The organism is Agromyces lapidis (assembly GCF_009749405.1).
GTDB lineage: Bacteria > Actinomycetota > Actinomycetes > Actinomycetales > Microbacteriaceae > Agromyces > Agromyces lapidis.
Map to the genome: position 1 here is coordinate 1 of NZ_WBIQ01000004.1, position 53,466 is coordinate 53,466.

Here is a 53,466-nt window from a genome sequence, read left to right on the forward strand (position 1 = left end):
TCCTCGGCGGCACGCAGCTGCTGCCCGAGCTCGGGCTGCCGATCACGCTCGGCGGCAACGCCATCTCGGGCATCGGCGACTCCACGTCGACCGACGCCGAGACGGTCGTGCAGCCCGGAACCGGGGGTGGTTCCGCGACGACGGATGGCGATGGCGGGCTGCTCGGGGGAACACAGCTGCTGCCTGAACTGTCTCTGCCGATCACGCTCGGCGGCAACGCCATCTCGGGCATCGGCGACTCCACGTCGACCGACGCCGAGACGGTCGTGCAGCCCGGAACCGGGGGCGGTTCCGCGACGACGGATGGCGACGGCGGGCTGCTCGGGGGAACACAGCTGCTGCCTGAACTGTCTCTGCCGATCACGATCGGCGGCAACGCGATCTCGGTCATCGGCGACAGCGAGACCGGCGGGTCGACGACGATCGTCGACCCGGTGGACCCGGTGGACCCCGTCGGTCCGACGGACCCCGTGGACCCGACGGACCCGGTCGACCCGACGGACCCGATCGACCCCGTGGACCCGACGGACCCGGTCGACCCGACGGACCCGGTCGACCCGGTGAACCCCACCGACCCGAGTGACAACGGCAACGGCAACGGCAACGGCTCCACCGTCGCCTCGGACGGCGCTACGGCGGTCGTCGCCGAGGACGCGTCGCTCGCCTCGACGGGGGCCGACGTCTCGGCCCTCGGCCTGGCCGCGCTCGCCCTCGTCGGCGGTCTCGTGCTCGTCGGATTCCGACGGTTCGCGATGCGCCGATAGCCGGGAATCCCGGCGCCGCCCTACCGGCGCCGGGGCCCGACCTGCTCAGCGGGTCGAGCTGGTCGAACCGGACCCCGTGCCGCAGACCCGTGCGGCACGGTGAGGCCGCGCATCCCAGGCGCGGCCGGTCGGGGCGGCGGGCGAGCGCAGTCGTCCGCCGCCCCGCACTCGCGCGCCGCGAACCGGCGAACGCCGGAACTCGGCGAACGCCGCGAGCGGCGTTCCCGACGGCGGCTACACGACGGCGGGCAGCAGGCCGACGTCGACCGCGGGCATCCCCGCCATCGACTCCCAGGCCACCCGCAGCGCCTGCACCGCCGCTTCGGTCTCGGCGACCGGCTGGCAGATCGGCAGGCGCAGGAAGCGCTCGAAGGCGCCGTCGATGCCGAACCGCGGGCCGGCGGCGATGAGCAGCCCCTGCGACCGGGCGGCGAGCGCGAGCTGCGAGCTCACGGGCGCGCCGATGCCGATCCAGGTCGCGATGCCCCCGTCGACGTGGGGCACGTGCCACTCGGGGAACGCCTCCGCGATGAGCTCCTCGAGCCGGTCGCGACCGGCCCGCAGCTCGGCGCGACGGAGCGCGAGGATCTCGTCCATCCGCGGCATCAGCCGGGTGACGAGGAGCTGCTCGAGGATGGGCGTTCCGAGGTCGCCAGGAGCGCGCACGGCGACGAGCTTGCGGATGAGCGTCGGCTCGGCGCGGATCCACCCGATCCTGACGCCGCCCCACACGGTCTTGCCGACCGAGCCGATGAGCACGGCGGTGCCGGGCGGACCGTACGCGGCGAGCGGCAGCGGCTCGAACGCACGGTCGATGTCGAGTTCGGCCGTCGTCTCGTCGGCGATGATCACCGTGCCCTGCCGCGCGGCCGCGTCGAGCACCCGCTCGCGACCCGACTCGTCGAGGCTGCGACCCGTCGGGTTCTGGAAGTCGGGCATGAGGTACGCCGCCGAGGGGTTGGCGCGGGCGAAGGCCCGTTCGAGCGCCTCGACCTCGTCGTCGGAGGAGGTCAGCGCGGCGATCGCGTCGTGCGGGCTGACCGGCACGGTCACGAGACGGGCACCCGCGACGCGCAGCGCCTCGTAGGCGTGCGGGTAGGTCGGCGCCTCGATGACCGCGCGATCGCCGCGACCCACGAGCACGCGTGAGAGCAGCGCGATCGCGTGCTGCGCGCCGATCGTCACCATGATCTGATCGGGCGAGGTCGGCAGGCCGCGGAGGGCGTAGCGATCGGCGATCGCCTGGCGCAGGGCCGGGGTGCCGATGGGGTCGAAGCCAGAGTCGCCGAGGTGGGCGGGCAACTCGTCGGCGGCCTCGCGGGCGACCTCGGCGAGCCAGGGCAGCGCGGCAGGGGCCGCCTTCGAGAGGTCGAGCTGGAGCGAGGCGGGCGGCGCCGGCATAGCGGCCGGCGCCCCCGGCAGGCGGGCCACGCTGCCCGAACCGCGAAGGCTTCTGAGCAGGCCCTGCTCGCGCAGATGCCGATAGGCGGCGGTGACGGTGGTTCGGCTGAGGCCGAGCCGATCGGCCAGCTCGCGCTCGGCGGGCAGGCGCGTCTCGACGCTCACCCGTCCGTCGAGGATGAGCAGGCGCACCCGCTCGGCGAGTGCGAGATAGACGGCGCCGCGCGCAGCGCCGCGCCAGTCGCCGAGGAGGTTCTCGAGCGCACGGGCGCTGAGCGTGGCATCCGTCATGCAAGCCACTTTAGTTGAATTGGCTACTTGATTACAGGCCAATCCTGAAATTGGATGTCTCTATGCTCCGCCGTATCCCCCAATTGCTCATCGGGCTCGTGCTCTACGGCATCGCCGACGCGATGCTCATCCGCGCGGCCCTCGGCGTCGACCCGTGGACCGTCTTCGCCCAGGGCCTCTCGAACCTCACGGGCATCGGCATCGGCTGGCTCACGAACCTCATCGGCCTCGCGGTCCTCCTGCTCTGGATTCCCCTGCGGCAGAAGCCCGGCATCGGCACGGTGCTCAACATCCTGCTGATCGGGCCGAGCATCGAGCTCGGGCTCTGGTTCATCCAGACGCCGCCCGAGCTCTGGCAGCAGATCCTGCTGTTCACCGGCGGCCTGCTGCTGCTCGCCGTCGCGAGCGGGCTCTACATCGGCAGCCGCTTCGGGCCCGGCCCGCGCGACGGCCTCATGACGGGTATCCACGCGCGCACCGGCTGGCCGATCTGGGTCGGCCGCACGATCGTCGAGGTCTCGGTGCTCGCGATCGGCTGGGTGCTGGGCGGCGACGTCGGCTTCGGCACCCTCGCGTTCGCGCTGCTCATCGGCCCGCTCTGCGGCTTCACGCTGCCGTTCTTCCGGGTGCCCGAGAAGACCCGGACGCCACGGGTCGGCACCGTCGGCACGGGCACCGCCGCCAGCCCCGCCGTGGAGCCGGCTGCGGCGAACTAGACGGCTGCAGCCTCCGAGGCCGGGACACCTCGGAGGCCGCAGCGACCACACCGTTCCGGGGGTCGTTTTCGGACGTCTGCATCGGCAGAATGCCGAACGACTGGCCGAGAACGACCCCCGGAGCGATCAGAGCTCGCGCTCGGCGTACGCGCGCAGCGCGTCGCGCACGAACTCGGCTCCCCCGGCGCCGCCGTAGTTCGCGCCGAAGCGCGGGTCGGCGACGTACATCTCGCCGAGACCGACGACGTACGCCTTGACATCGCCGCCGGGCACCGCCGCCGGCGTGCCGGGCACCGCGGTCAGCCACTCGACGTGGCGCTTCGCGAGCGCCTGCGCCTCGGGCCCGTCGGGCGCGACGCCCGACTCGGCGGCCGCGATCCAGTCTCGGTTGAGTTCAGCCACCCGAGCCTTCCACTCGCGCTGGCCGGCCTCGCCGAGGCCGCGCCACCAGCGGTCGCCGGACGCGTAGGCCTCCTTGCCCCAACGCTCCTCGACCTCCTCCTTGTAGCGGGTGTGGTCGAAGCCGTCGAACATCTCTTCTGCCATGAGTCGTTCACCTCCTTCCAGTCTCTCGATGGTCGTCTCGACCGACGCGATCTGCCGCGCCAGCCGGCTCTGCTCCTGGCGGAGCCAGCCGAGATGGGCCGTCAGGGCGCGCGCCTCGGGGGCGTCGCCCGCGAGCACCTCGCCGATGGCGGGCAGCCCGAGCCCGAGCTCGCGCAGCAGCAGGATTCGCTGCAGCCGCACGAGCGCGCGCTCGTCGTAGTGGCGGTACCCGTTCGCCGCGATGCGGCTCGGCGCGAGCAGGCCGAGCTCGTCGTAGTGACGCAGAGTTCGGCTCGTCGTACCGGCGAGCTTCGCGATCTCCTGGATCGACCAGTCCATCGCAGCCTCCTCTCTCTCGTGGTCACCACGCTAGAACTTGACGCTGCGTCAATGTCAAGCGCGAAGCATCCCATCACGGCTTGCATCTCGCTCAAACGCGATATATCGTGACATTGTCGCGAACGCGATATATCGCGATACAGAGATTTCAGAGGGTCGGATGCCGCGGCATCCCCTCGGACACGAAGGAGCAGTACGACATGACGATCGAGAAGTGGGTCATCACCCCCGGCCAGTCCCGGGTCATCGACCTCGAGCTCGTGCGCAAGCTCAAGGTCGGCCTCATCGGCGGCAAGGTCGACCTCATCGCGCACGACGAGCCCGGTGCCCGCATCGAGATCACAGGCGTCACCGGCAAGGACCTGCTCGTGAGGATCGACGGCGACGCGCTCGAGATCGACCACCCGCAGCTCCGCTGGGATAACTTCATCGAGGCGTTCAAGGGCTGGGCCGGCAACGCCAAGGCGCAGGTCTCGATCCTCGCGCCGCGCGACGTCGCGCTGAAGCTCGGCGTCGTGTCGGGCGATGCGCTCGTCTCGGGCTTCACGACCGACGCCAAGCTCAGCACCGTCTCGGGCGAGCTCGTGCTCGACAACCACGAGGGCGACGTCGAACTCTCGAGCGTCTCGGGCGAGATCTCGGCCGGCAACCACACAGGCCGCATCACCGGCCACACGGTCTCGGGCGACCTCGTCGCGACGGGCGACGTGCGATCGTTCAACGTCGACACCGTCTCGGGCAACATGATGCTCGACGCGTTCGGCACCCCCGACCGCATCGACACCAACACGGTCGCGGGCGACCTCACCGTGCGCTTCGAGGGCGGCAGCGGAGCCCGCTACCGGGTCAACACCGTCGGGGGCACCGTGCTCATCGACGACACCACCATCAAGGGCGTGCTCGGCAAGGGCTTCGAGCGGGTCACCGGCGAGCTCGCGGGCCGCTGGCTCGACCTCGGCGCGAACAGCGTCTCGGGTTCGATCTCGGTGATCCGCCGCGAACCCGCCGCGCAGCCGGCCGCCGGCTCCACGGCATCCACGGCCTCCGCCGGCACCGCCCCGGGCGGCGCCGGGTCGTCGAGCGAGTCGGGCGACGAGGCATCCGCATGACCCCGCCCGTCTTCGCCCACGGCAGCCTGCGCCTCTACCTGCTCGCGCTGCTCGAAGAGCGTCCGCGACACGGCTACGAGCTGATCCAGGCGCTCTCCGACCGCTTCGGCGGCACGTACTCGCCGAGCGCCGGCACGATCTACCCACGGCTCTCGAAACTCGAGGAGGAGGGGCTCGTCACCAAGTCGAGCGACGGCCGCAAGACCGTGTACGAGATCACCGACGCCGGCCGCACCGAGCTCGACGCCCGCCGGCACGAGCTCGACGCCATCGAAGACGAGGTCACCGACTCGGTGCGACGCCTCGCCGAGGGCGTGCGCGCCGAGGTCAACGACGCGATGCGCTCGCTGCGCGCAGAGCTCGCGAGCGCCGCCCGCGAGGCCAAGCGCGCCGCGAACACCGCGACGGCCTCCGCGGCGGGCGGCGCATCCGACGCCGGTGCGGGCTCGACGACCACCGTCGGCGACGCCGACGGCTCGCGCGCCGGCGTCGACGCCCGGGTCGAGTCGACGCGGGCCGTGCACGAGGCCGATCTCGTGCTGAATGAATTCCGCCAGCGCCTGCGCACCGAATTGCGCACGCAGGCGCACCGCGGACTCGTGCCGCAGGAGACGGTCACCCTGCTGAAGGCCCGCCTCGCCCAGGTGCACGCCGACGTGCTCGCCACCCTCACGCGCCCCTGAGGCGCGGCGGCGCGGCGGCCTTGCCGCTGTCGGCGGGCGGTGATTCGATGTGCGCATGGACGCGGTCGAGCTGCACCCGTGGTCGGAGGGCGACCTCGATCTCCTGCGCCGCGCGAACACGCCCGAGCTCATGGACTGGGTCCGCGGCGGAGTGCTCCGAACGAACGACTGGGTCGCCGAGCTCGCACACGCCCCGGTGCCGCCGCCCGGCGACGACGGCGAGGCGTAACCTCGAGTCGTGCGCTCCTCCACCGCCCTGACGCTCGTCGCCGTCGCGGTCGGCGGCATCGCAGGCACGGGCCTCAGGCTCGCGTTCGATCTCGCGTTCCCCCACGGCGATGCCGAGTTCCCGGTCGAGACGCTCCTCGTGAACCTCGTCGGCACGCTCGCACTCGGCTGGCTCGTCGGCGGGCTGTGGACGAGGCCGGCCACCCCGGCGTGGCTCAGGGCCGGGCTCGGCTCGGGGCTGCTCGGCTCGTTCACCACCCTTTCGGCGATGATGGCATCACTCGTCGTGCTGACCCGCGAGGGCGAGATCTGGCTCGGCGCCCTCTACCTGCTCGTGTCGGTGGCGGGCGGCCTGCTGCTCGCGGCGCTCGGCCTGAAACTCGGTTCGCGGCTTGCGCACCGCCCGATGCCGCGCGAGGTCAGCGATGCGGGGTCCACGCTGTGAGCGGCGCACTGAATCCGCTGGTCATCGCGGCGGTGCTCGGTGCGGGCGCCGTCGGGGCGCTGCTGCGCTACCTGCTGTCGCGGGCGTTGCCGGTGCGCCCAGGGCACCTGCCGGGAGGCATCCTCATCGTGAACGTCATCGGATCGGGGGTCGCGGGGGCTCTCATCGGCCTCGCCGAGCGGGCGGCGCTCGACGGCGACCTGCGACTCGTGCTCGTCACCGGGTTCTGCGGCGGCCTCACGACGTTCAGCACCTGGAGCGTCGAGACGGTCGAACTCGCCACGGGCGGCCGCTGGCGGGCAGCGGTGCTGAACGTCGCCGTGACCCTCGTGCTCGGCATCGGGGCGGCGGCGGCCGCGTACCTCGCGTTCCGCTGATCGTCGCGGGCATGCTGCCGCTGCTCGTGCAGGAGATTGGGCCCCATCACTGCCTGACAGAGCATTCCAGTGCAATTCTCCTGCACGAGCAGCGGCGCGCGCGCCGTGGCATCCACCCGCCTCGCTCGTCAGACGAGCGTCTCGCCGACGTACCCGCCCTCGGCGCAGCCCGGCGGGATCGCGAACACCGCCGAGCCGATGGGCGTGGTCCACTCGTTGAGCAGGTCGAGCTCGTCGAGCCGGCGCTGGATGGGCACGAACTGCCGGTCGACGTCGGCCTGGTACGAGGCGAACAGCAACCCGGCGTCCGAGATCCCGCCGTCGGCGGGCGACTCGTCGTAGTTGTACCCTCGCCGGAAGATGCGCTCGCCCGGCACCTCGCTGCGCGAGCGGCGCAGGTGCGAGAAGTCGCCGATCACGGGAAAGCCGACCGGGGTCAGCGCCTCGAAGTCGGGCTCGTCGTGCTCGCGTTCGCCGGTGAGCGGTGCACCGCTGCCGAGCTTGCGGCCGACCGCGGCCTCGCGGCCGGGCCGGTCGACGCGGTCCCAGCCGTCGAGATCCATCGCGATGCGGCGCAGCACCATCGAGGTGCCGCCGGCGAGCCAGGCAGGGTCGCCCGCATGCCAGACGAGCTCGTCGAAGTCGGCGGTGCCGGGCGCCGGGTTGACGGTGCCGTCGAGCTGTCCGAACAGGTTGCGCATCGTCGAACCGGATGCCTCGGCGCCCGCCGCCCGACGGAAGCCCTGCTGCGACCAGCGCACGCTCGCGAACGAGCGCGCGTCCTTCAGCAGCATGCGGGCGGCGTGGGCGACGGTCACGGGGTCGTCGGCGCCGAGGTGCAGCAGCAGGTCGCCGCCGTTCCACTCGGGTCGCAGCCGGTCGATGCCGAACGCGGGCAGCGGCCGCAGCCACGTGGGCGCCGTACCCCCGGCCCGCTCGACGAGCCCCTGGCCGAAGCCGAAGGTGACGGTGAGGCGGGCGGGCATGAGCGCGAGCTCGGGTTCGGTGTCGGCGAGCGGAGCGCGCCCCTGCGTGATACGCGCGGCGTCGTCGCTCAGCACCCGCAGCATGCGGCGGATCGCCGCGGCGTCGACCTCGGGGGCGAGGTCGAGCGCGATGTAGCGCGCGTACGCCTGCGGCGGTGTCTCGATGCCGGCCTGGCGGGCACCGTGGTACGGCACGATCGCCTCGCCGACGGCGGTCTCGCGGGCCGCGGCCGCGGCCGCCTCGGCCGCAGCCGAGGCGGCGGCGTTCGCGCCACCCGCGAGCGCCCCGCCGATCGCCTGCGCCCCGAGCACGCTCGCCGCACCGGCTCCGGCCGCGGCGGCACCTCCGAGCAGGAGCTGCCGCCGCGAGAACCCGGAACCGCCGGGTTCGCGGGCCATCAGTGCGCCTCGTGCCCGTCGTCGTACTGCTCGTTGGCGCCCGCGTAGTCCTTCACGGGTGCGACGACGTCGAGCGTCGAGCCGTCGCCGAACTCGAGGGTGACCGTGACCTCGTCGCCCGCCTGCAGCGGACCCGCGAGGCCCATGAGCATGACGTGGTTCGCGCCCGGCTCGAGCGAGAAGGTCTCGCCCGCGGCGAGCTCGAAGCCGCCCTCCTTCTGGCGCATCTGCATGGTGCCGTCGGTCTCGACGGTCTCGTGCAGTTCGGCCATCTCGGCGGCGTCGGTCGCGGCGCCGACGAGGGTGACGTCGGCGCCCTCGTTCACGAGGTCGCCGAAGAGCGCGGTCATACCGTCATCGGCGGCCTTGACCCACGCCTCCTCGACAGTGATGGATGCCGCGGCCTCGGCTGCGGCGGTCGGTGCGGCGGTCTCTCCCCCGGCGGCGTCGGCGGTGCCGGCGCATCCCGAGAGGAGCAGGAGGGCGGCGAGGGCCGCCCCGAGGGCAGGGGTGATCGCGGTGTGTCGCTGCATGATCGTGTCCTCGCGCTCAGGCGGTCGGGCCGTTGCCGGCGTCGGAACCGTTGCCGGCATCCGGACCCTTGCCCACGCCGGGACCGGCGCTCTTCCGGCGCGCGTTCACGATGACGGCGACGATGAGTGCGATGACCCCGAGTCCGCCGACCACGAATCCGGCGACGGCCCAGCCGTCGGGGCCGCTCGCCGCGGTGTCCTCGGCGTGGTCGCCGTCGGCGTCGGCGTGCTCGCCGTCGGCGTGGTCGCCGTCGGCCTCGTCGCTCGCGGCGTCGTCGTGCGGGGCCCCCTCGGCCCAGGTGCCGGTCGCGTCGGCGCCCACGCCGAAGTCGATCGTGCCCTCGATGGGGTGGCCGTCGCTCGACACGGCGCGCCATCGCGCCTGGTACTCGCCCGAGAGGTCGGTCGGCAGGCTCGCGGTGACGGTCGCGCCCGCGATGACGGGGTCGCCGACCTCGATCTCCTCGCCGTGGTGGTCGACCACGACGACGGCGGTGCCGACCTCGATGATGTCGTTCGAGAACTCGAGCGAGATCTCGGTCGGTGCGGTGTCGAACACCTGGCCCGGCTCGGGGCTCGAGCCGAGGAGCTCGTCGTGGGCCTGGGCGGCGGTGCCGCCGGTGAGTGCGAGCGCCGCGGCGAAGGTGATGGCGGCGGCCGCGACGAGGGCGGCGCGGAGGCGGGTGGCGGGGGCCGCGGCGGTCGCGGCGGTGATGCGCTGGTTCATTCGGGAGTCTCTCTCCTCGTGCTCCGGACGGACGGCGTGCCGTACCGCGCCGCGTGGGCGCGAGGCATCCGGAGGCTTCGTGATGTTCCGCCGAACGGCGGAGGGTCAGGCGAAGGCGAGAAGCGCGGGCGGGCCGCGGTAGCGGAGTGCGGCGAAGCGGAGGCGCGAGCGCAGTCGCGGCGGCACCTGGGCGTCGAGCCCGAGGAGGCGGAGGGGGGCGACGACCGGAACCGGCTCGCCCGCCCGGCCGCTGAGCACGAGCACGAAGCGTCGCGTCGCGGCGGCGAGCGCCGACCAGGTGACGCGCTCGATGACGAGGAGGTACACGATCGTGAGCGCGGCGGCGAGCACGTGCCCGGCGAGCATCGCCGTCTCGCCGTGCCCCGCATGCGCCGACGAGGCGGCCGCGCCGCTTGCGTCGACGAACGAGACCGTGCCGTGGTGCCCGTGGCCGCTCACGACGAACTGTCCCGTGCTCGGCCCGGCGCCCACCCCGAAGAGCAGATGGAACGCGCCCTGGCTCACGAGCACGGCGAGTGCGGTGCGGACGGGCGAGGTTCGCCGGCCGACGAACGCGACCGAGGCGCCGAGCGCCACGATGCCGGCGAGCGCGAGTCCGACCCCGCCGGGCGCCTCGCCACCGGCGACGCCGTGCGAGAACGCCGCGAGGAACAACGCGACCGAGGCCGTCGCAGCGCCGCGCGCGAGCTGCGTCGCACGGTTCACGTCGGGCTCCCAGTGGTCGGTGTTCAGGGCAGAGCGCCTCAACTGTAGCAAGTCCGCCTTGACATGGGCCCGTGCAGGAGCAGTGTCATCCGCCGTGATGAACGACGCGGGCGAACCGCCTGCAGAATTGAAGTCGCCGAAGCACTGGATCATCGGCGACCCGCTGCCCACCGAGAAGCTCGAGGGGCAGCTGCTTCCGAAGCACCTGGCGCTGCCGATCTTCGCTAGCGACCCCCTCTCCTCGGTGGCGTACGCCCCGCAGGAGCTGCTCATGATCCTGATGGTCGGCGGCCTCGCCTTCCTGAGCTTCGCCCCCTGGGTGGCGCTCGCGGTCGTCGTGCTGCTCGTGACGGTCGTCGCGAGCTACCGCCAGCTGATCCGCGCCTATCCCTCGGGCGGCGGCGACTACGAGGTGGCGCACCGCAACCTCGGCGAGAAGGCCGGCCTCGTGGTCGCCTCCGCGCTCCTCGTCGACTACGTCATGACGGTCGTCGTGTCGGTGGCCTCCGGCGTCGACAACATCATCTCCGCGTTCCCCGAGCTGAACCCGTTCCGCGTCGAGCTCGCGGTGCTGTTCGTCGTGATCCTCGCGGCGATCAACCTGCGGGGCGTCTCCGAATCGTCGAAGGCGTTCGCGGTGCCGACCTACCTGTTCATCGGCAGCGTGTTCGTCATGGTGGTCGTCGGGCTCGGCCGCACCCTGCTCGGCGATCCGCCGGTCGCCGAGTCGGCCGGCTTCGAGGTGCAGGCCGAGCAGCTGACGCAGGCGGCGATGATCCTCCTCCTGCTGCGATCCTTCGCAAGCGGATGCTCCGCCCTCACCGGCGTCGAGGCGATCTCCAACGGCGTCCCTGCCTTCCGGGTGCCGAAGGTGCGCAACGCCCAGCGCACGCTCGTGCTCATGGGCGGCATCGCGATCGTGCTGTTCGCCGGCCTCACCGCGCTCGCGATCGTCTCGCAGGTGCACTACGCCGAGGATCCGTGCCACCTCATCGGCTGGGCGGAGTGCGCCACCGAACCGCAGCGCAGCCTCATCGCCCAGGTGGCGGCAGCCACCTTCGGCGACTCGACCCTGTTCTTCTACGTGATCCAGGCGGCGACGGCGCTCGTGCTGCTGCTCGCGGCGAACACCGCGTTCAACGGCTTCCCGCTGCTCGGCTCGGTGCTCTCCCGCGACGGCTACGCACCCAAGTCGCTCTCGACCCGCGGCGACCGCTTGATCTACTCGAACGGCGTGCTCATCCTCGCTCTTGCGGCCTCGGTCGTGCTCATCGTGTTCCGGGCGAACCTGACCGTGCTCATCCAGCTCTACATCATCGGGGTGTTCGTGTCGTTCACGCTGGGGCAGACCGGCATGGTGCGCCACTGGCTGCGGGCGCTGCGCACTCCCGACCGATCGCTCCTCGCGCGCGGCGGCAAGGCCCAGCCGTCCACGAAGGCCCTCGCCCAGGCTCAGGCCGAGGGCACGAAGCCCCTCACCCGCGGCGCGATCGTGCGCGCCCTCGTGATCAACGCGATCGGTGCGGCGATGACCGCGGTCGTGCTCATCGTGGTCACGGTCACGAAGTTCACGCACGGCGCCTGGATCGTGTTCGTCCTCATGCCGATCCTCTTCTTCCTCATGATGGGCGTGCACCGCTACTACCGCGACGTCGAGCGCGAGATCGAGGTCGACCCCACGACGACGTTCGGCTCGACGGGCGACCACGCCATCGTGCTCGTGGGCCGCATGCAGAAGCCGACGCTGAAGGCGCTCGACTACGCGATCGCCGCACGCCACGACTCCCTCGAGGCCGTGCACGTCTCGATCGACGAGGCGCAGACGAAGCAGCTCAAGAAGGAGTGGGTGAAGATGAACATCCACGTGAAGCTGCGCATCCTGTCGTCGCCGTATCGCGATCTCAGCCATCCGCTGATCCAGTACATCAAGCAGCACCGCGAGGAGCACGGCTCCGAGGTGATCACGGTCTACATGCCGCAGTACATCGTCGGCCACTGGTGGGAGAACATCCTGCACAACCACAAGGCCCGTCGAATCCGGCAGAAGCTCATGCTCGTGCACGGCGTCACCGTCGCGCTCGTGCCGTGGCTGCTCGACTCCTCCGACCTGCTCTACGGGCGTCGCTCGCGCCCGCTGCCGGGCCAGGATCGCCGTGGCGAGCCCCGGCGGCCGGCGCCGCGCCGCCCGCTCGCCGAGAGCGGCACGAAGCGCGGGCGGTAGGCTGCACGAATGGCGACAGGGCGCACGGATGTCCCGGTCGAGGTGTTCCTCGACGGAGTGACGCATCGGGTTCGACGGCGGGATGCCGCGACGCTGCTCGCCCTCATGGAGCGCGTGACCGGGGAGACCGCCTACATGTGGGGGCCCTCGATCGTCGGGTTCGGCGAGTACCACTACCGGTACGACAGCGGCCGCGAGGGCGTGACCCCGGCCGCGGCGTTCTCACCGCGCAAGACGGCCTCGACGGTCTACCTCGTTCCGGGGCTGACCGAACGCCCCGAGCTGCTCGAGCGTCTCGGACCCCACACCACCGGGGTCGGCTGCCTCTACCTGAAAGACCTCGCCGAGGTCGACCTCGAGGTGCTCGCCGAGCTCGTGCGCGAGTCGTACGACGCCGTCACCCCGTCGGCTCCGCCGGCCCCGCCGCTCGGGTAGCGAACGTCGCGAGACCCGCGTTACAGCATCGCCATGATCTGGCGGGCGATCATGCGGCCGGCCCGGCTCGCGCCGATCGTCGAGGCCTGCGGCCCGTAGCCCGCGAGGAAGACGCGGGGATCGCTCCACGCGGCGCCCTGCCCGACGGTCACGCCGCCGGCCTTCTCGCGGAGCTTCAGCGGGGCGAGGTGCCGCAGCTCGGGCCGGAATCCCGTCGCCCAGATGATCGCATCGGCACGGGCGGAGCCCTGCTGCTCGCCGTCCCAGACGATGCGGTCCTCTTCGATGCGGTCGAACATCGGACGGGCGACGAGCAGCCCCCGCTCGATGCCGGCGGCGATGCGGCGGCTCTTCGGCACACCGGTGCCGCTCACGATCGAGGGCAGCGCCCGACCCGAGCGCGCCGCCTCGTCCTGCATCGCGACGGCCGCCGAGGCGCCCTCGAGGTCGAGCTCCTGGCGATCGATCCAGTCGATGGGGCGACGCGACACCCAGGTGAGGCCCGCGGCGACGTCTTCGAGCTCGAGCATGAACCCGATCGCGCTCGTGCCGCCGCCGACGACGACGACGTGCTGGTCGCGGAAGTCCTCTGCCGAGCTGAAGTCGGAGGTGTGCAGGTGGCGCCCGGCGAACTCGCCCATGCCCGGGTAGAACGGCACGAACGGCGAGCCCCACGTGCCCGTGGCGTTGACGAGGAACTGGGTCGAGAGTTCGAGCTGCGGTGCCTCGACGGTCTGCGGCGCCTCGAAGGTCTTGCGCCGTCGGCCGAAGAGGCCACGGGTCTTCAACTCCTCGACGGGCTGCGGGCTCAGGTCTTCGTAGCGCACGAGGAGGTCGACCCCCTCGTTCGTGACGGAGCGCACGTTCATCGGTCGGCGCACCTGCAGGTCGAAGTGCTCTTCGAAGCGTCCGTAGTAGTCGGCGACGACGTCTTTCGCGGGGAGCGCGCGGTCGGCGGTGTCGAAGCTGAGGCCGAGGTCTGCGAGCCCCGGAAGGTCGTTCACCCGGTGCGCGGTGCCGAGCCGGAGCGACGACCAGCGGTGCTGCCAGGCGCCGCCGGGCCCGGGCGCGCGATCGAGCATGACGAAATCCTGTCCGGCGACGAGCTCGAAGCGCCGAAGGTAGTACGCGACCGAGAGGCCGGCTTGACCGGCCCCGATCACGACCACCTTGACGCGTTCGGGGCTCGTGTTCACACCCCAATCTCAGCATGTCTGGCTGTGTGCTCGCAGCATGTCCGCTGAACGCGTTCGGCCGCACTATGGAGACCGCCGTCGGGTGCGATCCGCCGGTGCTAAACTGGCGGCTGGACGAATTCATTTATCAGATGAGCGCCGGGTGAAGACCAAATCCCACCCGGCCAGATGTCGTAAGGGGGTCACGCATGGGGCGCGGCCGTCAGAAAGCCAAGCACACCAAGGTCGCTCGGGAGCTGAAGTACTTCAGCCCGAACACCGACTACAACGCGCTTGAGCGCGAGCTCACGAGCTCGCAGCATGACGATTACAGCGATGAGGCGTCGAAGTGGGCGGAGTACGCCGACGACGACGACACCTATCTCGCGGGCGACGAACAGCGCGAGCAGCGCGCGTAGTCGCCACCGTCACGGTCACCGACGCACCTCATCGACCCTCTCGTCACTCCTCGCTGAAGCGTGCGTCCGCGACCGCGTCGTCGAGCCATCCGGCCGTCGTCTCCGCGAACCGCTCGAGTTCGGCGAGTGAGTTCGACGGCGTGATCGCGCGCACCACGACCTCGTCGGCGACGCCGTCGGCGAGGTAGTCGGCGAGCCGCGCGGACGTCGAGATGGTGGCGTCGAGCGCGCCGGTACCGAGCCTCGCGAAGTTCGCGGCGTACGCGGGCACCTGCTCGTAGCGGTGCGCCTCGATCTCGAGGGCCGGGCGGGCCGCCTCGTCGGCGATGGTGCGCACGTAGGTCACGACGCGCCCGTCGTCGGGCGAGCGGCCGGCCAGTGCGGCGGCGGCGCGCTGCTCGGCGGTCGCAGTCGACGCGGCGGCGGGGGTCAGCCAGTTGAGCAGCACGCCGTCGGCGAGTTCGGCGGCGAGTCGGCGCATCCGCGGCCCGAGGGCGCCGAGCACGATGGATGCCTCGCTGCGACCCCGGAGTTCGTCGATACCCTCGCGCATGAGGCCGAGGGGACGCTCGGCGCGCCCCGACCCGATGCCGAGGGCCGTGCGCTCGGCAGGGATGCCGCCGAGATCGAGCGTTGCCACCGGCCTCCGGTCGATCGGAATGATGCCCGTGGCGAGGTGCAGGCGTTCGGTGACGGTCGCGGCGGCCCTCAGCCGCGCGAGGGAGTCGCCCCCGGGCACGTCGTTCACCCACAGACTCGCGAAGCCGAGTCGCTCGAGGCGCGGAGCGAGCGCGGCCACGACCTCGACCTCCGTCGTGCCGATGATGCCGAACGAGACCCGTGCGCGCATGCGACGGCTCAGCTCGCGTACGACCCGACCAGGCGCACCGCGCCGCCGTCGACGCCCTTGGCGCCCTGTTCCCAGCCGTCGGCCGCGGCGGTCGCCGAGTCGCCGAAGGCGACCGTGCCGGCCTGCCATGCGGGAAGCCCGAGCGTCTCGAGCTCGGCGATGATCGCGGGCGCGGCCGCGGCGTCGACGACGGCAAAGAAGCCGATGCCGAGGTTCCAGGTGCCCTCGGTCGACTCGAGGGTGGTGCCGGCGAGCTCGTTGAGCACGCGGAACACGGGCGCCGGCGACCAGGTGGCGCGGTCGAGTTCGACGCGCGACCCGATCGGGAGCACGCGGGCGAGGTTCGCGGCGATACCGCCGCCCGTGACGTGCGAGAGCGAGTGCACCGCGGTGCCGTTCGCACCGGCGAGCAGCTGCACGAGCGGGCCGGTGTAGAGACGGGTCGGCTCGAGCAGGGCCTCGCCCCAGGTCGTGCCGAGCTCGACCGAGGCGTCGGTGTAGCCGATGCCCTCGGCGTTCAGGATGTGGCGCACGAGCGAGAAGCCGTTGGAGTGCAGGCCGCTCGACTCGATCGCGATGACGACGTCGCCGTCGGCCACGCGCTCGGCGCCGAGCAGCCGGTCGCCCTCGACCACGCCGACGGCTGCGCCCGCGACGTCGTAGTCGTCGACGCCCATGAGGCCGGGGTGCTCGGCGGTCTCGCCGCCGACGAGGGCGGTGCCGGTCTCGGCGCACGCGCGGGCGATGCCGGTGACGATCGCGGCGATGCGCTCGGGCACGACCTTGCCGCAGGCGATGTAGTCGGTCATGAACAGCGGCTTCGCGCCGACCACGACGATGTCGTCGACGACCATGCCCACGAGGTCCTGGCCGATGGTGTCGTGCTTGTCGAGCGCCTGGGCGATCGCGATCTTCGTGCCGACGCCGTCGGTCGAGGTCGCGAGCAGCGGCTTCTCGTAGTCCTTGACGAAGGAGAGGTCGAAGAGGCCGGCGAATCCGCCCACCCCGCCCAGCACATTCGGCCCGTGGGTGGCGGCGACCGCCTCCTTCATGAGTTCGACGGCGAGATCCCCCGCCCGGGTGTCGACTCCGGCAGCGGCATATGACGAGTTCGCGCTCACCCGTCAAGGGTACCCGTGCTCGGGCGACGGCGTGTCGCCCCGTCCCACCGGGCCGCGGCCCGGTGGGCGAGCGTAGAATTCGATCATGGCACCGGGGGCCACACCATCGTGGGTGATCCGCGAGAACGCGAGTCGCCCGGTGCTGCTCGCCCTTTATCTGCGCGAGGTGCTCGCGATCGCCTCCCCCGTCGAGCTGCCGCGCCTGCGCGATGTGGGCGCCGTCGGCGAACGGCTCGAGATCGACCGGCACGACCTGCTCGAGCGCCAATGGCGCGCCTGGTGGGCGATGACCGTCGAGCCCGAGGCCCATCCCTCGCCCGTGCCGCTCGAACTCGTGCCCGCCTTCGACACCGAGGTGGCACTGCCGACCTCGGGCGCTGAGGTGCTCGCGTCCGCGGTCGTGCCGCACGCCGAGGCGGCCCGGTCCTGGGCCGAATGGGCGCACGAGAACTACCGCAGCGTCTCGGCCGCACGACTCGGCAACTCGTATCGCGCGTACGCGGGCACGATCGCCGAGCACGAACGCGAGGTGGGGCGGCGGGCGCACTCCTTCGAGCTCAACGTCGAGGTGCTGCCGCTCTCCGGGATCGGGGTCTGGTGGATCGGCGCGATGACCGTCGCGGTCACCGACACGCTGCGATCGGATGCCTCGGCGTTCGACGACGCCATCCACCCGATCATCGCCGAACTGGCCTGAGGCCGGGTGCCGGTGCCAGACTCGGTGGAATGAGCATCTGGCACGGCGATCCCAAGGTCGAGTGGGCGAACTCCCGCAGCGAAGGCACCGCGCTCCGCGCGCTCGGCATCGAGATGACCGAGGTCACCGAGTCGTCGCTCAAGGGCCGTATGCCGGTCGACGAGCGCACCCGCCAGCCCGGCGGAGTGCTGCACGGCGGGGCATCCGTCGCCCTCGCCGAGACGCTCGCGAGCTGGGGGGCGACCTTCACCGTCGACCCCGCGCAGTTCTACTGCGTCGGCATGGAGATCAACGCGAACCATGTGCGCCCCATCGCCGAGGGCTGGGTCTACGGCGAGGCGACGCCGTTGACGCGCGGCCGCACCACCCAGGTGTGGGAGATCAGGATCACGCAGGAGGACGGCAGGCTCGTGTGCATCTCGCGCTGCACGATGGCGGTGCTGCCCAAGCCCTCGGAGTACTGAACCCCGGGTCGCGCGACGACGGCCGGATGCCCCGACGCCGGGTCGAGGCGCCTGCTCAGGCCCGCGGAGCCGACCGGCGCGCGGCCTCGACGGAGGCCACCACTGCGGCGACCGCCTGTTCGAAGCGATGCTCGGGCGGGGCCCCGTAGCCGACGACCATCGTCGGAGGGCGTGACGCCGCCGTCGCGGCATCCGCGGCGAATCCGGCCAGCCCGCCGTAGCGCAGGCCGAGCGACGCGCCGGCCTGCTCGACCTCGGGTTCGCCGACTCCGGCGGGCAGCTCGAGCAGGCAGTGCAGGCCGGCTTCGAGGCCGGCCACACGGGTGCCGGGCAGCCCCTCGGCGACGAGCCGCTCGAATCGCTCGCGCCGCGCCCGGTAGCGCAGGCGCGCTCCGCGCACGGCCCGGTCGTAGTCGCCCGCGGCGACGAGCGCCGCGAGCGCGAGCTGCGAGATCGCGTCGGTCGCCGAGCCACTCAGTCGGCGCTGCTCGAGCACCTCATCGCGCAGTGCGGCCGGCACCACGCCCCAGCCGATGCCGAGTGCGGGCGAGAGCGACTTGCTCGCGGTGCCGCCGTAGACGGTCTGCGCCGGGGCGATCGCCTGGAACGCCCCGATCGCCCGTCCGTCGAAGCGGAACTCGCCGTCGTAGTCATCTTCGATCACGATCGCCCCGGCCGAGCCGGCCCAGTCGGCGAGCGACGCGCGGCGCGAGGCCGAGAGCGGCACCCCGGTGGGGAACTGGTGGGCGGGGGTCACGAGCACGGCGTCGACGGCGAGGGCGGCGAGCCGCTCGACCACGAGGCCGTCGGCGTCGAGCGGCACCGGCACGGGTTCGAGCCCGGCCGCCGCGAGCACCTCGCGGTGCGAGGCATGTCCGTACGCCTCGACCGCGATGCGCCGGCCTCCGCGAGCGGCGATCGCGCGGGCGACGAGCGAGAGCAGCTCGCCGAAGCCGTGGGTGACGACGACGTCGCCCGCACCGGCGACGACGCCGCGGGTGCGCGCGAGGTATTCGGCGAGCGCTCGGCGCAGCTCGACGGCGCCCTCGGGCGCCCCGTAGGCGAAGGCGGCCGTCGGCGCATCGGCGAGCGACCGCGCGACCGCCCGCGTCCAGGCTGATCGGGCGAAGTCCGAGGAGTCGGGAAGCCCGCCGCGCAGGTCGAGGTCGAACCGGGTCGACCGGTCGACTCGCACGCCCGCGGGCGGCCCGGGCACTCCGCGCACCCAGGTGCCCGAGCCGACCCGCGCCTCGAGCCGGCCCTCGCCGACGAGTCTCGCGTAGACCTCGGCGACGCTGTTGCGGGCGATGCCGAGATCGGCGGCGAGGCTGCGGCTCGGCGGCAGTCTCGTCCCCGGTTCGAGTCGGCGCTCGACGATCGCCGCGCGCAGCGCCTGTTCGAGCGAGGCGACCTTGCGCCGCGGGTCGAGCTCGAGGTGGAGATCCAATCCGGAATCGGCCCAATCGTGCGCCATGCGAATGGACATTACCAGTGCGAGGAGCCGACCGTAGCGTGATTCCCATGACCACGACGATCACAGAATCCGCCCATTCCACCGCACCCGTCGCACCCGCCCGTCGACTCGACCTCGACGGGATCGCCCCCGCGTTCGTACGCGCCGTGACCGCACTCGACGAGGCCGCGGAAGCCGAGGCCGACCGCGCCGGCATCGAGAAGGGCCTGCGCGAGCTCGTGCGGCTGCGCGCTTCGCAGCTCAACGGCTGCTCGTACTGCGTCGACCTGCACTCGCGCGACGCGGCCGCCTCCGGTGAATCCGTGCAGCGGCTCTACGCCGTCGCGATCTGGCCCGAGTCGAACTTCTTCACGGCGCGCGAGCGGGCGGCCTTCGCCCTCGTCGACGCCGTCACCCGGCTGTCGGAGACCCACGTTCCCGACGACGTGTGGCACGTGGCATCCGGCGCCTTCTCCGACGACGAGCTGGCCGCGCTGCTCGCCCTCGTCGTGTCGGTCAACGCGTGGAACGAACTGGCCGTCTCGACGCGCGGATGGCGGCCCAAGCTGCGCATCTGAGCAGGTGCCCGCGCACGGCGGGCTCACCCGCGCAGTATGGGAGAATCGACGAGGCCGGATCCGGTCGCTCACCCCACCCCCACGAGGAGCCATCGCTCGCATGTGCGGCATCGTCGGCATCGTCTCCACCGAGCCCGTCAACCAGCAGATCTACGACAGCCTGCTCCTCCTGCAGCACCGCGGGCAGGACTCGACGGGCATCGCCACCGCCGACGGCCCCGTCTTCCACATGGCGAAGGCGCGGGGGCAGGTGCGCGAGGCGTTCCGCACACGCGACATGCGATCGCTCATCGGCAACATGGGCCTCGGCCACGTGCGCTACACGACGAAGGGCGCCGCCGAACGCGAGGAGGAGGCGCAGCCGTTCTACGTGAACGCGCCGTACGGCATCATCCTCGTGCACAACGGCAACCTCACGAACACGCGCGAGCTCTCGAGCGAGCTGTTCTCGATCGACCGCCGGCACGTGAACTCGACGAGCGACACCGAGATGCTGCTGAACGTGCTCGCGACCGAGCTCCAGGGCCAGATCAAGGGTCTCGAGCTCGACCCCGACCAGATTTTCCAGGCGGTCGCGAACGTGCACGAGCGCGTCGAGGGCTCCTACGCCGTCATCTCGCTGATCGCCGGCTACGGCCTGCTCGCGTTCCGCGACCCGTTCGGCATCCGCCCCCTCATCCTCGGCAAGCGGCAGACCGAGGCCGGCAGAGACGAGTGGATCGTCGCCTCCGAATCGCTCGTGCTCGAGAACGGCGACTACGAGATCGTGCGCGACGTCGAACCCGGCGAGGCGATCTTCATCACGCTCGACGGCGAGATGATCTCGCGCCAGTGCGCGAAGAACCCCGTGCTCATCCCGTGCTCCTTCGAGTACGTCTACCTCGCCCGCCCCGACTCCGTCATGAACGGCATCTCGGTCTACGAGTCGCGCCTGCGCATGGGCGACCGGCTCGCCGACACGGTCGCGACGCACATGCCGCTCGGCGACATCGACGTCGTCATGCCGATCCCCGACTCGTCGCGCCCGTCGGCGATGCAGGTCGCGCAGAAGCTCGGCATCGAGTACCGCGAGGGCTTCTACAAGAACCGCTACGTCGGCCGCACCTTCATCATGCCGGGCCAGGCCGAGCGCAAGCGCTCGGTGCGTCAGAAGCTCAACGCGATGGGCACCGAGTTCCGCGGCAAGAACATCCTGATCGTCGACGACTCGATCGTGCGCGGCACCACCTCGCAGCAGATCGTGCAGATGGCGCGCGACGCCGGGGCCAACAAGGTGACGTTCGCCTCGGCCGCGCCCCCCGTGCGCTACCCGCACGTCTACGGCATCAACATGCCGAGCCGGCAGGAGCTCATCGCGCACGGACGCAAGATCCCCGAGATCGCGGCCGAGCTCGGCGCCGACCACATGATCTACCAGGAGGTCGCCGACCTCCAGGCGGCGATCACCGAGGGCACCTCGATCGAGCAGCTCGACCTCTCGTGCTTCACCGGCGAGTACGTCACGGGCACGGTCAGCGAGGAGTACCTCGGCTGGGTGGAGCGCACGCAGCTCAGCTGATCGACGCGCAGGGCGCGCCTCCCGGGGTGTGCCCTGCGCGCCACTACGTCACTGATCCGTCTCAGCTATCAGTGACGTAGTGCTCGGAGCCGAGGGCACCTGCGGCACCAGCCGCGGGTGGGCCACGTGGCCACGGCCCTAGCCGTCGACGCGGTGCGTCTCGTCGTGCTCGGCGAGCGCCCGGGTGGTGCGCCGCGACATCGCCCGGTCGACGATGAGCGCGACGAGCGCACCGAGTCCACCGCCGATCGCCACGCCGCAGACGAGCAGGAAGCCGAAGACCTGCCCCTGGTTGTAGGTGAAGTCGTCGGCGAGTCGCTCGGCGAGCTCCGCCTCAGTGGGGGCGAACGAGACCGAGAGCACGAGAGCGACGATCGCGCCGACGACGGCGCCGGCGAGCATGAACGCCGCGTACCGGGGGGAACGGCGCACGACGACCTCGTCACGGCTCGCCTCGGTACGGTACTGCGGTTCGGGCGCCGACTCGGTCGGCGTCGCGGATGCCTCGGCCGGCACCTGCCCGGCGGGCTCGGGGGTCTCGGGCTGATCGTGGGTGTCGCTCACCCCACCATTCTCCCGCATCGGGCTGGACGAACGCCCCGGAACGTGGGCCGCTCAGACGACGGGCAGCAGCCCGTCGAGCTCGGCCCGCTGGCCCGAGGCGTGCACCCGCCCGCTCGCGCGCGCGTCGGCCCACGACAGGCGGCCGATCGCGAGTGCGAGCCAGGTCGAGGCATCCGTCTCGATCACGTTCGGCGGGGTGCCGCGCGTGTGCTTGGGGCCCTCGACGCACTGCACGGCCGCGTACGGCGGCACGCGCACCTCCAGCGTGCCGCCCGGGGCGCGCTCGGCGAGCAGCTGCAGCGAGTACCGCACGGCGAGCGCGAGGGTCGAGCGGTCGACGGATGCCGCGGCGTCGCCGCCGTCGGCCGTCACCGCGCGCACCGTGGCGAGTGCCGCCCGTCCGATGTCGTCGCCGATCCTCGCTCGTGCCATGCCTCCATCCTCGCAGGGGCCGCCGACGAAGCCGACCGGCCGGACGAGGTAGCCTGATGCGGTGAGAATCCTCGTCCTCGGCTCGGGCGCGCGCGAGCACGCCATCATCCTCGCGCTCCTCGATGAGGAGGCCGGGCACGAGATCATCGCCGCCCCCGGCAATGCGGGCATCGCGGCATCCCCCACCTCCTCGGCGCGCGGCAGCGTGACGACCGTGGCGCTCGACGCGAGCGACCCCGAACTCGTCACCGAGTACGCCCGCGACAGCGGCGTCGAGCTCGTCGTCGTCGGCCCCGAGGCGCCGCTCGTCGCGGGCGTGGCCGACGCGGTCCGTGCCGCCGGCATCCCCGTGTTCGGGCCGGGCAGGCGGGCCGCGGCGCTCGAGGGCTCGAAGACCTTCGCGAAGCGCATCATGGAGGCCGCGAACGTGCCGACCGGCCGCGCCAAGCTCATCTCCGAGCTCGACGAGGTCGCGGCGACGCTCGACGAGTTCGGCGCCCCCTACGTCGTGAAGGCCGACGGCCTCGCGGCGGGCAAGGGCGTGCTCGTCACCGACGATCGCGACGCCGCGCTCGCGCACGCCGGCCACTACCTGCAGCAGGGCCCCGTGCTCGTCGAGGAGTTCCTCGACGGCCAGGAGGTCTCGCTGTTCCTCCTCTCCGACGGCACGAACGTGCTGCCGCTCTCGCCCGCGCAGGACTTCAAGCGCCTCCGCGACGGCGACGCCGGCCCCAACACGGGCGGCATGGGCGCCTACTCGCCGCTGCCGTGGCTCGGCGACGCGGTCGACGGCCGCGGCGGCCGCTTCGGCAGCGAGCAGGCCTTCGTCGACGAGGTCATCGAGACCATCGCGCTGCCCACCGTGAAGCAGCTCGCCGACGAGCAGACCCCGTTCATCGGCCTGCTCTACGCCGGGCTCATCCTCACCTCGCGCGGCATCCGCGTGATCGAGTTCAACGCGCGCTTCGGCGACCCCGAGACCCAGGTCGTGCTGCCCCGCCTCGAGACCCCGCTCTCGGGCCTGCTGCTCGCGGCGGCCACGGGCGGGCTCGGCGAGCTGCCGCGTCCGGTGTTCAGCGCCGACGCCGCCGTGACGGTCGTGCTCGCGAGCGAGGGCTACCCCGAGTCCCCCGAGACGGGCCGCGCCATCGAGGGGCTCGACGCCGCGGCATCCGTGCCCGGGGTGCATCTCGCGCACGCCGCGACCGCCATCGGTTCGCTGCCCGACGACGCCCAGGCCGGCGACCCGGCCCCGCTGCTCTCGACCGGCGGCCGCGTGCTCAACGTCGTCGCCGTGGGCGACGGCTTCGCCGAGGCCCGGCGACGGGCCTACGAGGCACTGGGACGCATCCGCCTCGACGGCGGCCAGTACCGCACCGACATCGCGGCGCGCGTCGCCGAATAGCCCCGCACGAGGAGCGAGCATGAACGACACCGGTGAACTGCCCGGCTGGACCCACGTCTATTCGGGCAAGGTGCGCGATCTCTACGTGCCGACGAAGCTGATGACCGACGACGACAGCTGGACGGGCGACCCGCTCGCCACCTCCCCCGTCGTGCTCGTCGTCGCGAGCGACCGGGTCAGCGCGTACGACCACCTGCTCGAGCCCGCGATCCCCGGCAAGGGGGCGCTGCTCACCTCGCTCACCCACTGGTGGATCGACCAGCTGCCCGAGGTGCCGAACCACCTGGCGCACCCGCTCGACGACCGGCTCGAGGCACTCGAGCTGCCCGAGGTGCCCGCCGAGGTCGCCGATCGGGCGACCCTGTGCCGCACGCTCGACATGTTCCCGATCGAGTGCGTCGTGCGCGGCTACCTCACCGGCGGCGGCTACAAGGAGTACGTCGCGACGGGGGCGATCGGCGGCATCCCGCTGCCCGAGGGCCTCGAGAACGGCGACCGCCTGCCCGAGCCGATCTACACCCCCGCATGGAAGGCCCCGCTCGGCGAGCACGACGAGAACATCACGTACGAACGCACGGTCGAACTCGTCGGCGAGATCGTCGCCGAGCAGCTGCGGGCGCTCTCGCTCGAGATCTTCGCCCGGGCCTCCGCGATCGCCGAGGCGCGCGGCGTGATCCTCGCCGACACGAAGTTCGAGTTCGGCGCCGACCGCGCGACGGGCATCGTGACGCTCGCCGACGAGGTGCTCACGAGCGATTCGAGTCGCTACTGGGATGCCGCGGTGTTCGCCTCGGCCGCGACGCCCGAGCTGCGCATGGCGAGCTTCGACAAGCAGATCGTGCGCGACTGGCTGAGCGCCAACTGGGAGCAGTCGGTCTCGGAGACGCCGCCGACCCTCCCCCACGAGATCGTCGAGCAGACCGCGGCGCGCTACCGCGAGCTGCTCGAGCGGCTCGAGCAGCCGGCCGGCGTCTGACGGGGCATCCGAACCGGTTCGCGCGCCCCTGTGCCAGAGTGGTGACGTGAACCTCGACGATCTGGTGCGCCTGCGCCGGGCCCGCGACACGATGGACCGCGACTACGAGCAGCCGCTCGACGTCGAGGCGCTCGCGCGCGTCGCGCTGATGTCGTCGGGGCACTTCTCGCGCAGCTTCCGCGAGGCGTACGGCGAGACGCCGTACGGCTACCTGATGACCCGGCGCATCGAGCGGGCGAAGGCGCTGCTGCGCCGGGGCGACCTCAGCGTGACCGAGGTCTGCTTCGCGGTCGGCTGTACCTCACTCGGCTCGTTCAGCTCGCGCTTCAGCGAGCTCGTCGGCGAGAGCCCGAGCGCCTATCGCGCCCGCTCGCACGAGGTCGCCGCGCCCATCCCCGCGTGCATCGTGAAGGTGCAGACGAGACCCGTCAGAAATGGAGAAGCGGGTCAGGCCTCGCCTCGGTAGCGTCGGGGGCATGGACATCTCACTCTCCCAGTGCTTCATCGCCGTCGACGACCACGAGACCGCGATCCCGTTCTACCGCGACGTGCTCGGCCTCGAGGTGCGCAACGACATCGCCTACGAGGGCATGCGGTGGGTCACCGTCGGTTCGCCGTCGCAGCCCGACGTGAACATCGTGCTCGAACCGCCGATCGCCGATCCCAACGCCACCCAGGCCGACAAGGATGCCGCGGCGCAGCTGCTGGCCAAGGGGCTGCTGCGGGGCGTCAACTTCTCGACCTCCGACGTCGACGCGACCTTCGAGACGATCCGGGCGGCGGGAGCCGACGTGCTGCAGGAGCCGATGGACCAGTTCTACGGGGTCCGCGACTGCGCGTTCCGCGACCCCGCGGGCAACATGCTGCGCTTCAGCCAGCCGCGCGCGTAGGCGCGCTCGCGCCGCGCGGGCCGTGCCGCGCCGTGCCGACGCCGCCCTCGCGGGCGCCGCCGTCAGACCCGTTCTTCGAGCGGCGCGAGATCGGGGTCGTCGTTCGCGCGCTCGCGGATGCCGCCGCGCTGCGCGCCGGCCCCCGCGAGCACCACCAGCACGATGCCCGCGACCTGCGCCGCCGACGGGATCTGCGCGAGCACGAGCACACCGAGCAGCACGCCGAAGGCGGGCTCGAGCGCCATGAGCGTGCCGAAGGCGGTGTGCGTCATGCGGCGGAGTGCGAGCATCTCGAGCCCGAACGGAATCACGGGGGCCAGCAGCGCGAGGCCCGCGGCGATGAGCAGCACCCGCCAGTCGAGGTGCCCGATCACCTGCGGCACGCCGACGAAGGCGGTCACGACCGCGGCGATCGGGATCGTGATCGACAAGCCGCTGATTCCCGAGAAGCGGTCGCCGACCTTCTGCGTGAGCAGGATGTAGACGCCCCAGCCGGCGCCGGCGAGCGCGGCGAACCCGACGCCGAGCAGATCGACCTCGCCGTGCCACGGCTCGGTCAGGAGCACGACTCCGGCGAGCGCGAGCACCGGCCAGATGAGCATGCGCCGACTGCGGCTGCGGATCGCGGCGACCGCGAGCGGCCCGAGGAACTCGATCGCGACGGCGGTGCCCAGCGGGATGCGTTCGATGGCCGAGAGGAACGCCACCATCATCACGCCGGTGGCGACGCCGAGCCCGGCGAGCGGCAGCACATCGACGCGACGGATGCGCCGCAGCGGCGGCCTCGCGATGGCGATGAAGAAGACCGCGCCGAACGCCAGCCTCAGCCATGCGGTGCCGCCCGCGCCGAGCAGTTCGATCAGCGGCACCGACAATGCCGCCGTCGCCTGGATCATGAGCATCGCGGCGACGGCCATCGTCCACGGCGGCACCCGGTCGACGATGCGGTTCGCGCCGTTTTCGCGGCTCATTCGGCACCCGTGATCGGCACCGTTCGGGCCTCGAGCCAGGCGATCACCTCGGGTCGTTCGCGGTCGCCCGCCGCGATCGCGCGCACGAATCGGTCGATCGCGACCGGGTCGGGTTCGACGAGGTCGTGGCCGTTGAGCTCGAAGAAGACGGCGGTCACGAGCCACCCGAGCCGCTTGTTGCCGTCGAGCAGCGGGTGGTTGCGATTCAACCCGATGAGCAGCACGGCGGCCTTCTCGTGCAGCCCCGGGTGCACCTCTTCACCGAACACCGGCATCGGTGCGGCGAGCGCCGAAAGCAGCAAGGTGCGGTCGCGCACATGGAACCCGCGCGAGGCGAGCCACTCTTCGACGTCGCTCGGCTCGACGTACTCGGTCACTGCGACAGCAGGTCGAGCGCGTCGGCGTCGCGAGCCTCGATGCGCGCGAAGGCGGCGCGAGTGCGCTCGGTCTTCGCGGTGCGCTCGGCACGTTCGCGGATGGCGGCGAGCACGACGTCGTTCTTCGAACGGTGCTCGCGCGCGGCGAGCTCGGTGAGCAGACGGTCGTCCTCTTCGGAGAGGCGCAGCGTGAGTGCCATGGGATCACCTCCAGTGATACCGAAATGGTATCACTCGGGCGCCGCGGCGGCGCGTCCGGAATACGTTCGCCGAGGCATCCGTTATCATTAGTTGTGCTTACAACCAATGGGGCGCCCGAGGGCGCCGGACTCCTCGCGGCCGACACCGGCATGGGCGCCGTGACGCTGCGTGTCGCCGACCTCGACGGCATGATCCGCTACTACCGCGACGGCGTGACGCTCGAACTGCTGAGCCACGACGGCCCCGTCGCCGTGCTCGGTCGCGGCACGACGCCGATCGTGATCCTGCAGCACGCACCCGAGCTGAAGCACGCGTCGCCGCGCGACGCGGGACTCTTCCACACCGCGATCCTCTTCGACACCCGCGAGGCGCTCGCGACCGCGATCGCGTCGGTCGCGACCCGCTACCCCGGCACCTTCACCGGCAGCGCCGACCACCTCGTGAGCGAGGCCTTCTACTTCACCGACCCCGAGGGCAACGGCGTCGAGCTGTACTTCGACCGCGACCGCTCGCAGTGGAGCTGGGTGCACGGCACCGTCGAGATGGCGACGATCTACCTCGACCCGAACGGCTACCTGCGCGAGCACCTCGGCGAGACCGGCACGGCCGCCGTCGCCTCGGGCGACCGGCTCGGCGATGCGGTCGTGGGGCACGTGCACCTCTCGGTCGGGGATGTCGCGAGCGCGCGCGAGTTCTACGTCGAGCGGCTCGGCTTCGAGACGACCGCCGAGATGGGCGACCAAGCGCTGTTCGTCTCCGCCGGCGGCTACCACCATCACATGGCGATGAACACGTGGAACAGCCGTGGTGCCGGCCGACGCGGACTCGCGCTCGGTCTCGGCAAGGTCGAGATCGTCGTGCCCACGGCCGACGACCTGGGCGAGCTCGGCGAGCGCATGGCCCACTATCGCGTAGGTACTCGCGACGACGGCCGAACGCTGGCGTTCGACGACCCGTGGGCGAACCTCGTCGAGGTGCGTGCGGCGGAGTGATCGCGGCCGCCCGATAGGCTGCCCCGATGAACTTCCCGCTGCGTTCGATCCGCCGATACCCCGTCAAGGCGATGGGCGGCGAGGCGCTGACCGAGGTGCGGCTCGATGAGCGCGGCCTCGCCGGCGATCGCTGGTTCGCGGTCGCCGACGACGACGGCAAGTTCGCGTCGGGCAAGAACACGCGGCGGTTCCGCCGGCGCGACGCGGTGTTCGAGTACTCGGCCTCGACGACGGCGGATGGCTCGGTGCAGGTGCAGCGCGGCGACCACGGGCTCTGGCTCGTCGGCGACGACGAACTCGACGCCGACCTCACCGAACGCATGGGGGCGGGCGTGCGCATCATCTCCGAGAGCGACGTCTCCCTGCAGGACGGCGGGGAGATCTCGATCATCGGCACCGCCTCGCTCGCGTGGTGCGCCGAGCACTTCGGCATCGACGCCGACCCGCGCCGGCTGCGTGTCAACCTCGTCGTCGAGACGCACGAGCCGTTCATCGAGGAGACGTGGATCGGCAGCACGATCACCGTCGGCGACGCCCGGCTGCGAGTCGTCGAGCGTATCGAGCGCTGCCGCACCGTCGACGTCGCACAAGACGGGGCGACGGCCGAGGGCCGGCTGTTGAAGCCGCTCACGAAGGCGCGGGAGATGTCGCTCGCCGTCTACGCCGACGTCGTCGAACCCGGTGTCATCAGGGTCGGCGACCCGGTCGCCACCGCCTGAGTCGCGGACGGTTCCTGCGAATCGGGAACCGTCACGGGGCATCCGGACATATTCCTTGCAGAGGCCGTACCCGGCGGCCCCGACGAGGGAGCCCGACATGCACCACGACCGGAGCGACGTTCGAGCGGTGGTCGTCTCGCCGCGACGTCTGATGCGCATCGCGCTCTCGAACCTGCTGAGGGCGCAGGGCATCGGCTCGGTGGGTGAGGCCTCCGGGTACACCGAGGCGATCATCGCGGCCGACGCCGATCGGGCGCAGCTCGTGGTCGTCGACCTCGAGCTCTCGACCGAGCACGGCGCCGGCTTCCTGCACGAACTCCGCGCGACGGGCGGCAATCCCGGGGTGCTCGCGCTGCACCGGGGGTCCTCCCCCGGCGAGACGGGCCGCGACCGCGGCATCCTGCTGCTCGACCCCGAGGCCGCACCGGCCGAGCTCGCGAGCGCCGTGCAGACGCTCTGCGCGGGGCGCGGCGCGCATCGGCTGCCCTGTCTCACGCCGCGTCAGCTCGAGGTGCTCGGGCTCGTGGCGAAGGGGTATTCGAACGACGAGATCCGGCGCGCGCTCGCCATCAGCCTGCCGACCGTGAAGCAGCACGTGCGCGACATCTTCGCGCGGCTCGGGGCGAGCTCACGGCTCGAGGCGGTCTACCGGGCCCGCGCGAGCGGGGTGGTGGTCTAGATGCAGGCCCCCGACGCCGGCCCTGCACCGGCGGCCCCGACTCACCGAGGTGCGGGACGCGGGCCCTTCGCGTGCGACATGTCGTGGAAGGCCGCGAACGCCTGCCCGGGCACGGGCATCGGCGTCGTACCGGGCCGGGCGCGCAGCCCGTCGAGCACGATGGTGAGCTGGCGTCGCCAGAACGGCAGGTACTCTCCGCCGTACTGGCCGAGCGAGCCGAGCATGTCGACGAGGATGCCGAGGTCGACGGCCGTGACGTCGGCCCGCAGCGCCCCCTCGGCCTGCGCGCGGGCGACGAGACCGTCGACCAGCGGCTCGAAGTCGGCCCCCGGCCGATGCGTCGGATCGAGCTCGGCCACTCGCCGCATGACCGCGGGCAGGTACGGCGAATCCGCGACCCAGGCGCCGAGCCGCTCGACGTAGAGCTCGACCGATCGCCAGCCCGTCTCGGCGCCGAGGATCTCGGGTGCGAAGTCGTGCAACTCGGCGACCGCGGAGTCGTAGATCTCGCGCACGAGCGCGTCGCGATTCGGGAAGTGCCGGTACACGGTGCCCGCGCCGACCCCCGCGCGCGCCGCGAGCTCGTCGAGCGGTGCGTCGATGCCGCGCTCGGCGAAGAGCTGCCGCGCTTCGCGAAGCAGGCGTTCGTGATTGCGCCGCGCGTCTCGGCGCGACGACACCGACGAGGTCATCGCTTCACTGTACGCGCAAACATCGCGTATGATTCGGAGGGTCGCCTCCGTTTACCCGAGACGGACCGACGTTCCTTCGGGGGAAGAAGGATCGCGGCGCGACGGGCACGAGCCGGTTCGACCGGGGCGGGGGCGCCCGTCGCGCCGGCTTCGGACGGGCCGGTGGCCTCGATACGCTCCGTCGACGCGCCTCGAACGACTGTCACGCATAGGCTTGACGGGTGACTGAACACGAAGGCGTGAGCGACGGGGTCGCCGAGAACACCCGCACCATCGAGGCATCCGTCGTCACCGACTTCAGCGATCGCATGAGCTACGGCGGCTATCTCGACCTGCCGACCCTGCTCAGCGCGCAGCGCCCGATCTCGCGGCCCGAGCACCACGACGAGCTGCTGTTCATCATCCAGCACCAGACGACCGAGCTCTGGCTGAAGCTCGTGCTGCACGAGCTCGAGACGGCGCGCGACCTGCTGCGCGCCGACGAGCTCGGCCAGGCGCTCAAGTGCATCGCCCGGGTCAAGCACATCCAGAAGACGCTCACCGAGCAGTGGTCGGTGCTCGCGACGCTGACGCCCGCCGAGTACGCGCAGTTCCGCGGGGTGCTCGGCAACGCGAGCGGGTTCCAGTCGTACCAGTACCGCGCGGTCGAGTTCGTGCTCGGCAACAAGAACGCGAAGATGCTGCAGGTCTTCGAAGCGGATGCCTCGGCCACGACCCTGCTGCGCCACGCCCTCGAGTCGCCGAGCCTCTACGACGAGTTCCTGCGGCTGCTCGCACGCGCGGGCTACCCGATCCCCGCGTCGGTGCTCGAACGCGACGTGACCCTCGCGTGGACCTTCACGCCCGAGCTCGTGCCCGTGTTCGCGCAGATCTACGGCGACACCGCGGCGCACTGGTCGGCGTACGAGACCTGCGAAGAGCTCGTCGACCTCGAGGACAACTTCCAGCTCTGGCGGTTCCGGCACCTGAAGACCGTGGAGCGCATCATCGGTTCGAAGCCCGGCACGGGCGGGTCGAGCGGAGCGCCGTTCCTGCGGCGCGCGCTCGAGCTGACCTTCTTCCCCGAGCTGTACGCGGTGCGCACCGAGATCCCGGGCTGATCCCGTGCCCCCGCGCAGAAGCCCGCACTGCCCCGCGATCATCGCTCTTCGCTCGATCCTGTTCCGCTCCGAACCTCTCCGCGCTGAACCTCTCCGCGCTGAACCTCTCCGCGGTGAGCCTCTTCTCTTCCGGGGGTCGAATTCCGCCAAACCCGTGGGGGTTCGCACGTGATGATGTCGGAAAGCGACCCCCGGAGCGGGGGTGCGGGAGCGTGGCGACGGGCGCGGCGCTCGCTGAACGGCGCCCACGCGGGCGAGCTCGGCGTCGTGCTGCCGCCGTTCGTCGATCACCACGTGCACCTCGAGCTGACGAACCCCGAGCCGGCGGTCGACCGCGGCATCGCGGGGGTCGTCGACCTCGGGGCGAACCCCTCGGTCGTCGCCGCGCGGGCCGCACGCGACGGGCTGCCCGCGATCGCGTTCGCGGGCGCATTCCTCACCGCGGTCGGCGGGTACCCCTCCGACCGGTCGTGGCGGCCCGAAGGCAGCGTGCGCGAGGTCCCCGCGATCGACGCGGACGCGATCGATACCCCCATGGCCGACACCAGCGTGACCGTTCCCCCGACGACCGGCGCCCGCGGCCACTCCGCCCTGCCGGGCCCGATCGAGGCCGCCGTCGACGAACAGCACGCGTTCGGGGCATCCCTCGTGAAGGTTGTGCTCAACGCCGACGCCGGGCCGGTCTTCGACCGCGCCACGCTCGACGCGATCGTCGCAGCGGCGCACGCGCGCGGCCTCTCGGTCGCGGTGCACGCCGAAGGCGCCGGCTGCGCCGCGCTCGCGATCGACGCGGGCGCCGACGCCCTCGTGCACACGCCGTGGACCGAACGGCTCGACGACGCCCTCATCGCCCGGGCCGCCGCAGGACAGGTGTGGGTCTCGACGCTCGCCATCCATGCGCGCGACGCAGGCTCCGACTCCCCCGAGCTCGCCCGCGCGCTCGACAACCTCGCCCGCTTCCACGCCGCGGACGGGCGGGTGCTCTACGGCACCGATCTCGGCAACGGCGAACTGCCCGTCGGGGTGAACGCCGCCGAACTCGCACTCCTCGCGCGGGCCGGACTCGGGGCATCCGACCTCGTCGATGCGCTGACCGACCCATGGCCGCGCGCCGCCCGCGAAAACTGGGGCCTCGATGGCGTCGCGACCTTCGTACCCGGCGCGCCGCCCGCGGCGCCCGACGACCTGCCCGCCTGGCTCGCGACCGCCCGCGTCGTGCCGGCCGACGATCTGGAGATGCTGTGACCCTCGACCCGAACCTCGCCTTCGCCCGCCGCATGGACCGCGCCGACGGGCTCGCCCACTACCGCAAGCGCTTCGCCGGCGCCGACACCGACCTCGTCTACTTCGACGGCAACTCGCTCGGCCGACCGCCCGTGTCGGCGATCGAACGGGTCGAACGGTTCCTCCGCGAAGACTGGGGCGGTCGCCTCATCCGCGGCTGGGACGAATCCTGGCTGCAGCTGCCGACCGAGATCGGCGACCGCATCGGCCGCGCCGTCATCGAGGCGAAGGCCGGCCAGACCGTCATCGGCGACTCGACGACCGTGCTGCTCTACAAGCTCGCCCGCGCCGCGGTCGACGCCCAGCTCGCACGCGACCCCGCCCGGCGCGAGATCGTGATCGACACCGACAACTTCCCGACCGACCGGTACATCGTCGACGGGATCGCCCGCGAGAAGGGCATGCGGCTGCGCTGGATCGACGTCGACACCTCGTCGGGCGTGACGCCCGAGCAGCTCGCCGAAGCGGTCGGCCCCGAGACGGCACTCGTCGTCGTCTCGCACGTCGCCTACCGTTCGGCGTACCTCGCCGACGCCCCCGAGCTCACCCGCATCGCGCACGACGCGGGCGCACTCATCCTGTGGGACCTCTGCCACTCGGCCGGTTCGGTGCCCGTGCACGCCGACCTCTGGGGCTTCGACCTCGCCGTCGGCTGCACCTACAAGTACCTCAACGGCGGGCCCGGCTCGCCCGCGTTCGCCTACGTGCGCGAAGACCTGCAGGGCGTGGTCACCCAGCCGATCCAGGGCTGGTGGGGCACCAAGGACATGTTCACGATGGGGCCCTCGTACGAGCCGGTCCCCGACATCCGCCGCTTCGTGAGCGGCACCGCCCCGATCGTGGGCATGCTCGCCATGGAGGAGACACTCGCCATGATCGAAGAGGCGGGGATGCCGCAGCTGCGCGCCAAGTCGGTCGCCCTGACGTCGTTCGCCATCTCGCTCGCCGACGAGTGGCTCGCCCCGCTCGGCGTGACGCTCGCCTCCCCCGCCGACGCCGAGGAGCGCGGCGGCCACGTCACCCTGCACCACGACGCGATGCGCGAGGTCACCGCACGGCTCTGGCAGCGCGACGTCATCCCCGACTACCGAGACCCCGGGGGCCTGCGCATCGGCCTCTCGCCGCTGTCGACGAGCTTCGAAGAGGTGCATCGCGGGCTCGACCTGACACGAGAAGTGCTGCGCGAGGTGCTCACCGAGCGGGCGGGGCTGGGGTAGGGGGACGGGTCGTCTCAGCTTCATACGGCGGGAGGCCGGCCCGACGCCGAGCAGCGGCGATCTCGTCGAGCGCTGCGCCGAGCAACCACCGGTCGTCGGCGCGCTTGCGCGCCCCGTCGAGCAGGACGAAGATCACCGCTCCGGCCACGATCGCCGTGGCCAGGGCGAACGACCACCGGCTGAATGCACTCGCCGCGAGCCCGATCGCGACGCAGGCGCCGAGGATGCCGAGAACGGCTGCCGAGTTGACTGCTTCGCGCGGCACCACCTTCTGTCGTGAGCGACCGAGCCACGTGAGCATCGTCGCGATGACCGCGACGGCGATGACGCATGCGATCACCGAGACGGAGAGCGCGGTGTCGGTCGGCATGAGGACCATGCCTGCACCACGCTTACCGATGAGGAAGACCGTGAAAGCGCCGGGAAGCAGCGGCCGCAAGACCGCGAAGGCGATCAGGCAGGCGACGGAGACGGTCTGCAGGGCCACCAGTGCGCGCTGCTGCGCGAGTGCCGAGCGCCGCAGCGTCCAGCGCCACGATCGCGGCCCGGGGTCGACGTCCCGATCGCGACGACGCCTGCCAGATACCACCATCACCACTCCGTCGTCGTCGCGGGCGCATCGCGCCGGCGGCACGATTTTACCGGGAGGGATGCCTCGTGGAGTACTCCCCTTTCGATGCACACGCCGCATTCGGCATCCGCCGTAGCAACCGACCGGCCCCGGATCAACCCCTCTACCCGAATCGGCCCGCTCGGAGGCGGCGCGCGTAGCATGGCGCATCATCTCTCGAAGGGAGACGCCATGACCGGCACCGAACGCAACATCGACGACGCCGTCCTCGAGGCCCGACGAGCGGCTGAACGCGCCGCGGAGCGCGCGAGCGACGCGGCCGAGGACTTCGGCGACGAGGCGGGCGAACGCGTCGAGGACGTCATCGACGCCGTCGGCGAGGTGATCCGAGACGTCCGCGACGGCGCGAGCGGCGCGGTGGAGAACGTCGCCGCCCAGGCGAGCGCCGCGGCCTCGGGCGCCCGCGAGTCGCTCGACGAGGGCGTGGCCTACGTGAAGGCGCAGTACCGGGAGCGTCCGGGCGTCGTCATCGCGATCGGCGCGATCGCGGTGCTCGCCCTGGGCCTCGCGATCAAGGCGCTCACGCGGCGCTGACGACCACGGCGCTCACGCCGCGGCCGCAGGCTCCACCGCCGACCGGCCGCGGCGTCCGCCCAGCACGATCGCGAGGATGACCGCGAGCGCGAGTCCGAACTCGAACACGGCGGAGAGCCACAGCTCGGGCGCCGTGATCACGAGCGAGACGCCGAGCACGACGTGCATCGCACTGATGGTCAGGATGATCGCGCGGCCCGCGACCTCCTGGGCGCGGTGCACGAGCACGAGCCCGACGACGACGGCGGCGCCCATGAGCATGTTGTAGACCCCGACGTTGCGCGTCCACAGCGCGACGGCGTCGTACTCCTCGGGCTCGATCAGGAAGATGGGATACAGCTCGGGGCTGCGGAAGAAGAACGTTTCGAGGACTCCGACGGTGATGAGCGTCAGCGCCTCGAGGGCTGCGAGCACCTGCGCGACGGGATTCATGGGCGCATTCTCGTCCTGCGCCGAATGATCCGCATCCACCGTCGCACCCCCAGTCCGCGGCACCGCGGGGAAGGCCTGCGCCGGCACGTTAGAATCGAGGCATCCAAACCTCGACACCGGACGGAGAACCGCGGTGCCCACCATCGTCGTCGACGTGATGCCCAAGGCCGAACTGCTCGACCCCCAGGGGAAGGCCGTCGCCGGCGCCCTCGCCCGCACCGGCCACACCGCATTCAGCGGCGTGCGCATCGGCAAGCGATTCGAGCTCACCGTCGACGGGCCCGTCGACGACGCGCTCCGCGCGAACGTGCAGCAGATCGCGGAGGAGATCCTCTCGAACCAGGTCATCGAGGACGTCGTGGGCATCCACTACGAGGTGACCAACGCCGAACTCGCCGAAGAGGCCGCCGAGGCCGCCTCGGTCGCGGGCGACGGCTTCGGCGCCCCCGCCGGCGAGACCCACTGAGCCCGGGGAGCGATCGCATGCGCATCGGCGTCATCACCTTCCCCGGCTCGCTCGACGACCGCGACGCGCAGCGCGCGGTGCGGCTCGCGGGCGGCGAGCCCGTCGCGCTCTGGCACGGCTCGCACGACCTCGAGGGCGTCGACGCGCTCATCCTGCCCGGCGGGTTCAGCTACGGCGACTACCTGCGCTGCGGTGCGATCGCCTCGCTCTCGCCGATCATGACCGAGGTCGTCGCGGCCGCGAACGCCGGCATGCCGGTGCTCGGCATCTGCAACGGCTTCCAGATGCTGACCGAGGCGGGCCTGCTCGAGGGCGGGCTCATCCGCAACGACCACGGCTCGTTCATCTGCCGCGACCAGGTGCTCACCGTCGAGAACACCTCGACCGCGTGGACCGCCGAGTTCGAGGCCGGCCAGCTGATCACGATCCCGCTGAAGAACGGCGAGGGCGGGTTCATCGCCGCAGGCGACACGCTCGACCGGCTCGAGGGCGAGGGTCGCGTGGTGTTCCGCTACGTCGACGTGAACCCGAACGGCTCGCTGCGCGACATCGCCGGCATCTCCAACGCCCGCGGCAACGTCGTCGGCCTGATGCCGCACCCCGAGCACGCGGTCGAGCCCGGCTTCGGCCCCGACACCGCGGCCGCGATGCGGTCGGGCGTCGACGGACTCGGCTTCTTCACGAGCGTCGTGAAGCGGGCACTCGTCGAGGCGTAGGCCCCGGCCGGCGCCTCGCCCGGCACTCGCTCGGGTCACGCCCCGCCGAGTCGCCGAAAGGCGCGCTTCTCGCACGCGGTTCGAGCGGTTTTCGGCGACTCGGGTGCGCCACCCGGGCCGCCGACCCTCGACGCCCCGATCACGCCCCGCCGAGTCGCCAGAAGTCGCGCATCCCATGCGCAGTTCGAGCGGCTTTCGGCGACTCGGGTGACCGCGGCGCTGGGCTGTGGAAGATCGGCGTCGGTCCGCCGCAGAGTGCGGCAGAGTGACGGGATGCCGCGACGCGTCCCCATCCCGATCGACCTGCAGGCCCGCGCCTTCTCGATCTCGGAGGGGCTGTACGCCGGACTCGGCGAGAGCCGCCTCCGCGGACGCGATCTCGTGCGGCCCTTCCACGGGGTGCGGGCGGTCGGCGCGGCATCCGGCGTGGTCGCACGATGCCGCAGCTACCTCCCTCGTCTCCGCGACGGGCAGTTCTTCAGCCATGAGATCGCGGCCTTCCTCTGGGGCATGCCGAGGCCGAGACGGTTCGAGGCCGCCGACCCGCTGCACGTCTCGTCGTTCGTTCCCGAGCGCGCTCCGCGCACGCGGGGCGTCGTCGGCCACGAGCTCCGACCCGGTCGGGCCGAGGTCGTCGGCCGATCGGGGCTGCCGGTCGCCGATGCGGCGTCGACCTGGTTGCACCTCGCCTCGGTGCTGGGTCTCGACGATCTGGTGGCGGCGGGCGATCATCTCGTGCTCGACCCCGCGGTGCTCGAACTCGACGACCCGCGTCCGTACCTCGGAGTGGACTCGCTGCGCGCCGCTGCGGACGGATTCCGGGGCCGGGGCAGGCGCCTCGCGGTCGAGGCAGTCTCGCTCGTGCGCGTCGGGGCGGAGTCCCGACCCGAGACGCTGCTCCGGCTCCTGCTCATGAGGGCGGGACTGCCCGAGCCAGAGCTCAACTTCGTCGTCGAGGGTGCCGGCGGCCGGTTCCTCGCCCGCGTCGACCTGGCCTACCCGGAGTTCAAGGTCGCCGTCGAGTACGACGGAGACCAGCACCGCAGCGACTCCCGTCAGTACGACCACGACATCGCGCGCTTCGATCGTCTGCACGATGCCGGCTGGCACGTCGTGCGCGTGCGCGCCCGCGGGCTCTTCCGCTTCCCCGACGAGACGGCGGCGCGGGTCGAGCGCGTCCTGGCCACCCGCGGTGCCCGCCCTTGATGCGTCGAGTCGCCGATTTCCGCTCGAACCCGGTCATTTTCGCGCGGTTCGTGGCGACTCGACGCTGCGGTGAAGCGCGGCGGCGAGCGCTCGGCGCACGGGCGCGCGGGCCCGCGCGACGGCATACTGAACGGATGCCACGCCCCACGTCGCCCGAACGGCAGGATCGTCTCGCCGAGATCTTCGCCGCCCGCGACCGCTCGAACATGCGACCGACGATCGAGGCGTTCCTCGGGGTCCTCGCCGAGCACCCCGATGACCCCGAGGTGCTCTACGAGGTCGGCGGGTCGTACGACACCGCCGGCGAGGAGGAGACCGCTGCGGGGTACTACGAGCGTGCGATCGACGGCGGGCTCGCGGGTGACGCGCTTCGTCGATGCCTGCTGCAGTACGGCAGCACGCTGCGCAATCTCGGCCGGTTCGACGACTCGCTCGCCGTGTTCGCGCGGGCCCGCGCGGAGTTCCCCGAGTCCGATTCGCTTCGCGTGTTCGAGGCGTTCACGCTGCACGAGTCGGGGCGCAGCGACGCCGCCGTCGCGACCCTCGTCGAGCTCATCGCCGACCGGCTGCCGACCGACGAGCTGCGTCGTTACGAGCCGGCGCTCCGCGGCAACGCCGCCTACCTGGCCGAACGCGACGCTCGGCACTGACGCGAGGCATCCGGCCGTTCGAGTCGCCGAAAACCGCTCGAAATGCGGCGGTTTCGAGCGGTTTTCGGCGACTCGAAGGATGCGAGCGGCGGGATGCGAGCGGCGGGATGACGCGCGCGGGATAGCGCGCGACGGGACGGCGCGCGACGGGACGGCGCGCGACGGGACGGCGCGCGCCGGGACGGCACAGCGACGGCCGGCCCCGATTTCGGGACCGGCCGCCGCCGGATCCTGCCTGAGTCGCGCCCGCGTCAGAAGGACGCCGGGATCACCCCGGAGTCGGTCTGGTACGCGGTCACCGGCGCGTGCGGGATCTCGTCCCAACGGGCCGGGTCCTCCTGCTGCACCTCACCGGTGGCCATGCCGACGAGCAGCTCCTGCAGCGCGAGCACGTTCTGCTTGATCGACTTGCCGCGCGCCTTCTGGCCGAGGCTGCCCTCGCTCGTGTTGCCGCTCGTCTCGAAGAAGATCGCCGGGTTGCTGTGGCCCTCGGGATTCAGCCCGTCGTGGTTCAGCCCGAGCATCATCGCCGAGACGACGCCGCCCTTGATGTCGATCTCGATGCCGCGGCCCACGTCGTAGCGGTCGATGTTGATGTAGCCGTACTTCGAGAGCTCGTCGTAGACGTGCACCTGCATCTGACGGGTGAGCACGTCGTACGCGCCGCCCTGGATGCCGGGCAGCGTGGGCCCGCCGGGAGCGAGCGAGACGCCGAGCGACAGGGTGACCTCGTCGCCGTCGCCGCGCTCGGTCTTGAGGCCCTGGTGGTGGACGTCGACGGCGAACGCCGGGTCGACCATGGTCCAGTACTCGTAGTATCCCTCCGACTCGTCGGCCTCGAACTTGCCGACGCCCCAGTCGCGGTTGAGGTCGATCCGCTTCGCGGTGCCGTCCTGCAGCACGGTGTGACGGATGTTCAGCTCCGAGCCGTCGGGGTTGTACATCGGGATGACGTGGAAGGTGTATCTCTCGCGCAGCAGCTTCCACTCGGGCGAGCCGTTGGTGCCGAGCTCCTTCAGCACGGCGAGCAGCGAGTCGGTGCCGTAGGGCTCGTTGCCGTGGATTCGGCCCTGCAGCCAGACGGCCTCGGGGCCGTTGCCCACGGTCGCGACGTAGAGGTCGCGACCCGACTCGGAGGTGTTCACCGCCGTGCCCGCCTCGGCGAGCGTGAAGGCGTCGAGGCCGAAGCGCGAGGTGTTCTCGAGCTTCTCGAGCTCGGCCACGAGGTCGGCGTAGTCGAGCATGCTCGAGATGTTGGTGTTGCCGTTCGGCGACGGGAAGTTCGCGTCGGCGAGGGCGGGGGAACCCGCGGTGAGCGGGGCGGCGAGCGCGAGCGCTGCCGTGGCGGCGAGCGTGATCGAGCGTCGGGTGCGCGGTTGGGACTTCGAGCCGTTGGTCATACTTCTCCTCTTCGAGATGGGCATGGCGCTTCTGCGACACGAATCCGAGGGAGTCGGTGCAACCGCTTCCCCCGAGACGTATGGGCAGCCTATGGAGCGCCGCCATCGCATCTCAAGAGACGGGCGTCCGGATTGTTCAACGATCTGCACCCGTTCGTCCCTGCTTCTCGCCGGCCCCTCCGGGCGCTGCCCGAAGCGGGTACGCTGCGCTTCGACCCGTGGATCAGGCGCTCAGCGGTATTCGGGGTTCGCCTCGAAGCCGAAGCGCTCGCCGCCGTCCCACTCCGCACGGACGTTGCCGCCGACGGGAAAGCCGCCCGCATCCTTCAGCAGGCGCGCGAGGTGCAGCAGGTTGTACGTCATGAACGTCGTGTTGCGGTTGGTGAAGTCGTTCTCGGGTCCGCCCGATCCGGGATCGAGGTAGCTCGGGCCGGGGCCCGCCTCGCCGATCCACCCGGCGTCGGCCCCCGGCGGGATCGCGTACCCGATGTGCTGCAGGCTGTACAGGATGTTCTGCGCGCAATGCTTGATGCCGTCTTCGTTGCCGGTGATGATCGCCCCGCCGACCTTGCCGTAGTAGACGTACTGGCCGCGATCGTTCACCAGGGCGCTCATCGCGTAGAGCCGCTCGATGAGCTTCTTCGTGATCGAGGAGTTGTCGCCGAGCCAGATCGGCCCGCCCACGACGAGGATGTCGGCGGCCTCGACGCGCGGCCACACCTCGTCGGGCCAGTCGTCGACGGGCCATCCGTGCTCGCGCATGTCGGGGTAGACGCCGGTCGCGACGTCCAGGTCGACGAACCGCAGCTCGTCGACCTGCACGCGGTGCTCGCGCATCAGCGCGATGCTCGCGTCGATGATGCCCTGCGTGTGGCTCACCTCTGGGCTTCGCTTCAGCGTGCAGTTCACGAAGAGGGCGCGGAGGTCTGAGAAATCCGGCAACTCGGCCATGCGCGCGATGGTACTCGTGACTCGGCTGCGCCGACAGGGGGTCGCGGATGCCTCGGGCGCGCGCCGTTGCGTCGTGTGACACCCGGTGTCGGGGCATGACGGCGCGGTTCGCGACGACGCCGACGCCGCCCCTAGCCTGCCGACATGACCCTCATCGACGATTCCCCCACCACGACGACCGACCTCGCCGCAGAACGCGCCGAGCGCCTGACGGCCGCCGGTGCCGCCTGGGGCGAGCGCATCGCCGCCGCCCCCGGCTCGGCGAAGCTCAGCTACCGCGTCTCGGGCCGCGGCACGGGCTCGGTCGCGACCGAGATCACGGCGGGCAAGCACCGCTTCCTCGTCGACGAGCCCGACGCGCTCGCGGGCGACGACGCCGCGGCGAGTCCTGTCGAGTTCGCGCTCGGCGCCCTCATCTCGTGCCAGGTGGTCGTCTACCGGCTCTACGCGCAGGCGCTCGGCATCGTGCTCGACGACGTCGAGATCGACGCCGAGGGCGACCTCGATGTGCGCAAGCTGTTCGGCATCGACGAGTCGGGTCGCGCCGGGTTCTCGGCGGTTCGCCTGAACGTGAAGCTGCGCGGCCCCGAGTCGGCCGAGCGCTACGCCGAGCTCCAGGCCGCGGTCGACGCGCACTGCCCCGTGCTCGACCTCTTCCAGAACCCGGTGCCGACGACCGTCACGCTGGGCTGATCGGCCCGCCTGCTTCTGCAGGAGATTTGCGCTGAGCGACTCCCTCCGGGCGTGCGAGCGCAAATCTCCTGCAGAAGCAGCATCACCCGAGCAGCGCCTCTTGCGTCGGGCGTGCGTCGTCCGCGCCGCGGCGCGGCCAGTGCGACAGCGCCCGCTCGGCCATCGCCGTGATCGTGAGCGACGGGTTCACGCCGGGGTTCGCGGGCATCGCGGCCCCGTCGACGACGTGCAGCCCGGGGTGGCCCCAGACGCGGTGGTAGGCGTCGACGACCCCGCTCTCGGGCGAGCCCGAGACGACCGCGCCGCCGAGGAAGTGCGCCGTCAGCGGGATGCCGAACACCTCGGGCCACGAACCGCGCGCCTCGGCGGGCACCCCGCCGGCCGACTGCATGCGCGCCGCGATCGCCTGGGCGGCGAGGTGCGCGCCGGGCAGGTGGCTCGGGTTCGGCTCGCCCTCGCCCTGGGCGCTCGTGAGCACCCGCCGGCCGAGTCGAGTGCGCAGCGAGAGGGTGAGCGAGTTGTCGGCGGTCTGCATGACGAGCGCGATGATGCCGCGTTCGCTCCATCGGCGGAGCGAACTCAGTCGCAGGGTCGTGATCGGATGCCGCAGCGCACCGCCGATGAGGGCGCCGAGCCGCACGGGCAGCGGGCGGCCGCCGGGCACGAGCCCGGTCGCGAGCGCGCCCATGAGGTTCGAGCCCGGCCCGTAGCGCACGTTCTCGACGTGCGTGCGCTCGTCGACGTGGAACGAGGTCGTGATCGCGACGCCCCGTGCGAGGCCGAGCCCCTCGGGCACCGACACCGCGACGGCGCCGTCGAGCGCCTCGGAGTTCGTGCGGGTGAGCCGGCCGAGCGCGTCGGAGAGCCAGGGCAGCGCACCCGAGTCCTTCATGCGGTGCAGCAGCTGCTGGGTGCCCCACGTGCCGGCGGCGAGCACCACCTGCTCGGCGGTGACGGTGCGGCGGTCGCGGCGCGCCGTCGCCCCGCTGCGCACGCTCGTCACGGCGTAGCCGCCGCCTGGGAGCGCGCGCACCTCGGTGACGGTGCGCAGCGGCTCGATCGTCGCGCCGAGCCGTTCGGCGAGCGGCAGGTAGTTCTTCGCGAGCGTGTTCTTCGCGCCGACGCGGCAGCCGACCATGCAGTTGCCGCACAGCGTGCAGCCCGTGCGGTCGGGGCCCTCTCCGCCGAAGAACGGATCGGGCACGGTCTCGCCGGGCTTGCCGAAGAACACGCCGACGGGTGCCCGCCGGAAGGTGTCGCCGACGCCGAGGTCGTTCGCGGCACCCGCCATGATGCGCTCGACGGGCCCGTCGTGCGGGTACTGGGGCACGACGCCGAGCATGCGCTTCGCGGTCGCGTAGTGCGGCGCGAGCTCGCCCTGCCAGTCGGCGAGCGCGCCCCACTGCGGGTCGGCGAAGAACGCCGGCCCCGGCTCGTAGAGGGTGTTGGCGTAGTTCAGCGATCCGCCGCCGACGCCCGCCCCGGCGAGGATCATGACGTGCGGCAGCTTGTGGATGCGCTGCACGCCGTAGCATCCGATCGCGGGCGCCCAGAGGTACCGCCTGAGGTTCCACGAGGTCTTCGCGAAGTCGTCGTCGGCGAAGCGGCGCCCCGCCTCGTAGACGTGCACGCCGTAGCCCTTCGCGGCGAGGCGCAGGGCGGCGACCGAGCCGCCGAAGCCCGAGCCGACGATGACGACGTCGTGGTCGAAGGCGGTCATGCGGATGCCTCGCGGCCGGCCTCTGCGGCGACGGCAGCGCCGCTCGCAGCGGGCACGAGCACGGTGAGCGCCCCCGGCACGACCCTGATGCGCGCCCGCCCCGAACCGACGCGCTCGCCGTCGGCGTAGACGACGAGCCCCGGGGCATCCACCTCGACCTGGGTCGCCCTGGCGGTCTCGACCTCGGGCCGGTCGACGTGGGTGCCGCGCAGCAGCAGCGGGAAGAGCCGTGCGAGCTTCGCCCGCCCGAGGGGGCCGACGTGCGTGACGTCGAGCAGGCCGTCGTCGGGGACCGCGGCCGGGCACACCGGCATGCCGCCGCCGTAGCTGCGGGTGCTGCCGACGGCGATGAGGGTACCGGGCGCCGCGCGCAGCGCCTGCCCGTCGGTCGCGTACTCGAAGGGCATGGGGCGCAGGCGCACGAGTTCGACGAGGAGGGCCAGGTAGTAGCGGGCGCGTCCGCTGGGCCAGCGCAGGCGGTTCGTGCGCTCGCTGACGTGCGCGTCGAAGCCGAGGGCGGCGACCGTGAGGAACCGCCTCGTGCCCGCCGCCGACTCGACCTCGCCGACGTCGATCGCGCGGGGCGCGCCGTGCACGGCGAGCTCGGCCGCGTCGGCAGCGGCGTCGGCCGCGTCGAAGGGCAGGCCGAGCGCCCGGGCGAGGTCGTTGCCGGTGCCCGCGGGAACGAGCACGATCGGCACCCCCGAGCCGACGACGGCGTCGAGCACCGACGAGAGGGTGCCGTCGCCGCCGACGACGACGAGCGCGCTCGGCTTCGACGCGACCGCCTCATGGGCGAGCCGGCGGGTGTCGTCGACCGAGCCGCCCGCGTACACGTGCGCCTCGGCCCCGAGCTGTTCGAGCCGGGCGACGGCCCGTTGCGCGGCCTCGGCGCCGCGCCCGCGGCCCGAACTCGGGTTGACGAGCACGACGATGTGCCCGGTCATCTCAGCGGCTCCCGGCTGCGGGCGCGGCCTGCGCCTCGGGCGTCGCCGCTTCGCTCGCCACGAGCGCACCGGGGTTCATGACGCCCGCCGGGTCGAGCTCGGCCTTCACGGCACGCAGCAGGCGCACGCCGACCGGCCCGATCTCGCGCTCGAGCCACGGGGCGTGGTCGCGTCCGACGCCGTGGTGGTGGCTGATCGTGCCGCCGCCCGCCATGATCGCGTCGTTCACCGCCGACTTCACGGGCTCCCACGCGGCGAGCTGCTCGCCCTTCACCCCTGCGAGGATGGTGAAGTACAGCGCGGCACCCGTCGGGTAGACGTGCGAGACGTGGCAGAGCACGAGCGACTTCGCGCCCTGGGCGGCGAAGCCGTCGCTGATCGCGGCGGTGACCTCGCGCTTCAGGCGTTCGAGGTTCGACCAGGTGGTCGCCGTCTCGAGGGTCTCGCAGAAGACGCCGTGGTCGAGCAGTGCGTCGCGCAGGTACGGGGCGTTGAAGCGGCCGTGCACCCACTCCTCTGCGGCGGCGGGGCCGGTCGAGGTGCCGCCGGCCCGGCGCAGCACCTGCGCGGTGCGCGCCTGCCGTTCGGCGGCGAGCTCGGCGTCGCCCTCGAACACGGTGATCGCGCTCGCGCCCTTCGCGAGCGCCTTGCCGATGCGGCCGACCTGGGCGAGCGAGACGCCGGTCTCGGCCTCGTCTGAGAGGCGGATCACGGTGGGCCCGGTGCCGAGCTGCGCGACCCGTCGGAGGGCTTCGGCGCCGGTGGCGAAGTCGGGGAAGGTCCACGCTTCGGCGAGGCGTGCGTCGGGCACGGGGTGCACGCGCAGCCGCACCTCGGTGATGACGCCGAACGCGCCCTCGGAGCCGAGGAAGAGGCGCAGCAGGTCGGGGCCGGCGGCCGAGCCCGGCGCCCGGCCGAGTTCGAGCTCGCCCGTCGGGGTCGCCACGCGGAGCCCCGTGACCATCGCGTCGAAGCGGCCGTTGCCGGCCGAGTTCTGGCCCGACGAGCGGGCGGCGGCGAAGCCGCCGAGGGTCGCGTAGCGGAAGCTCTGCGGGAAGTGGCCGAGCTCGAAGCCGCGCGCGCCGAGCAGGCGCTCGGCGTCTGGGCCGGTCGTGCCGGCGCGCAGCACGGCCTCACCGCTGGCCTCGTCGAGCGAGACGAGCCCCGTGAGCCGGCCGAGGTCGAGTGCGATCACGGCGTGGTGCCCGCCACGCTCGGGGTCGAGTCCGCCGACGACGCTCGTGCCGCCGCCGAAGGGCACGACCGCGATGCCGCGTTCGCCGCAGCGGCGCAGCACCTCGACGACCTCTGCGTGGTCGGCGGGCGTCACGACGGCGTCCGGGGCATCCTGCCGCTGCGCGCGCCGACGCAGAAGGTCGGGCGTGGACCGCCCGCCCGCGTGACGGATGCGCGCCTCGTCGTCGACGGCGAGCTGCGCCGAGCCGACGACGTCGGCGAGCGCGGCCCGGTCGTCGTCGCCGAGCCGCGGGGCCTCGAGCTCGACCTCGTCGAGCCTCGCCGCGGGCGCGGGCTTCGGCGTGCGGCCGAGCAGCATCGGCAGCAGGGTGCGCACCGCGAGCGGCAGCTCCTTCGCCTTCGCGGGGTCACCCCAGCCGTTCCAGCGCATCGGGGCGGATGTCTCGTCGCCCGGCGTCGTGGCGGAGGGGGCGGTGCCGTCTTCGTCGACCATGCGTTACAGTGTGACACATCATGGAAGATCGTCAAGCACTCGAGCTCGACCGCCCCGACTGGAGCGAGGCCGAGGCGCGCATGCTCGACGCGGCCGCCGCCCTCATCGCCGCACGCGGCGTCGGCGGCGTCACCGTCGCCGAGGTCGCTCGCGACTCGGGGGTGAGCCGCCCGACCGTGTACCGCCGCTGGTCGAGCGCCGACGAGATCGTGCGGGCCGTGCTGCACCGCGCGACCGTGTCGCTCATCGCGCAGTTCCCCGAACCCGCGACGACGCGCGACGAGATCGTGCGCGACGTGCTGCGCTTCTCCGAGCTGTTCCGCACCGACCCGCTCTACGGGCGCCTGCTCGAACGCGAACCCGAGGTGTTCACCCGCTACACCCTGCAGCGCATCGGCTCGAGCCAGCGGGTGATCCTGCAGTGGCTCGCCTCGGCGATCGCACTCGCGCAGCAGGGCGGCACCGTGCGCCCCGGCGCCCCGGGCGACCTGGCGGTGATGCTGCTGCTCATCGCGCAGTCGGCGATCCTCTCGCACAACACCGTCTCCACCCTCATCGACGAGCCGCATTGGAGCAGCGAACTTTGGCACGCACTCGACGGGCACCTTCGCCCCTGACCACCGCATCGGCGCCGACACGTGCCACGCACTCCTCGGCGCTGAGTGCCGATCGCCGCGCCCGTGAGCTCGACGCCCTGGCCGCCAGCTCCGAGCCCGTCGACCTGCTCGTCATCGGCGGCGGCGTCACGGGCGCCGGCGTCGCGCTCGACGCGGCGAGCCGGGGCCTCTCGGTCGTGCTGGCCGAGGCGCACGACCTCGCCTTCGGCACGAGCCGGTGGAGCTCGAAGCTCGTGCACGGCGGGCTCCGCTACCTCGCGACCGGTGATGTCGCGGTGGCCCGCGAGAGCGCCGACGAGCGGCACCTGCTGATGACCCGCATCGCCCCGCACCTCGTGCGGAGTCTCCCCCAGCTGCTGCCGTTCGTACCCGGGGTGTCGGCGAAGCAGCGCGTCTTCGGCGGTCTCGGCATGGGCCTCGGCGACGGGCTCCGCATGCTCGCACGCACCCCCGCCCAGGTGCTCGCCCACCCGCGCCGCATCGGCCGCGACGAGGCGCTGCGCCTCGCCCCCGCCCTGCGCCGCGAGGGCCTGCGCGGCGGGGTGCTCGCCCACGACGGGCAGCTCGTCGACGACGCGCGGCTCGTCGTCGCCCTCGCCCGCACGGCCGCGGCGTACGGCGCGACGGTACTCACCCGGGTGCGCGTCTCCGACGCCGACGGCACTGGGGCGACCCTGACCGATGCGCTCGGCGGCGGCACCCTGCGCGTGCGCGCACGGGTCGTCGTGAACGCGGCGGGCGTGTGGGCGGGCGAACTCGATCCCGGAATCCGCATGCGCCCGAGCCGCGGCACGCACCTCGTGCTCGACGCGGCCGCGCTCGGCAACCCGACGGCGGCGCTCACGGTGCCGCACCCCGGCTCGATCAGCAGGTTCGTCTTCGCCCTGCCGCAGCAGCTCGGCCGGGTGGTCGTCGGCCTCACCGACGAGGATGCCCCGGGGCCGGTGCCCGACGTGCCGCAACCCGGCGACGACGAGATCGACTTCCTGCTGCAGACGCTCTCGACCGCGCTCGACCGCCCGCTCGGCCGCGGCGACGTGCTCGGCGCCTTCGCGGGGCTGCGCCCCCTCATCGACACCGGCGGCGACGGCTCGACCGCCGACATCTCGCGCCGCCACCATGTCGCCGTCGCCGACTCGGGGCTCGTCAACGTGCTCGGCGGCAAGCTCACGACCTACCGGGCGATGGCCCGCGACGCCGTCGACCTCGCGTGCCGGCACGCGGGTCTCGCCGATCCCGGGTGCCGCACCGCCGAGCTCGCGCTCGTCGGCGCCGCGGGGTCGACGGTGGCCTTCGCCGGCGCGAGCGCTGGCTCGAGTGCCGCCGGCGCGGGGGCTCAGCCCGTCGACCACGAGCCGCCCGCCTCGCTCACGGCCCGCTTCGGCGCCGAGGCATCCACCGTGTTCGGTCTCGCGAGCTGCGCCGACCCGACCGCGCGGATCGCCGAGGGGATCGACGTGACGCGCGCCGAGATCGAGTTCGCGGTGCGCGCCGAGGGCGCCCTCGACGTCGACGACGTGCTCGACCGCCGCACCCGCATCGGGCTCGTTCCGGCCGACCGCGATCGCGCGCACGATGCATCCGCCGAGCTCGTGCTCGCCTCCCTCGCGTCGCCCGCCTGAGGGTTTCGAGACGCGTCGCCGCTCCGCGGCGGCGCTCCTCAGCCAACGATCACTCCGCTGGTCGAGGAGCGCCCGACGCAGTCGGACGCGTCTCGAAACCGGGAGGTTACGCCGCCGCGCCGTCCTCAGCGGCCGTCGCGTACGCCGAGCGCAGCACCCCGCCGAGCTCGACGTCGACGTTCGTCCAGTACTGGAAGAAGCGCTCGCGGATCTCGTCGATCGTGATCGCCTGCGCCTGGCCGAGCAGGGTCGCCTGCAGGCGCAGCTTCGACTCGGCCGAGTAGACGTCGCGGTAGAGGGCGCCCGCCTGGCCGAAGTCGCTGTCGTCGGCGCGCAGCGTGTACGCGGTGCGCACGAGCTCGCCGTCGCCCTCCCACGACCCCTCGCCCGCGGCCTCGGCCGAAGCGGTCGGCCCGCCGAACGAGTTCGGCGCGTACACCGGCACCGAGGGCGCGTTGTAGTGGTGGCGCTGCGCGCCGTCCTGCGAGTAGTTCGCGACGGATGCCGCGTGCGGCGCGTTCACCGGCAGCTGGTTGTAGTTCGTTCCGACCCGGTAGCGCTGCGCGTCGGGATAGCTGAACACGCGCGCCATCAGCATCTTGTCGGGGCTGATGCCGATGCCCGGCACCGTGTTCGCCGGCGAGAACGCCGCCTGCTCGATCTCGGCGAAGAAGTTCTGCGGGTTGCGGTCGAGCGTCAGCGTGCCCACCTCGATGAGCGGGTAGTCGGCGTGCGGCCACACCTTCGTGAGGTCGAAGGGGTTGAAGCGGTAGCTCTTCGCCTCCTCGTAGGGCATGACCTGCACGAACACGTCCCACTTCGGGAAGTCGCCGCGCTCGATCGCCTCGTGCAGATCGCGGCGGTAGTAGTCGGCGTCGGCCCCGGCGATCGCCTCGGCGGTCTGCGCGTCGAGGTGCAGGTCGCCCTGACGCGACCGGAAGTGGTACTTCACCCAGAACCGCTCACCCTCGGCGTTGATCCACTGGTAGGTGTGCGAGCCGTAGCCCTGCATCTCGCGCCACGACCTCGGCAGGCCGCGGTCGCCCATGAGGTAGGTCACCTGGTGGGCCGACTCGGGCGAGAGGGTCCAGAAGTCCCACTGCATGTCGGCGTCGCGCAGGCCCGAGCCCGGCAGTCGCTTCTGCGAGTGGATGAAGTCGGGGAACTTGATGCCGTCGCGGATGAAGAACACCGGGGTGTTGTTGCCGACGAGGTCGTAGTTGCCCTCCGGTGTGTAGAACTTCAGCGAGAAGCCGCGCACGTCGCGCCACGTGTCGGGCGAGCCCTGCTCACCCGCGACCGACGAGAAGCGCAGCAGCGTCTCGACGCTCGCGCCGGGCTGGAAGAGGGCCGCGCGGGTGTAGCGCGAGACATCCGCCGTCACCTCGAAGCGGCCGAACGCGCCGCCGCCCTTCGCATGCACGATGCGCTCGGGGATGCGCTCGCGGTTGAACTGCGCGAGCTTCTCGACGAGATAGCGGTCGTGCAGCACCGTCGCGCCGTCGGCGCCGGCGCTGAGCGAGTGCGCGTCGCTCGCGACCGGGGTGCCGGTCTGGGTGGTGGTTCGGTTCGTCATGCGTTCGTCCTTCGTTCGGTGGCGGGCGGGTGACGATGCCGCGGCAGGGCGCGGCGACGAGCGCCCCGGGAGGGCGCGCTCGTCTTCCGCCGGGGAGGCCGGCGGAAGCGGTGGGTCGGATGCCGCGGGCTAGGCCGCCGGCACCGATCGGCAGTCGGCGCAGAGGCCCCAGAAAGTGACCTCGGCGGTGTGGATCGAGAAGCCGCCCGCGTCGCTCGGTTCGAGGCAGGGCGGTTCGCCGACGACGCAGTCGACGTCGGCGACGGTGTGGCACTTCGTGCACACGAGATGGTGGTGGTTGTCGCCGATGCGGCTCTCGTAGAGCGCCGGCGACCCCGCGGGTTCGATGCGACGGAGGAGCCCTGCGCCCGAGAGCGCCGCGAGCACCCCGTAGACGGCCTGCAGCGAGGTGGTCGGCAGCTCGCCGCGCACCCGTTCGAAGACGGTCTCGGCGTCGAGGTGGCCGTGACCCGAGAGCACCTCGAGCACGGCGAGCCGCGGCGCGGTCACCTTGAGCCCGGCGGCGCGGATGCGCGCGGCGGGGTCGTGCTCGGTCGCGGTGTGCATGCTTCGACCGTAGCGAGTTGTTTTGAATGACTCAAATCAACGGCGGCGAGTCGGGCGATTCGAACCGACGCTCCCGACAAGTGCTCTGGCATGCTGAGGGCATCGCGGACGCGGGACGGGAGGGACCGTGACGAAGGCAACCACCGACGAGCGCGCGTACGATGCCGGGGCGATCATCGCCGAATCGATCGGACTCGCCGTCCAGTTGTGCCTCGTGGTGCTCGGCGTCTGGTTCATCGTCGACGAGGAGAACGTCGATGCGCTCGTCGCCTGGTGCCTCATCGGCACGACCTACCTCGTCGCCACGATGCTCGTACTCAACCTCGCGGTGCGCCGACCGCACCTGGCCGGGCGACGGCGCACCCGCCGGTTCCTCGCGCATCCCGTGATGCGCACGGTCGCGAGCGTGCTCATGTTCTCGTCGAGCACCGTCGGCGTGGTCGCCGCGATCGAGCTCATCGTGCTGCGCAACGACCCCGACTGGGGCCCGTTCATCGAGCTGTTCGCGGTGTGGGCGATGCTCGTGGCGTGGTGCCTGTTCCACTGGGGATGGGCGCGCATCTACTACTCGCGCCAGCACTCGGCGGCGGGCCGGGCGCCGCTCGAGTTTCCGCGCACCCCCGAGCCCACGCTGATCGACTTCGTGTACTTCGCCTTCACGAACGCCACGAACTTCTCGGTCTCCGACGTCGTCGTCACGACCACCCGCATGCGCTGGAGCGTCGTCTGGCACACGACCCTCAGCTTCTTCTTCAACGCGCTCATCATCGTGCTCGCGATCAACACGATCACCGGCATCCAGGTCGATCCGGCACTGCTCGACTGAGCCGGTCGCCGGGCACTGTCGCCGCGGCCTCCGGCGCGGCATGATGGGTGCACCCGTTGATCGAAGGAGATCGGATGGTTTCGAGCGCCCGGCCCGACGTCGTCATTCCGGATGTCCCCGTGTACGACTACCTCTTCGGCGAGCTGGATGAATCGCGGCTCGACGAGATCGCGATCATCGACGGTTCGAACGGGCAGACGACGACGTACCGGCAGCTCATCGCCCACATCGGGCTCTTCGCGGGTGCGCTCGCGGCGCGCGGCATCGGCGTCGGCGACGTCGTCGGCGTGCTCTGCCCGAACGTGCCCGCCTTCGCGACGGTGTTCCACGGCATCCTCAGGGCGGGCGCGACTGCGACCACGATCAACTCCCTCTACACGCCCGAGGAGATCGCGAACCAGCTCAGCGACGCGGGAGCGCAATGGCTCGTGACGGTCAGCCCGCTGCTGCCGGGCGCGGCCGCCGCGGCGACGCGGCTCGGCATCCCGAACGAGCAGATCATCGTGCTCGACGGCGCCCCGGGGCATCCCTCGCTCGCCGAACTGCTCGGCGAAGGGCGCCTCGCGCCCGAGGTGGGCTTCGACCCGGCCACGCACCTCGCCGTGCTGCCGTACTCCTCGGGCACGACGGGCCGGCCGAAGGGCGTCATGCTCACGCATCGCAACCTCGTCGCGAACGTCGCGCAGTGCCGCGACACGATCGCGCTCGACGACGGCGACCGCGTGCTCGCGGTGCTGCCGTTCTTCCACATCTACGGCATGACGGTGCTGCTCAACTTCGCGCTGCGCCAGCGCGCCGCGCTCGTGACGATGCCGCGGTTCGACCTCACCGAGTTCCTGCGGGTCGTGAGCGAGCACCGTGCGAGCTGGGTGTTCATCGCCCCGCCGATCGCGGTGGCGCTCGCGAAGCATCCCCTCGTCGACCAGTACGACCTGTCGAGCGTGAAGGTCGTGTTCTCGGGGGCGGCGCCGCTCGACGGCGCGCTCGCCGAGCTCGTCGCGAAGCGGCTCGGCTGCATCGTCTGCCAGGGCTACGGCATGACCGAGACGAGCCCCGTGACGCACGCGATCCCCGTCGAGCGCGACGACCTCGACCGTTCGACGATCGGCGTGCTGCTCGCGAACACCGAGGCCCGGCTCGTCGACGAGTCAGGGCAGGATGTCCCTGCGCCCGCGAGCGGCGAGGAGACGAGCGCGCCGGGCGAGCTCCTGATCCGCGGGCCGCAGGTGATGGCGGGCTATCTCAACCGGCCCGACGCGACGGCCGAGATGCTCGACGCAGACGGCTGGCTGCACACGGGCGACGTCGCGACGGTGACGGCCGACGGGGTGTTCCGCATCGTCGACCGCCTGAAGGAGCTCATCAAGTACAAGGGCTACCAGGTCGCGCCGGCCGTGCTCGAGGCCGTGCTGCTCGAACACCCGTCGATCGCCGACGCCGCCGTGATCGGCGTGCTCGACGCCGACGGGCAGGAGGTGCCGAAGGCCTTCGTGGTACTGCAGCAGGGCGCCGCCCTCGACGCCGACGGGGTGATGGCGCACGTCGCCGAGCACGTCGCGCCGCACGAGAAGGTGCGCGTCGTCGAGTTCATCGCGCAGGTGCCGAAGTCGGCCTCGGGCAAGATCCTGCGCAAGGAGCTGCGGGCGCGGGAGTCGGCGCGCGCCTGAGCGCGGCGCGCGCCTGAGCCTCGCTTCCCGAGCCGCCGCGACGGCCGTTCAGCCTGCCCGGTCGGCCCCGGTCTGCGGCACCTCGCCGAGCGCGGTGCCGGCCCGACGACCCCCGAGGTACTGCATGACGATCGCCGCCGCGATGAGCGCGCTGCCGAGCGGGATCGCGAGCTGCTGGACGAGGTTCACCACGACGTTGAGTGCATCGAAGAAGGTCTGGCCGACACCGTCGAGAGCCGGGAACACGGCTGAGATCGCGCTCGGGATGAGCACGAGCAGGAGGGCGCCCCCGCCCGCCAACCCGATCCCCCACCACAACGTTCGCTTCGGCGTCGCATCCATCGGTACCTCCTCGTTCCGGTGAGGCAACCGTACCGACCGCGCCGACGGACCGCACGAGGCGACCGGAGCTCGGGGCGATCGGCTCAGTACTGCAGCAGGCTGTAGGTCTCGAAGGTGTCGGGCAGCGCGGCGCGCCCGCCGAGCCCGTCGAGCTCGATCGCGACCGAGACGCCGGCCACCTTCCAGCCGGCGCGCTCGACGAGACGTGCCGCCGCGCCGACCGTGCCGCCCGTGGCGAGCACGTCGTCGACGACGAGCACCCGGGTGCCGGGCGGCAGTTCGCCCTCGTGCACCTCGAGCGCCGCGGTGCCGTACTCGAGCGCGTACGCCTCGGTGAGCACCGCGCGCGGCAGCTTGCCCGCCTTGCGGATGGGCAGCACCCCGACCCCCGCTGCGACCGAGGCCGCCGCCGCGAGCAGGAAGCCCCGCGCCTCGACGCCCGCGAGCACGTCGAAGCGGCCGGCGAACGGGGC

Annotated in this window: 60 protein-coding genes and 1 pseudogene (1 of these 61 only partly in view); 34 read left to right on the plus strand and 27 right to left on the minus strand. The window is 72.0% G+C overall.

All coding sequences use genetic code 11. The features are described 5' to 3' along the window. A pseudogene (locus tag GQQ93_RS18055) lies at positions 1 to 764 on the plus strand (hypothetical protein); the annotation flags it as partial. Between the two features lie 234 nt (positions 765 to 998). Here the strand turns inward: GQQ93_RS18055 and yczR are convergent. Continuing rightward, complete coding sequence (gene yczR / locus GQQ93_RS06555) at positions 999 to 2,456, minus strand: MocR-like transcription factor YczR (protein ID WP_157423447.1); 1,458 nt, start codon at positions 2,454 to 2,456, stop codon at positions 999 to 1,001. A gap of 62 nt (positions 2,457 to 2,518) precedes the next feature. Here yczR and yczE point away from each other — a divergent pair, with 62 nt between their 5' ends. Then, a complete protein-coding gene (yczE, locus tag GQQ93_RS06560) occupies positions 2,519 to 3,172 on the plus strand; it encodes a membrane protein YczE (RefSeq protein WP_246192145.1) in 654 nt (217 codons plus the stop codon). A gap of 126 nt (positions 3,173 to 3,298) precedes the next feature. On the opposite strand, the gene GQQ93_RS06565 is transcribed toward yczE, so the two are convergent. After that, positions 3,299 to 4,057: a MerR family transcriptional regulator gene (locus tag GQQ93_RS06565; RefSeq protein WP_157423448.1), complete on the minus strand. Its 759-nt coding sequence runs from the start codon at positions 4,055 to 4,057 to the stop codon at positions 3,299 to 3,301. A 200-nt stretch (positions 4,058 to 4,257) separates the two neighbouring features. Between GQQ93_RS06565 and GQQ93_RS06570 the strand changes: the two genes are divergently transcribed. Genes GQQ93_RS06570 through crcB form a run of 5 tightly spaced genes read left to right on the plus strand, consistent with a single transcriptional unit; the run spans position 4,258 to position 6,899 of the window. Continuing rightward, complete coding sequence (locus GQQ93_RS06570; RefSeq protein WP_246192147.1) at positions 4,258 to 5,166, plus strand: DUF4097 family beta strand repeat-containing protein; 909 nt, start codon at positions 4,258 to 4,260, stop codon at positions 5,164 to 5,166. Next, positions 5,163 to 5,849, plus strand: a complete 687-nt coding sequence (locus tag GQQ93_RS06575) for a PadR family transcriptional regulator (RefSeq protein WP_157423449.1) — start codon at positions 5,163 to 5,165, stop codon at positions 5,847 to 5,849. Before GQQ93_RS06570 ends, GQQ93_RS06575 begins: the two co-directional genes overlap by 4 nt. A 55-nt stretch (positions 5,850 to 5,904) precedes the next feature. After that, complete coding sequence (locus GQQ93_RS06580; RefSeq protein ID WP_157423450.1) at positions 5,905 to 6,078, plus strand: hypothetical protein; 174 nt, start codon at positions 5,905 to 5,907, stop codon at positions 6,076 to 6,078. A 9-nt stretch (positions 6,079 to 6,087) separates the two neighbouring features. Beyond that, a complete protein-coding gene (locus tag GQQ93_RS06585; RefSeq protein WP_246192149.1) occupies positions 6,088 to 6,522 on the plus strand; it encodes a fluoride efflux transporter FluC in 435 nt (144 codons plus the stop codon). After that, positions 6,519 to 6,899: a fluoride efflux transporter CrcB gene (gene crcB / locus GQQ93_RS06590; RefSeq protein ID WP_246192151.1), complete on the plus strand. Its 381-nt coding sequence runs from the start codon at positions 6,519 to 6,521 to the stop codon at positions 6,897 to 6,899. The genes GQQ93_RS06585 and crcB overlap by 4 nt, the downstream gene beginning before the upstream one ends. 128 nt (positions 6,900 to 7,027) lie before the next feature. On the opposite strand, the gene GQQ93_RS06595 is transcribed toward crcB, so the two are convergent. The 4 genes from GQQ93_RS06595 to GQQ93_RS06610 form a co-directional block, all read right to left on the minus strand. Further along, a complete protein-coding gene (locus GQQ93_RS06595; RefSeq protein ID WP_157423451.1) occupies positions 7,028 to 8,284 on the minus strand; it encodes a Dyp-type peroxidase in 1,257 nt (418 codons plus the stop codon). After that, positions 8,284 to 8,817, minus strand: a complete 534-nt coding sequence (locus GQQ93_RS06600; protein ID WP_157423452.1) for a copper chaperone PCu(A)C — start codon at positions 8,815 to 8,817, stop codon at positions 8,284 to 8,286. The genes GQQ93_RS06595 and GQQ93_RS06600 overlap by 1 nt, the downstream gene beginning before the upstream one ends. A gap of 16 nt (positions 8,818 to 8,833) precedes the next feature. Further along, entirely contained in the window at positions 8,834 to 9,544 is a 711-nt protein-coding gene (locus GQQ93_RS06605; protein ID WP_157423453.1) for a copper resistance CopC family protein, read from the minus strand. 105 nt (positions 9,545 to 9,649) lie between these two features. Next, positions 9,650 to 10,270, minus strand: coding sequence for a hypothetical protein (locus GQQ93_RS06610; protein ID WP_157423454.1), 621 nt, complete (start codon positions 10,268 to 10,270; stop codon positions 9,650 to 9,652). 97 nt (positions 10,271 to 10,367) lie between these two features. On the opposite strand from GQQ93_RS06610, the gene GQQ93_RS06615 reads away from it, so the two are divergent. Together GQQ93_RS06615 and GQQ93_RS06620 are read left to right on the plus strand one after the other, a co-directional pair. Further along, the gene (locus GQQ93_RS06615; protein ID WP_157423516.1) at positions 10,368 to 12,491 is read left to right on the plus strand and encodes an APC family permease; all 2,124 of its coding nucleotides are present in this window, start codon (positions 10,368 to 10,370) and stop codon (positions 12,489 to 12,491) included. A 9-nt stretch (positions 12,492 to 12,500) separates the two neighbouring features. Then, positions 12,501 to 12,926, plus strand: a complete 426-nt coding sequence (locus tag GQQ93_RS06620) for a DUF1801 domain-containing protein (protein WP_157423455.1) — start codon at positions 12,501 to 12,503, stop codon at positions 12,924 to 12,926. Positions 12,927 to 12,946: 20 nt separating this feature from the next. On the opposite strand, the gene GQQ93_RS06625 is transcribed toward GQQ93_RS06620, so the two are convergent. Continuing rightward, positions 12,947 to 14,122, minus strand: a complete 1,176-nt coding sequence (locus tag GQQ93_RS06625; protein WP_157423456.1) for an FAD-dependent oxidoreductase — start codon at positions 14,120 to 14,122, stop codon at positions 12,947 to 12,949. A gap of 188 nt (positions 14,123 to 14,310) precedes the next feature. Between GQQ93_RS06625 and GQQ93_RS06630 the strand changes: the two genes are divergently transcribed. Continuing rightward, positions 14,311 to 14,520, plus strand: coding sequence for a DUF3073 domain-containing protein (locus GQQ93_RS06630; protein WP_157423457.1), 210 nt, complete (start codon positions 14,311 to 14,313; stop codon positions 14,518 to 14,520). Between the two features lie 43 nt (positions 14,521 to 14,563). On the opposite strand, the gene GQQ93_RS06635 is transcribed toward GQQ93_RS06630, so the two are convergent. Together GQQ93_RS06635 and purM are read right to left on the minus strand one after the other, a co-directional pair. Further along, positions 14,564 to 15,370, minus strand: coding sequence for an LLM class flavin-dependent oxidoreductase (locus GQQ93_RS06635; protein ID WP_157423458.1), 807 nt, complete (start codon positions 15,368 to 15,370; stop codon positions 14,564 to 14,566). 8 nt (positions 15,371 to 15,378) lie between these two features. Continuing rightward, complete coding sequence (purM, locus tag GQQ93_RS06640; protein ID WP_157423459.1) at positions 15,379 to 16,491, minus strand: phosphoribosylformylglycinamidine cyclo-ligase; 1,113 nt, start codon at positions 16,489 to 16,491, stop codon at positions 15,379 to 15,381. An 85-nt stretch (positions 16,492 to 16,576) separates the two neighbouring features. Here purM and GQQ93_RS06645 point away from each other — a divergent pair, with 85 nt between their 5' ends. After that, positions 16,577 to 17,188 carry a zinc-binding alcohol dehydrogenase gene (locus GQQ93_RS06645; RefSeq protein WP_157423460.1) on the plus strand — a complete coding sequence of 204 codons (612 nt, stop codon included), beginning with the start codon at positions 16,577 to 16,579 and terminating at the stop codon, positions 17,186 to 17,188. 29 nt (positions 17,189 to 17,217) lie between these two features. Then, complete coding sequence (locus GQQ93_RS06650; protein WP_157423461.1) at positions 17,218 to 17,652, plus strand: PaaI family thioesterase; 435 nt, start codon at positions 17,218 to 17,220, stop codon at positions 17,650 to 17,652. A gap of 55 nt (positions 17,653 to 17,707) precedes the next feature. On the opposite strand, the gene pdxR is transcribed toward GQQ93_RS06650, so the two are convergent. Further along, complete coding sequence (gene pdxR / locus GQQ93_RS06655; protein ID WP_246192153.1) at positions 17,708 to 19,099, minus strand: MocR-like pyridoxine biosynthesis transcription factor PdxR; 1,392 nt, start codon at positions 19,097 to 19,099, stop codon at positions 17,708 to 17,710. Positions 19,100 to 19,173: 74 nt separating this feature from the next. Between pdxR and GQQ93_RS06660 the strand changes: the two genes are divergently transcribed. Continuing rightward, the gene (locus GQQ93_RS06660) at positions 19,174 to 19,683 is read left to right on the plus strand and encodes a carboxymuconolactone decarboxylase family protein (RefSeq protein ID WP_157423463.1); all 510 of its coding nucleotides are present in this window, start codon (positions 19,174 to 19,176) and stop codon (positions 19,681 to 19,683) included. A gap of 100 nt (positions 19,684 to 19,783) precedes the next feature. Then, a complete protein-coding gene (purF, locus tag GQQ93_RS06665) occupies positions 19,784 to 21,241 on the plus strand; it encodes an amidophosphoribosyltransferase (RefSeq protein ID WP_157423464.1) in 1,458 nt (485 codons plus the stop codon). A gap of 138 nt (positions 21,242 to 21,379) precedes the next feature. Here purF and GQQ93_RS06670 read toward each other — a convergent pair whose 3' ends face one another. Next, the gene (locus GQQ93_RS06670; RefSeq protein WP_246192155.1) at positions 21,380 to 21,805 is read right to left on the minus strand and encodes a CvpA family protein; all 426 of its coding nucleotides are present in this window, start codon (positions 21,803 to 21,805) and stop codon (positions 21,380 to 21,382) included. Positions 21,806 to 21,856: 51 nt separating this feature from the next. Further along, on the minus strand, positions 21,857 to 22,237 hold the full coding sequence (locus tag GQQ93_RS06675) for a sterol carrier family protein (RefSeq protein WP_157423466.1): 381 nt from the start codon (positions 22,235 to 22,237) through the stop codon (positions 21,857 to 21,859). Positions 22,238 to 22,298: 61 nt separating this feature from the next. On the opposite strand from GQQ93_RS06675, the gene purD reads away from it, so the two are divergent. From purD to GQQ93_RS06695, 4 genes are all read left to right on the plus strand, one after another. Beyond that, on the plus strand, positions 22,299 to 23,642 hold the full coding sequence (gene purD / locus GQQ93_RS06680) for a phosphoribosylamine--glycine ligase (protein ID WP_157423467.1): 1,344 nt from the start codon (positions 22,299 to 22,301) through the stop codon (positions 23,640 to 23,642). Positions 23,643 to 23,661: 19 nt separating this feature from the next. Beyond that, entirely contained in the window at positions 23,662 to 24,618 is a 957-nt protein-coding gene (locus GQQ93_RS06685) for a phosphoribosylaminoimidazolesuccinocarboxamide synthase (RefSeq protein ID WP_157423468.1), read from the plus strand. A 91-nt stretch (positions 24,619 to 24,709) separates the two neighbouring features. After that, positions 24,710 to 25,084 carry a helix-turn-helix transcriptional regulator gene (locus GQQ93_RS06690; RefSeq protein ID WP_170296144.1) on the plus strand — a complete coding sequence of 125 codons (375 nt, stop codon included), beginning with the start codon at positions 24,710 to 24,712 and terminating at the stop codon, positions 25,082 to 25,084. A 10-nt stretch (positions 25,085 to 25,094) separates the two neighbouring features. Next, on the plus strand, positions 25,095 to 25,508 hold the full coding sequence (locus GQQ93_RS06695; RefSeq protein ID WP_157423470.1) for a VOC family protein: 414 nt from the start codon (positions 25,095 to 25,097) through the stop codon (positions 25,506 to 25,508). A gap of 62 nt (positions 25,509 to 25,570) precedes the next feature. Here the strand turns inward: GQQ93_RS06695 and GQQ93_RS06700 are convergent, their stop codons facing one another. From GQQ93_RS06700 to GQQ93_RS06710, 3 genes are read right to left on the minus strand one after another with little or no spacing between them, the layout of a single operon-like run. Continuing rightward, complete coding sequence (locus tag GQQ93_RS06700; protein ID WP_246192157.1) at positions 25,571 to 26,479, minus strand: EamA family transporter; 909 nt, start codon at positions 26,477 to 26,479, stop codon at positions 25,571 to 25,573. Next, positions 26,476 to 26,856, minus strand: coding sequence for a type II toxin-antitoxin system death-on-curing family toxin (locus GQQ93_RS06705; RefSeq protein WP_212277276.1), 381 nt, complete (start codon positions 26,854 to 26,856; stop codon positions 26,476 to 26,478). The genes GQQ93_RS06700 and GQQ93_RS06705 overlap by 4 nt, the downstream gene beginning before the upstream one ends. Then, positions 26,853 to 27,056, minus strand: coding sequence for a ribbon-helix-helix protein, CopG family (locus tag GQQ93_RS06710; protein WP_157423471.1), 204 nt, complete (start codon positions 27,054 to 27,056; stop codon positions 26,853 to 26,855). Before GQQ93_RS06710 ends, GQQ93_RS06705 begins: the two co-directional genes overlap by 4 nt. Before the next feature lie 150 nt (positions 27,057 to 27,206). Between GQQ93_RS06710 and GQQ93_RS06715 the strand changes: the two genes are divergently transcribed. From GQQ93_RS06715 to GQQ93_RS06725, 3 genes are all read left to right on the plus strand, one after another. Next, complete coding sequence (locus tag GQQ93_RS06715; protein ID WP_157423519.1) at positions 27,207 to 28,049, plus strand: VOC family protein; 843 nt, start codon at positions 27,207 to 27,209, stop codon at positions 28,047 to 28,049. A gap of 26 nt (positions 28,050 to 28,075) precedes the next feature. Beyond that, a complete protein-coding gene (locus tag GQQ93_RS06720) occupies positions 28,076 to 28,768 on the plus strand; it encodes an MOSC domain-containing protein (protein WP_157423472.1) in 693 nt (230 codons plus the stop codon). A gap of 97 nt (positions 28,769 to 28,865) precedes the next feature. Continuing rightward, complete coding sequence (locus GQQ93_RS06725; protein WP_157423473.1) at positions 28,866 to 29,447, plus strand: response regulator transcription factor; 582 nt, start codon at positions 28,866 to 28,868, stop codon at positions 29,445 to 29,447. Positions 29,448 to 29,488: 41 nt separating this feature from the next. On the opposite strand, the gene GQQ93_RS06730 is transcribed toward GQQ93_RS06725, so the two are convergent. After that, the gene (locus GQQ93_RS06730) at positions 29,489 to 30,139 is read right to left on the minus strand and encodes a TetR/AcrR family transcriptional regulator (protein WP_157423474.1); all 651 of its coding nucleotides are present in this window, start codon (positions 30,137 to 30,139) and stop codon (positions 29,489 to 29,491) included. Between the two features lie 221 nt (positions 30,140 to 30,360). Between GQQ93_RS06730 and kynA the strand changes: the two genes are divergently transcribed. The 3 genes from kynA (at position 30,361) to GQQ93_RS06745 (ending at position 33,740) form a co-directional block, all read left to right on the plus strand. Next, positions 30,361 to 31,239: a tryptophan 2,3-dioxygenase gene (gene kynA, locus GQQ93_RS06735; protein ID WP_376862850.1), complete on the plus strand. Its 879-nt coding sequence runs from the start codon at positions 30,361 to 30,363 to the stop codon at positions 31,237 to 31,239. A 171-nt stretch (positions 31,240 to 31,410) separates the two neighbouring features. After that, positions 31,411 to 32,484, plus strand: coding sequence for an amidohydrolase family protein (locus tag GQQ93_RS06740; RefSeq protein WP_157423521.1), 1,074 nt, complete (start codon positions 31,411 to 31,413; stop codon positions 32,482 to 32,484). Positions 32,485 to 32,516: 32 nt separating this feature from the next. After that, complete coding sequence (locus GQQ93_RS06745) at positions 32,517 to 33,740, plus strand: kynureninase (protein ID WP_157423522.1); 1,224 nt, start codon at positions 32,517 to 32,519, stop codon at positions 33,738 to 33,740. On the opposite strand, the gene GQQ93_RS17860 is transcribed toward GQQ93_RS06745, so the two are convergent. Further along, on the minus strand, positions 33,715 to 34,227 hold the full coding sequence (locus GQQ93_RS17860) for a hypothetical protein (protein WP_170296141.1): 513 nt from the start codon (positions 34,225 to 34,227) through the stop codon (positions 33,715 to 33,717). The two genes, GQQ93_RS06745 and GQQ93_RS17860, sit on opposite strands and share 26 nt — an antisense overlap. Positions 34,228 to 34,542: 315 nt before the next feature. Between GQQ93_RS17860 and GQQ93_RS06755 the strand changes: the two genes are divergently transcribed. Beyond that, positions 34,543 to 34,905: a hypothetical protein gene (locus GQQ93_RS06755; protein ID WP_157423476.1), complete on the plus strand. Its 363-nt coding sequence runs from the start codon at positions 34,543 to 34,545 to the stop codon at positions 34,903 to 34,905. Between the two features lie 12 nt (positions 34,906 to 34,917). On the opposite strand, the gene GQQ93_RS17865 is transcribed toward GQQ93_RS06755, so the two are convergent. After that, positions 34,918 to 35,337 (minus strand): DUF1304 family protein, encoded by a 420-nt coding sequence (locus GQQ93_RS17865; protein ID WP_170296142.1) that lies wholly within the window; start codon positions 35,335 to 35,337, stop codon positions 34,918 to 34,920. A 133-nt stretch (positions 35,338 to 35,470) separates the two neighbouring features. On the opposite strand from GQQ93_RS17865, the gene purS reads away from it, so the two are divergent. The 4 genes from purS (at position 35,471) to GQQ93_RS06780 (ending at position 38,375) form a co-directional block, all read left to right on the plus strand. Then, positions 35,471 to 35,803, plus strand: a complete 333-nt coding sequence (gene purS, locus GQQ93_RS06765) for a phosphoribosylformylglycinamidine synthase subunit PurS (RefSeq protein ID WP_170296143.1) — start codon at positions 35,471 to 35,473, stop codon at positions 35,801 to 35,803. A gap of 17 nt (positions 35,804 to 35,820) precedes the next feature. After that, a complete protein-coding gene (gene purQ / locus GQQ93_RS06770) occupies positions 35,821 to 36,519 on the plus strand; it encodes a phosphoribosylformylglycinamidine synthase subunit PurQ (RefSeq protein WP_157423479.1) in 699 nt (232 codons plus the stop codon). 273 nt (positions 36,520 to 36,792) lie between these two features. Next, positions 36,793 to 37,725, plus strand: a complete 933-nt coding sequence (locus GQQ93_RS06775; protein ID WP_157423480.1) for an endonuclease domain-containing protein — start codon at positions 36,793 to 36,795, stop codon at positions 37,723 to 37,725. Between the two features lie 134 nt (positions 37,726 to 37,859). Next, positions 37,860 to 38,375: a tetratricopeptide repeat protein gene (locus GQQ93_RS06780; protein ID WP_157423481.1), complete on the plus strand. Its 516-nt coding sequence runs from the start codon at positions 37,860 to 37,862 to the stop codon at positions 38,373 to 38,375. A 251-nt stretch (positions 38,376 to 38,626) separates the two neighbouring features. On the opposite strand, the gene GQQ93_RS06785 is transcribed toward GQQ93_RS06780, so the two are convergent. Together GQQ93_RS06785 and GQQ93_RS06790 are read right to left on the minus strand one after the other, a co-directional pair. Then, the gene (locus tag GQQ93_RS06785) at positions 38,627 to 39,775 is read right to left on the minus strand and encodes a M14 family zinc carboxypeptidase (RefSeq protein ID WP_157423482.1); all 1,149 of its coding nucleotides are present in this window, start codon (positions 39,773 to 39,775) and stop codon (positions 38,627 to 38,629) included. A gap of 231 nt (positions 39,776 to 40,006) precedes the next feature. Then, entirely contained in the window at positions 40,007 to 40,726 is a 720-nt protein-coding gene (locus GQQ93_RS06790; protein ID WP_157423483.1) for a flavodoxin family protein, read from the minus strand. Positions 40,727 to 40,870: 144 nt separating this feature from the next. Between GQQ93_RS06790 and GQQ93_RS06795 the strand changes: the two genes are divergently transcribed. Then, a complete protein-coding gene (locus GQQ93_RS06795; protein WP_157423484.1) occupies positions 40,871 to 41,419 on the plus strand; it encodes an OsmC family protein in 549 nt (182 codons plus the stop codon). An 82-nt stretch (positions 41,420 to 41,501) separates the two neighbouring features. Here GQQ93_RS06795 and GQQ93_RS06800 read toward each other — a convergent pair whose 3' ends face one another. The 3 genes from GQQ93_RS06800 to GQQ93_RS06810 are packed head-to-tail and all read right to left on the minus strand — an operon-like array spanning position 41,502 to position 45,776. Beyond that, positions 41,502 to 43,139 (minus strand): GMC oxidoreductase, encoded by a 1,638-nt coding sequence (locus GQQ93_RS06800; RefSeq protein WP_157423485.1) that lies wholly within the window; start codon positions 43,137 to 43,139, stop codon positions 41,502 to 41,504. Further along, complete coding sequence (locus tag GQQ93_RS06805) at positions 43,136 to 44,086, minus strand: diacylglycerol kinase (protein ID WP_157423486.1); 951 nt, start codon at positions 44,084 to 44,086, stop codon at positions 43,136 to 43,138. Before GQQ93_RS06805 ends, GQQ93_RS06800 begins: the two co-directional genes overlap by 4 nt. A gap of 1 nt (position 44,087) precedes the next feature. After that, the gene (locus GQQ93_RS06810; RefSeq protein ID WP_246192158.1) at positions 44,088 to 45,776 is read right to left on the minus strand and encodes an FAD-binding oxidoreductase; all 1,689 of its coding nucleotides are present in this window, start codon (positions 45,774 to 45,776) and stop codon (positions 44,088 to 44,090) included. A gap of 20 nt (positions 45,777 to 45,796) precedes the next feature. Here GQQ93_RS06810 and GQQ93_RS06815 point away from each other — a divergent pair, with 20 nt between their 5' ends. Further along, complete coding sequence (locus GQQ93_RS06815; RefSeq protein ID WP_157423487.1) at positions 45,797 to 46,393, plus strand: TetR/AcrR family transcriptional regulator; 597 nt, start codon at positions 45,797 to 45,799, stop codon at positions 46,391 to 46,393. After that, positions 46,360 to 48,015, plus strand: coding sequence for a glycerol-3-phosphate dehydrogenase/oxidase (locus tag GQQ93_RS06820; RefSeq protein WP_246192160.1), 1,656 nt, complete (start codon positions 46,360 to 46,362; stop codon positions 48,013 to 48,015). The genes GQQ93_RS06815 and GQQ93_RS06820 overlap by 34 nt, the downstream gene beginning before the upstream one ends. A 106-nt stretch (positions 48,016 to 48,121) precedes the next feature. Here GQQ93_RS06820 and GQQ93_RS06825 read toward each other — a convergent pair whose 3' ends face one another. Together GQQ93_RS06825 and GQQ93_RS06830 are read right to left on the minus strand one after the other, a co-directional pair. Next, entirely contained in the window at positions 48,122 to 49,591 is a 1,470-nt protein-coding gene (locus GQQ93_RS06825; RefSeq protein WP_157423488.1) for a catalase, read from the minus strand. Between the two features lie 129 nt (positions 49,592 to 49,720). Then, positions 49,721 to 50,158: a Fur family transcriptional regulator gene (locus GQQ93_RS06830; RefSeq protein WP_157423489.1), complete on the minus strand. Its 438-nt coding sequence runs from the start codon at positions 50,156 to 50,158 to the stop codon at positions 49,721 to 49,723. A 127-nt stretch (positions 50,159 to 50,285) separates the two neighbouring features. Here GQQ93_RS06830 and GQQ93_RS06835 point away from each other — a divergent pair, with 127 nt between their 5' ends. Both GQQ93_RS06835 and GQQ93_RS06840 read left to right on the plus strand, forming a co-directional pair. Next, complete coding sequence (locus GQQ93_RS06835; protein ID WP_157423490.1) at positions 50,286 to 50,984, plus strand: DUF1345 domain-containing protein; 699 nt, start codon at positions 50,286 to 50,288, stop codon at positions 50,982 to 50,984. A 74-nt stretch (positions 50,985 to 51,058) separates the two neighbouring features. Beyond that, on the plus strand, positions 51,059 to 52,651 hold the full coding sequence (locus GQQ93_RS06840) for an AMP-binding protein (RefSeq protein ID WP_157423491.1): 1,593 nt from the start codon (positions 51,059 to 51,061) through the stop codon (positions 52,649 to 52,651). A 48-nt stretch (positions 52,652 to 52,699) separates the two neighbouring features. Here the strand turns inward: GQQ93_RS06840 and GQQ93_RS06845 are convergent, their stop codons facing one another. Both GQQ93_RS06845 and GQQ93_RS06850 read right to left on the minus strand, forming a co-directional pair. Beyond that, positions 52,700 to 52,993, minus strand: coding sequence for a hypothetical protein (locus tag GQQ93_RS06845; RefSeq protein WP_157423492.1), 294 nt, complete (start codon positions 52,991 to 52,993; stop codon positions 52,700 to 52,702). A gap of 83 nt (positions 52,994 to 53,076) precedes the next feature. After that, positions 53,077 to 53,466, minus strand: the 3' portion of a protein-coding gene (locus GQQ93_RS06850) for an adenine phosphoribosyltransferase (RefSeq protein WP_157423493.1). The gene runs 144 nt beyond the window's last position; only the last 390 of its 534 coding nucleotides appear in the window; its start codon lies beyond the right edge, outside the window — the gene reads right to left on this strand; the stop codon is at positions 53,077 to 53,079.

Excerpts from the sequence above, each read along its gene's own strand:
- yczR (WP_157423447.1), bottom strand. The coding sequence starts at position 2,456 with ATGACGGATGCCACGCTCAGCGCCCGTGCGCTCGAGAACCTCCTCGGC.
- yczE (WP_246192145.1), top strand. The coding sequence starts at position 2,519 with ATGCTCCGCCGTATCCCCCAATTGCTCATCGGGCTCGTGCTCTACGGC.
- GQQ93_RS06565 (WP_157423448.1), bottom strand. The coding sequence starts at position 4,057 with ATGGACTGGTCGATCCAGGAGATCGCGAAGCTCGCCGGTACGACGAGC.
- GQQ93_RS06570 (WP_246192147.1), top strand. The coding sequence starts at position 4,258 with ATGACGATCGAGAAGTGGGTCATCACCCCCGGCCAGTCCCGGGTCATC.
- GQQ93_RS06575 (WP_157423449.1), top strand. The coding sequence starts at position 5,163 with ATGACCCCGCCCGTCTTCGCCCACGGCAGCCTGCGCCTCTACCTGCTC.
- GQQ93_RS06580 (WP_157423450.1), top strand. The coding sequence starts at position 5,905 with ATGGACGCGGTCGAGCTGCACCCGTGGTCGGAGGGCGACCTCGATCTC.
- GQQ93_RS06595 (WP_157423451.1), bottom strand. The coding sequence starts at position 8,284 with ATGGCCCGCGAACCCGGCGGTTCCGGGTTCTCGCGGCGGCAGCTCCTG.
- GQQ93_RS06600 (WP_157423452.1), bottom strand. The coding sequence starts at position 8,817 with ATGCAGCGACACACCGCGATCACCCCTGCCCTCGGGGCGGCCCTCGCC.
- GQQ93_RS06605 (WP_157423453.1), bottom strand. The coding sequence starts at position 9,544 with ATGAACCAGCGCATCACCGCCGCGACCGCCGCGGCCCCCGCCACCCGC.
- GQQ93_RS06615 (WP_157423516.1), top strand. The coding sequence starts at position 10,368 with ATGAACGACGCGGGCGAACCGCCTGCAGAATTGAAGTCGCCGAAGCAC.
- GQQ93_RS06620 (WP_157423455.1), top strand. The coding sequence starts at position 12,501 with ATGGCGACAGGGCGCACGGATGTCCCGGTCGAGGTGTTCCTCGACGGA.
- GQQ93_RS06630 (WP_157423457.1), top strand. The coding sequence starts at position 14,311 with ATGGGGCGCGGCCGTCAGAAAGCCAAGCACACCAAGGTCGCTCGGGAG.
- GQQ93_RS06635 (WP_157423458.1), bottom strand. The coding sequence starts at position 15,370 with ATGCGCGCACGGGTCTCGTTCGGCATCATCGGCACGACGGAGGTCGAG.
- GQQ93_RS06645 (WP_157423460.1), top strand. The coding sequence starts at position 16,577 with ATGGCACCGGGGGCCACACCATCGTGGGTGATCCGCGAGAACGCGAGT.
- GQQ93_RS06650 (WP_157423461.1), top strand. The coding sequence starts at position 17,218 with ATGAGCATCTGGCACGGCGATCCCAAGGTCGAGTGGGCGAACTCCCGC.
- GQQ93_RS06660 (WP_157423463.1), top strand. The coding sequence starts at position 19,174 with ATGACCACGACGATCACAGAATCCGCCCATTCCACCGCACCCGTCGCA.
- purF (WP_157423464.1), top strand. The coding sequence starts at position 19,784 with ATGTGCGGCATCGTCGGCATCGTCTCCACCGAGCCCGTCAACCAGCAG.
- GQQ93_RS06675 (WP_157423466.1), bottom strand. The coding sequence starts at position 22,237 with ATGGCACGAGCGAGGATCGGCGACGACATCGGACGGGCGGCACTCGCC.
- GQQ93_RS06685 (WP_157423468.1), top strand. The coding sequence starts at position 23,662 with ATGAACGACACCGGTGAACTGCCCGGCTGGACCCACGTCTATTCGGGC.
- GQQ93_RS06690 (WP_170296144.1), top strand. The coding sequence starts at position 24,710 with ATGGACCGCGACTACGAGCAGCCGCTCGACGTCGAGGCGCTCGCGCGC.
- GQQ93_RS06695 (WP_157423470.1), top strand. The coding sequence starts at position 25,095 with ATGGACATCTCACTCTCCCAGTGCTTCATCGCCGTCGACGACCACGAG.
- GQQ93_RS06700 (WP_246192157.1), bottom strand. The coding sequence starts at position 26,479 with ATGAGCCGCGAAAACGGCGCGAACCGCATCGTCGACCGGGTGCCGCCG.
- GQQ93_RS06710 (WP_157423471.1), bottom strand. The coding sequence starts at position 27,056 with ATGGCACTCACGCTGCGCCTCTCCGAAGAGGACGACCGTCTGCTCACC.
- GQQ93_RS06715 (WP_157423519.1), top strand. The coding sequence starts at position 27,207 with ATGGGCGCCGTGACGCTGCGTGTCGCCGACCTCGACGGCATGATCCGC.
- GQQ93_RS06720 (WP_157423472.1), top strand. The coding sequence starts at position 28,076 with ATGAACTTCCCGCTGCGTTCGATCCGCCGATACCCCGTCAAGGCGATG.
- GQQ93_RS06725 (WP_157423473.1), top strand. The coding sequence starts at position 28,866 with ATGCACCACGACCGGAGCGACGTTCGAGCGGTGGTCGTCTCGCCGCGA.
- GQQ93_RS06730 (WP_157423474.1), bottom strand. The coding sequence starts at position 30,139 with ATGACCTCGTCGGTGTCGTCGCGCCGAGACGCGCGGCGCAATCACGAA.
- GQQ93_RS06740 (WP_157423521.1), top strand. The coding sequence starts at position 31,411 with ATGATGTCGGAAAGCGACCCCCGGAGCGGGGGTGCGGGAGCGTGGCGA.
- GQQ93_RS06745 (WP_157423522.1), top strand. The coding sequence starts at position 32,517 with ATGGACCGCGCCGACGGGCTCGCCCACTACCGCAAGCGCTTCGCCGGC.
- GQQ93_RS06755 (WP_157423476.1), top strand. The coding sequence starts at position 34,543 with ATGACCGGCACCGAACGCAACATCGACGACGCCGTCCTCGAGGCCCGA.
- GQQ93_RS17865 (WP_170296142.1), bottom strand. The coding sequence starts at position 35,337 with ATGAATCCCGTCGCGCAGGTGCTCGCAGCCCTCGAGGCGCTGACGCTC.
- purQ (WP_157423479.1), top strand. The coding sequence starts at position 35,821 with ATGCGCATCGGCGTCATCACCTTCCCCGGCTCGCTCGACGACCGCGAC.
- GQQ93_RS06775 (WP_157423480.1), top strand. The coding sequence starts at position 36,793 with ATGCCGCGACGCGTCCCCATCCCGATCGACCTGCAGGCCCGCGCCTTC.
- GQQ93_RS06780 (WP_157423481.1), top strand. The coding sequence starts at position 37,860 with ATGCCACGCCCCACGTCGCCCGAACGGCAGGATCGTCTCGCCGAGATC.
- GQQ93_RS06785 (WP_157423482.1), bottom strand. The coding sequence starts at position 39,775 with ATGACCAACGGCTCGAAGTCCCAACCGCGCACCCGACGCTCGATCACG.
- GQQ93_RS06790 (WP_157423483.1), bottom strand. The coding sequence starts at position 40,726 with ATGGCCGAGTTGCCGGATTTCTCAGACCTCCGCGCCCTCTTCGTGAAC.
- GQQ93_RS06795 (WP_157423484.1), top strand. The coding sequence starts at position 40,871 with ATGACCCTCATCGACGATTCCCCCACCACGACGACCGACCTCGCCGCA.
- GQQ93_RS06800 (WP_157423485.1), bottom strand. The coding sequence starts at position 43,139 with ATGACCGCCTTCGACCACGACGTCGTCATCGTCGGCTCGGGCTTCGGC.
- GQQ93_RS06805 (WP_157423486.1), bottom strand. The coding sequence starts at position 44,086 with ATGACCGGGCACATCGTCGTGCTCGTCAACCCGAGTTCGGGCCGCGGG.
- GQQ93_RS06810 (WP_246192158.1), bottom strand. The coding sequence starts at position 45,776 with ATGGTCGACGAAGACGGCACCGCCCCCTCCGCCACGACGCCGGGCGAC.
- GQQ93_RS06815 (WP_157423487.1), top strand. The coding sequence starts at position 45,797 with ATGGAAGATCGTCAAGCACTCGAGCTCGACCGCCCCGACTGGAGCGAG.
- GQQ93_RS06825 (WP_157423488.1), bottom strand. The coding sequence starts at position 49,591 with ATGACGAACCGAACCACCACCCAGACCGGCACCCCGGTCGCGAGCGAC.
- GQQ93_RS06830 (WP_157423489.1), bottom strand. The coding sequence starts at position 50,158 with ATGCACACCGCGACCGAGCACGACCCCGCCGCGCGCATCCGCGCCGCC.
- GQQ93_RS06840 (WP_157423491.1), top strand. The coding sequence starts at position 51,059 with ATGGTTTCGAGCGCCCGGCCCGACGTCGTCATTCCGGATGTCCCCGTG.
- GQQ93_RS06845 (WP_157423492.1), bottom strand. The coding sequence starts at position 52,993 with ATGGATGCGACGCCGAAGCGAACGTTGTGGTGGGGGATCGGGTTGGCG.